At 41.2% G+C, this 57,671-nt stretch carries 58 protein-coding genes, 1 tRNA gene and 1 pseudogene (1 of these 60 running past the window's edge); 21 read left to right on the top strand and 39 right to left on the bottom strand.

Going from position 1 to position 57,671, the window contains the following annotated elements; genetic code table 11:
* The first annotated feature begins 113 nt into the window (after positions 1–113).
* The 3 genes from xylE to MR764_RS12500 all read left to right on the top strand — a co-directional run bounded on the left by xylE (position 114) and on the right by MR764_RS12500 (position 4,234).
* The gene (gene xylE, locus MR764_RS12490) at positions 114–1,493 is read left to right on the top strand and encodes a D-xylose transporter XylE (protein WP_247979758.1); all 1,380 of its coding nucleotides are present in this window, start codon (positions 114–116) and stop codon (positions 1,491–1,493) included.
* Between the two features lie 622 nt (positions 1,494–2,115).
* Positions 2,116–3,585 carry a glycoside hydrolase family 130 protein gene (locus tag MR764_RS12495; RefSeq protein ID WP_247979759.1) on the top strand — a complete coding sequence of 490 codons (1,470 nt, stop codon included), beginning with the start codon at positions 2,116–2,118 and terminating at the stop codon, positions 3,583–3,585.
* A gap of 4 nt (positions 3,586–3,589) precedes the next feature.
* Positions 3,590–4,234 (top strand): CPBP family intramembrane glutamic endopeptidase, encoded by a 645-nt coding sequence (locus MR764_RS12500; protein WP_247979760.1) that lies wholly within the window; start codon positions 3,590–3,592, stop codon positions 4,232–4,234.
* A gap of 4 nt (positions 4,235–4,238) precedes the next feature.
* Here MR764_RS12500 and MR764_RS12505 read toward each other — a convergent pair whose 3' ends face one another.
* Positions 4,239–4,964 carry a DUF6320 domain-containing protein gene (locus MR764_RS12505; protein WP_247979896.1) on the bottom strand — a complete coding sequence of 242 codons (726 nt, stop codon included), beginning with the start codon at positions 4,962–4,964 and terminating at the stop codon, positions 4,239–4,241.
* 9 nt (positions 4,965–4,973) lie between these two features.
* A complete protein-coding gene (locus MR764_RS12510) occupies positions 4,974–6,272 on the bottom strand; it encodes a hypothetical protein (RefSeq protein ID WP_247979761.1) in 1,299 nt (432 codons plus the stop codon).
* 357 nt (positions 6,273–6,629) lie between these two features.
* Here MR764_RS12510 and MR764_RS12515 point away from each other — a divergent pair, with 357 nt between their 5' ends.
* From MR764_RS12515 to MR764_RS12545, 7 genes are all read left to right on the top strand, one after another.
* Positions 6,630–6,803, top strand: coding sequence for a hypothetical protein (locus MR764_RS12515; RefSeq protein ID WP_247979762.1), 174 nt, complete (start codon positions 6,630–6,632; stop codon positions 6,801–6,803).
* 9 nt (positions 6,804–6,812) lie between these two features.
* A complete protein-coding gene (locus tag MR764_RS12520; protein WP_247979763.1) occupies positions 6,813–7,010 on the top strand; it encodes a hypothetical protein in 198 nt (65 codons plus the stop codon).
* A 36-nt stretch (positions 7,011–7,046) separates the two neighbouring features.
* Positions 7,047–7,913, top strand: a complete 867-nt coding sequence (locus tag MR764_RS12525) for an SPFH domain-containing protein (protein WP_247979764.1) — start codon at positions 7,047–7,049, stop codon at positions 7,911–7,913.
* Between the two features lie 76 nt (positions 7,914–7,989).
* Positions 7,990–8,466 (top strand): universal stress protein, encoded by a 477-nt coding sequence (locus MR764_RS12530; RefSeq protein ID WP_247979765.1) that lies wholly within the window; start codon positions 7,990–7,992, stop codon positions 8,464–8,466.
* Positions 8,467–8,811: 345 nt separating this feature from the next.
* Positions 8,812–10,212 carry a class II fumarate hydratase gene (gene fumC, locus MR764_RS12535; RefSeq protein ID WP_247979766.1) on the top strand — a complete coding sequence of 467 codons (1,401 nt, stop codon included), beginning with the start codon at positions 8,812–8,814 and terminating at the stop codon, positions 10,210–10,212.
* A 192-nt stretch (positions 10,213–10,404) separates the two neighbouring features.
* Positions 10,405–10,629 carry a hypothetical protein gene (locus MR764_RS12540; RefSeq protein WP_247979767.1) on the top strand — a complete coding sequence of 75 codons (225 nt, stop codon included), beginning with the start codon at positions 10,405–10,407 and terminating at the stop codon, positions 10,627–10,629.
* A gap of 137 nt (positions 10,630–10,766) precedes the next feature.
* Positions 10,767–10,958 (top strand): cold shock domain-containing protein, encoded by a 192-nt coding sequence (locus tag MR764_RS12545; RefSeq protein WP_247979768.1) that lies wholly within the window; start codon positions 10,767–10,769, stop codon positions 10,956–10,958.
* A gap of 53 nt (positions 10,959–11,011) precedes the next feature.
* On the opposite strand, the gene MR764_RS12550 is transcribed toward MR764_RS12545, so the two are convergent.
* The 9 genes from MR764_RS12550 to MR764_RS12585 form a co-directional block, all read right to left on the bottom strand.
* On the bottom strand, positions 11,012–13,258 hold the full coding sequence (locus MR764_RS12550; protein ID WP_247979769.1) for a glycosyltransferase family 4 protein: 2,247 nt from the start codon (positions 13,256–13,258) through the stop codon (positions 11,012–11,014).
* Entirely contained in the window at positions 13,255–13,470 is a 216-nt protein-coding gene (locus MR764_RS12555) for a hypothetical protein (protein ID WP_247979770.1), read from the bottom strand. Before MR764_RS12555 ends, MR764_RS12550 begins: the two co-directional genes overlap by 4 nt.
* Positions 13,471–13,505: 35 nt before the next feature.
* Positions 13,506–13,772, bottom strand: a complete 267-nt coding sequence (locus MR764_RS12560; protein ID WP_247979771.1) for a hypothetical protein — start codon at positions 13,770–13,772, stop codon at positions 13,506–13,508.
* Between the two features lie 108 nt (positions 13,773–13,880).
* A complete protein-coding gene (locus MR764_RS20275; RefSeq protein WP_282189219.1) occupies positions 13,881–14,006 on the bottom strand; it encodes a hypothetical protein in 126 nt (41 codons plus the stop codon).
* Between the two features lie 21 nt (positions 14,007–14,027).
* Complete coding sequence (locus MR764_RS12565; RefSeq protein ID WP_247979772.1) at positions 14,028–14,372, bottom strand: cupin domain-containing protein; 345 nt, start codon at positions 14,370–14,372, stop codon at positions 14,028–14,030.
* Between the two features lie 107 nt (positions 14,373–14,479).
* Positions 14,480–15,973 carry a B12-binding domain-containing radical SAM protein gene (locus MR764_RS12570; RefSeq protein ID WP_247979773.1) on the bottom strand — a complete coding sequence of 498 codons (1,494 nt, stop codon included), beginning with the start codon at positions 15,971–15,973 and terminating at the stop codon, positions 14,480–14,482.
* A 142-nt stretch (positions 15,974–16,115) separates the two neighbouring features.
* Positions 16,116–16,676, bottom strand: coding sequence for a helix-turn-helix domain-containing protein (locus MR764_RS12575; RefSeq protein ID WP_247979774.1), 561 nt, complete (start codon positions 16,674–16,676; stop codon positions 16,116–16,118).
* Positions 16,677–16,794: 118 nt separating this feature from the next.
* Entirely contained in the window at positions 16,795–17,109 is a 315-nt protein-coding gene (locus MR764_RS12580; protein ID WP_247979775.1) for a hypothetical protein, read from the bottom strand.
* Between the two features lie 180 nt (positions 17,110–17,289).
* Positions 17,290–17,363: transfer RNA gene (locus tag MR764_RS12585), tRNA-Pro, on the bottom strand.
* A gap of 173 nt (positions 17,364–17,536) precedes the next feature.
* On the opposite strand from MR764_RS12585, the gene trxB reads away from it, so the two are divergent.
* Positions 17,537–18,535, top strand: coding sequence for a thioredoxin-disulfide reductase (gene trxB, locus MR764_RS12590; RefSeq protein WP_247979776.1), 999 nt, complete (start codon positions 17,537–17,539; stop codon positions 18,533–18,535).
* 173 nt (positions 18,536–18,708) lie between these two features.
* Here trxB and MR764_RS12595 read toward each other — a convergent pair whose 3' ends face one another.
* Entirely contained in the window at positions 18,709–19,677 is a 969-nt protein-coding gene (locus MR764_RS12595; RefSeq protein WP_247979777.1) for a DUF4412 domain-containing protein, read from the bottom strand.
* 180 nt (positions 19,678–19,857) lie between these two features.
* Between MR764_RS12595 and rhaB the strand changes: the two genes are divergently transcribed.
* A complete protein-coding gene (gene rhaB, locus MR764_RS12600; protein WP_247979778.1) occupies positions 19,858–21,327 on the top strand; it encodes a rhamnulokinase in 1,470 nt (489 codons plus the stop codon).
* Between the two features lie 52 nt (positions 21,328–21,379).
* Here the strand turns inward: rhaB and MR764_RS12605 are convergent, their stop codons facing one another.
* Positions 21,380–22,039: a hemolysin III family protein gene (locus MR764_RS12605; RefSeq protein ID WP_247979779.1), complete on the bottom strand. Its 660-nt coding sequence runs from the start codon at positions 22,037–22,039 to the stop codon at positions 21,380–21,382.
* A 233-nt stretch (positions 22,040–22,272) separates the two neighbouring features.
* Here MR764_RS12605 and MR764_RS12610 point away from each other — a divergent pair, with 233 nt between their 5' ends.
* A complete protein-coding gene (locus MR764_RS12610) occupies positions 22,273–22,680 on the top strand; it encodes a hypothetical protein (protein ID WP_247979780.1) in 408 nt (135 codons plus the stop codon).
* Between the two features lie 232 nt (positions 22,681–22,912).
* Here MR764_RS12610 and MR764_RS12615 read toward each other — a convergent pair whose 3' ends face one another.
* The 11 genes from MR764_RS12615 to MR764_RS12665 form a co-directional block, all read right to left on the bottom strand.
* On the bottom strand, positions 22,913–23,362 hold the full coding sequence (locus MR764_RS12615; protein WP_247979781.1) for a hypothetical protein: 450 nt from the start codon (positions 23,360–23,362) through the stop codon (positions 22,913–22,915).
* Positions 23,363–23,479: 117 nt separating this feature from the next.
* The gene (locus MR764_RS12620) at positions 23,480–24,322 is read right to left on the bottom strand and encodes an N-acetylmuramoyl-L-alanine amidase-like domain-containing protein (protein ID WP_247979782.1); all 843 of its coding nucleotides are present in this window, start codon (positions 24,320–24,322) and stop codon (positions 23,480–23,482) included.
* Between the two features lie 98 nt (positions 24,323–24,420).
* On the bottom strand, positions 24,421–25,494 hold the full coding sequence (locus MR764_RS12625; RefSeq protein WP_247979783.1) for a VOC family protein: 1,074 nt from the start codon (positions 25,492–25,494) through the stop codon (positions 24,421–24,423).
* A 21-nt stretch (positions 25,495–25,515) separates the two neighbouring features.
* Positions 25,516–26,310 carry an SDR family NAD(P)-dependent oxidoreductase gene (locus MR764_RS12630; RefSeq protein ID WP_247979784.1) on the bottom strand — a complete coding sequence of 265 codons (795 nt, stop codon included), beginning with the start codon at positions 26,308–26,310 and terminating at the stop codon, positions 25,516–25,518.
* Positions 26,311–26,411: 101 nt separating this feature from the next.
* Positions 26,412–27,872, bottom strand: a complete 1,461-nt coding sequence (locus MR764_RS12635) for a sodium/proline symporter (protein WP_247979785.1) — start codon at positions 27,870–27,872, stop codon at positions 26,412–26,414.
* A 119-nt stretch (positions 27,873–27,991) separates the two neighbouring features.
* Positions 27,992–28,918 (bottom strand): YitT family protein, encoded by a 927-nt coding sequence (locus MR764_RS12640; RefSeq protein WP_247979786.1) that lies wholly within the window; start codon positions 28,916–28,918, stop codon positions 27,992–27,994.
* Positions 28,919–29,032: 114 nt separating this feature from the next.
* On the bottom strand, positions 29,033–30,091 hold the full coding sequence (locus MR764_RS12645; RefSeq protein ID WP_247979787.1) for a cell envelope integrity protein TolA: 1,059 nt from the start codon (positions 30,089–30,091) through the stop codon (positions 29,033–29,035).
* Between the two features lie 21 nt (positions 30,092–30,112).
* The gene (locus MR764_RS12650; RefSeq protein ID WP_247979788.1) at positions 30,113–30,520 is read right to left on the bottom strand and encodes a biopolymer transporter ExbD; all 408 of its coding nucleotides are present in this window, start codon (positions 30,518–30,520) and stop codon (positions 30,113–30,115) included.
* A gap of 10 nt (positions 30,521–30,530) precedes the next feature.
* Positions 30,531–31,223 (bottom strand): MotA/TolQ/ExbB proton channel family protein, encoded by a 693-nt coding sequence (locus tag MR764_RS12655; RefSeq protein ID WP_247979789.1) that lies wholly within the window; start codon positions 31,221–31,223, stop codon positions 30,531–30,533.
* A 150-nt stretch (positions 31,224–31,373) separates the two neighbouring features.
* Positions 31,374–32,753 (bottom strand): sodium:proton antiporter NhaD, encoded by a 1,380-nt coding sequence (gene nhaD, locus MR764_RS12660; protein ID WP_247979790.1) that lies wholly within the window; start codon positions 32,751–32,753, stop codon positions 31,374–31,376.
* A 146-nt stretch (positions 32,754–32,899) separates the two neighbouring features.
* Positions 32,900–37,249: a translocation/assembly module TamB domain-containing protein gene (locus MR764_RS12665; protein WP_247979791.1), complete on the bottom strand. Its 4,350-nt coding sequence runs from the start codon at positions 37,247–37,249 to the stop codon at positions 32,900–32,902.
* A gap of 261 nt (positions 37,250–37,510) precedes the next feature.
* Here MR764_RS12665 and tsaD point away from each other — a divergent pair, with 261 nt between their 5' ends.
* Positions 37,511–38,539, top strand: a complete 1,029-nt coding sequence (gene tsaD / locus MR764_RS12670; RefSeq protein WP_247979792.1) for a tRNA (adenosine(37)-N6)-threonylcarbamoyltransferase complex transferase subunit TsaD — start codon at positions 37,511–37,513, stop codon at positions 38,537–38,539.
* Between the two features lie 182 nt (positions 38,540–38,721).
* Positions 38,722–39,414: a DNA/RNA nuclease SfsA gene (gene sfsA, locus MR764_RS12675; protein ID WP_247979793.1), complete on the top strand. Its 693-nt coding sequence runs from the start codon at positions 38,722–38,724 to the stop codon at positions 39,412–39,414.
* Between the two features lie 27 nt (positions 39,415–39,441).
* Here the strand turns inward: sfsA and MR764_RS12680 are convergent, their stop codons facing one another.
* Positions 39,442–39,966, bottom strand: a complete 525-nt coding sequence (locus MR764_RS12680; RefSeq protein ID WP_247979794.1) for a DUF4251 domain-containing protein — start codon at positions 39,964–39,966, stop codon at positions 39,442–39,444.
* A gap of 203 nt (positions 39,967–40,169) precedes the next feature.
* Between MR764_RS12680 and MR764_RS12685 the strand changes: the two genes are divergently transcribed.
* From MR764_RS12685 to MR764_RS12700, 4 genes are all read left to right on the top strand, one after another.
* Entirely contained in the window at positions 40,170–40,838 is a 669-nt protein-coding gene (locus tag MR764_RS12685; RefSeq protein ID WP_247979795.1) for a phenylalanine--tRNA ligase beta subunit-related protein, read from the top strand.
* A complete protein-coding gene (locus MR764_RS12690) occupies positions 40,835–41,392 on the top strand; it encodes a 1-acyl-sn-glycerol-3-phosphate acyltransferase (RefSeq protein WP_247979796.1) in 558 nt (185 codons plus the stop codon). The genes MR764_RS12685 and MR764_RS12690 overlap by 4 nt, the downstream gene beginning before the upstream one ends.
* A gap of 132 nt (positions 41,393–41,524) precedes the next feature.
* A complete protein-coding gene (locus tag MR764_RS12695; RefSeq protein ID WP_348773080.1) occupies positions 41,525–42,109 on the top strand; it encodes a superoxide dismutase in 585 nt (194 codons plus the stop codon).
* 21 nt (positions 42,110–42,130) lie between these two features.
* Entirely contained in the window at positions 42,131–42,304 is a 174-nt protein-coding gene (locus tag MR764_RS12700; protein ID WP_247979798.1) for a transcriptional regulator, read from the top strand.
* A gap of 902 nt (positions 42,305–43,206) precedes the next feature.
* On the opposite strand, the gene MR764_RS12705 is transcribed toward MR764_RS12700, so the two are convergent.
* The 5 genes from MR764_RS12705 to MR764_RS12725 form a co-directional block, all read right to left on the bottom strand.
* A complete protein-coding gene (locus tag MR764_RS12705) occupies positions 43,207–43,404 on the bottom strand; it encodes a hypothetical protein (protein WP_247979799.1) in 198 nt (65 codons plus the stop codon).
* A gap of 136 nt (positions 43,405–43,540) precedes the next feature.
* Positions 43,541–44,068, bottom strand: coding sequence for a hypothetical protein (locus MR764_RS12710; protein WP_247979800.1), 528 nt, complete (start codon positions 44,066–44,068; stop codon positions 43,541–43,543).
* 201 nt (positions 44,069–44,269) lie between these two features.
* Positions 44,270–45,298 carry a leucine-rich repeat domain-containing protein gene (locus MR764_RS12715; protein ID WP_247979801.1) on the bottom strand — a complete coding sequence of 343 codons (1,029 nt, stop codon included), beginning with the start codon at positions 45,296–45,298 and terminating at the stop codon, positions 44,270–44,272.
* Positions 45,299–45,515: 217 nt separating this feature from the next.
* Positions 45,516–47,288, bottom strand: coding sequence for an AAA family ATPase (locus MR764_RS12720; RefSeq protein ID WP_247979802.1), 1,773 nt, complete (start codon positions 47,286–47,288; stop codon positions 45,516–45,518).
* A gap of 205 nt (positions 47,289–47,493) precedes the next feature.
* Positions 47,494–47,754, bottom strand: a complete 261-nt coding sequence (locus tag MR764_RS12725) for a hypothetical protein (protein WP_247979803.1) — start codon at positions 47,752–47,754, stop codon at positions 47,494–47,496.
* Positions 47,755–48,147: 393 nt separating this feature from the next.
* Here MR764_RS12725 and MR764_RS12730 point away from each other — a divergent pair, with 393 nt between their 5' ends.
* Positions 48,148–48,882, top strand: coding sequence for a DUF6261 family protein (locus tag MR764_RS12730; RefSeq protein ID WP_247979804.1), 735 nt, complete (start codon positions 48,148–48,150; stop codon positions 48,880–48,882).
* 521 nt (positions 48,883–49,403) lie between these two features.
* On the opposite strand, the gene MR764_RS12735 is transcribed toward MR764_RS12730, so the two are convergent.
* The 9 genes and pseudogenes from MR764_RS12735 to crcB form a co-directional block, all read right to left on the bottom strand.
* Entirely contained in the window at positions 49,404–50,240 is an 837-nt protein-coding gene (locus MR764_RS12735; RefSeq protein WP_247979805.1) for a C-GCAxxG-C-C family protein, read from the bottom strand.
* Between the two features lie 604 nt (positions 50,241–50,844).
* Positions 50,845–52,143 (bottom strand): phosphopyruvate hydratase, encoded by a 1,299-nt coding sequence (gene eno / locus MR764_RS12740; RefSeq protein ID WP_247979806.1) that lies wholly within the window; start codon positions 52,141–52,143, stop codon positions 50,845–50,847.
* Between the two features lie 270 nt (positions 52,144–52,413).
* The gene (locus MR764_RS12745) at positions 52,414–52,872 is read right to left on the bottom strand and encodes a C-GCAxxG-C-C family protein (protein ID WP_247979807.1); all 459 of its coding nucleotides are present in this window, start codon (positions 52,870–52,872) and stop codon (positions 52,414–52,416) included.
* A 106-nt stretch (positions 52,873–52,978) separates the two neighbouring features.
* Positions 52,979–53,191 carry a GGGtGRT protein gene (locus tag MR764_RS12750; RefSeq protein ID WP_247979808.1) on the bottom strand — a complete coding sequence of 71 codons (213 nt, stop codon included), beginning with the start codon at positions 53,189–53,191 and terminating at the stop codon, positions 52,979–52,981.
* Between the two features lie 355 nt (positions 53,192–53,546).
* A pseudogene (locus MR764_RS12755) lies at positions 53,547–53,722 on the bottom strand (GGGtGRT protein); the annotation flags it as partial.
* Positions 53,723–53,803: 81 nt separating this feature from the next.
* A complete protein-coding gene (locus MR764_RS12760; protein WP_247979810.1) occupies positions 53,804–54,796 on the bottom strand; it encodes a GGGtGRT protein in 993 nt (330 codons plus the stop codon).
* An 11-nt stretch (positions 54,797–54,807) separates the two neighbouring features.
* Positions 54,808–55,500, bottom strand: coding sequence for a hypothetical protein (locus MR764_RS12765; RefSeq protein WP_247979811.1), 693 nt, complete (start codon positions 55,498–55,500; stop codon positions 54,808–54,810).
* Between the two features lie 476 nt (positions 55,501–55,976).
* Positions 55,977–56,333 (bottom strand): DUF190 domain-containing protein, encoded by a 357-nt coding sequence (locus MR764_RS12770; protein ID WP_247979812.1) that lies wholly within the window; start codon positions 56,331–56,333, stop codon positions 55,977–55,979.
* 110 nt (positions 56,334–56,443) lie between these two features.
* Positions 56,444–56,824, bottom strand: a complete 381-nt coding sequence (crcB, locus tag MR764_RS12775) for a fluoride efflux transporter CrcB (RefSeq protein WP_247979813.1) — start codon at positions 56,822–56,824, stop codon at positions 56,444–56,446.
* Between the two features lie 38 nt (positions 56,825–56,862).
* On the opposite strand from crcB, the gene dacB reads away from it, so the two are divergent.
* Positions 56,863–57,671: the 5' portion of a D-alanyl-D-alanine carboxypeptidase/D-alanyl-D-alanine-endopeptidase gene (gene dacB / locus MR764_RS12780; protein ID WP_247979814.1), read on the top strand. The gene runs 619 nt beyond the window's last position; 809 of the gene's 1,428 nt are visible here — the first part of the coding sequence; its start codon is at positions 56,863–56,865; the stop codon falls past the right edge of the window.

Genomic DNA, 57,671 nt, shown 5'->3' on the forward strand with positions numbered 1-57,671 from the left:
TCGGGGAAACTTGACCTGGAAGCATTGTACAATGCAGCAGCAGAACTGGGAGAACCCGCACAGATCAGTGGCAAACAGGAATTGATTGAGCAATTGATCAACTGGTATATCTAATGAAAGAAAGAAATATTTTTTACATTACAGTAATAACCTTAGTGGCCACCTTGGGTGGCCTTTTATTTGGCTACGATACCGCTGTAATTTCCGGAGCCGATAAATCAATTCAGGCTTATCTGATCAATAGTCTTGGATTAAATTCACTGGCACACGGTGCAACCATTTCAAGCGCACTTATCGGATGTATTATTGGTGGAAGTATCTCCGGACTTCTTGCTTCGCGACTTGGAAGGAAAAGAACCTTGTTTTTGGCTGCTATTCTATTTTTTGTATCAGCACTGGGCTCGGGTAGTCCCGAGTTCCTGTTCTTTCAAAAGGGAGAACCAACACTTGGTCTTTTGTATATGTTCAACTTTTACCGTGTTATAGGTGGGATTGGAGTAGGGCTAGCCTCCGCTATAAGTCCGATGTATATTGGCGAGATTGCACCTGCCGATATTAGAGGGAGACTGGTATCGCTTAACCAATTTGCCATTATTTTCGGTATGCTCGTGGTTTATTTTGTGAACTGGGGGATCGCCAATGGTAAATCGCTGGAATGGATTAATTCTACAGGCTGGAGGTACATGTTCATTTCGGAAGCTATTCCCGCAGGTTTATTTGGAATACTTTTGTTTTTTGTTCCCGAAACTCCACGATATCTGGCCTTAAACAACAAGGACGATAAAGCGTTGGAAATCCTCACTAAGATTAACGGAGCAGCACGTGCAAAAGAAATATTTGCGGAGATTAAAAACAGTGTTGAACGTTCTTCTGCCAAACTTTTTTCGTATGGAAAAATTGTTATAATTGTTGGCATACTCTTATCTGTTTTTCAGCAATTTGTAGGAATCAACGTGGCGCTTTACTATGCTCCCCGCATTTTCGAAAGCATGGGAGCCGCAAAAGATGCTTCAATGATGCAAACTGTGGTAATGGGGATTGTAAATGTAATTTTTACGGTAGTCGCCATTGCAACCGTTGACAAGTGGGGACGCAAACCGCTCTTAATGGTTGGTTCTGTTGGTATGGCCATCGGAATGTTCGCAATCGGAGCTTTGGCTTTCCTTAAAATAATCGGGATCAGCACCCTGGTTTTTATAATTATTTACACGGCTTCATTTATGATGTCGTGGGGACCAATCTGCTGGGTTCTGATTTCAGAACTATTTCCCAACAAAATCAGGGGAAAAGCAGTGGCTGTTGCAGTAGCGGCACAATGGGCCGCGAATTACTTCATCTCATCTACCTACCCTGCGATGATGGAATTCAGCAGCGGCGGCACCTACTGGTTCTACGGAGCCATGAGTGTCCTGTCATTGATTTTTGTATGGAAAATGGTTCCGGAAACCAAAAATAAAACACTGGAAGAGATGGAGAATCTCTGGAAAAAATAAACAAAGCAAGATTTAGTTGTAGCTATCGTCACTCCGCAATGTAAATTGTTGGGGTGACGATTTTCTTTTGTCAAAGATTAGGTTTAGTGTAAAATAGTGGCGCTGACGATACGATTGTGGTTCATTTGAAATTGCAGTTTTGCAGAAACCTTACAACTATCAAGGAACTCGCAATCGCACCAAGTTGAATTAAAAGGAGTAAGTGATGGAGTATGTAGAAGGATTCCGATTCAGCTACTTGTTATCTCAAAAATAATTTCCAATATGTTGATTCAAATGAAGAACCGGTTGCAATGGGTAAATGATACGTTATTGGAAATTCAGCGGATGAATGTATTAAACTTGATTTGTATTTAACGGATCCTTTTATTCGCCCCGCCTTTGTTGATTGACAATATAAGGTTGGTCATGCTTAAACGACGACATTACAGCAATGAAGATCGATGTTGTGAGCAGTGGAACACGAAAAAAAGGACTTTGGGGATTTACACGATATTACTAAGGACTTGATTACCGTATCATACATTCATCTTAAAACTTATTTCGTATGCTGAGCTTGTAATTTACGATTGCAATAAATCCACTTTAAGCATTACCTTTAAGAACATCAATATGAAGACATATGCAGGTAGCTGTAAACAGAAAAGGTATCAAATTTTGCCCCGATGCTTCCAGGGTAATTGCACGGTTTCTTTACACTGGAGATGAAAGGGCGCTAAATACTATTCGCTCTGTAATTGGAATGTCTGAGAATTCGGTAATGCAGATATTAAATCCTGTGTTGAGAGATTACTCGCTACGGCATAGAAATATCTCTAAAATATTTGAAAAGCATTTTAATAAGATCGCTCACCTACTCGAAAAATTAAATGTTGGCCCTGATTCACTTAACACTTCCACAAAAATCCTTATCGGCTCCTATTTTACCATGGAGTATTCGATTGAATCGGCAGCATTTTTTAATCCCTCCATTGTAGAACATCCCGATCAGTCGGAGACCGGCCCGAATGAGAAAAGAGTGATTATAAGTTTCAGGGCTACCGGCGAAGGACATATTTCGTCCATCGTTTTCAGAACGGGAGTACTGGATAAAAACAATAATCTTTCCATTGAACCGGTTGGGAAAATGCTGGAAGAGGCGGAGCATATCAGGCGGTATGTGTATGAAAAGAAGTCTTTTAAAAGGAAACTAAACGAAATGAAAGATGTGCATGCAATTATCCCCTCCGGCTTGATTCTCGACAAATTAAACAATACGTTTACCTATGGCGAATTGCGCGATTGTATAAAAGACGCTCGAAAATCGTTGCATCTTACTGCTGAAAAAGAAGCCCTGTTTAATCAAATTATCTGGTTGGCCTCGTCGCATTACGAACTGGACTTTTCGCTGGACACCAACATTTCAGAGCGGGTAATTTTTCCGGTTTCGTTAAACGAAAAAAATGGAATTGAAGATGCACGTTTCGTAAAATTTGTTGACGATAACGGCGAGATAAGCTATTATGCGACTTATACAGCCTATGACGGCACCTCTGTAATGCCCAAAATGCTCGATACTACTAATTTTTACCACTTCAGAATCTTACCACTTCACGGCGAAATTGCCCAAAACAAAGGGATGGCGCTTTTTCCGCGAAAAGTGAATGGAAAATATGCCATGCTTTGCAGGTTGGATGGATTCAATAATTACATTGCTTTTTCAGATAATATTTCAGTTTGGCGCAACGCAAAATTGCTGCAACAACCTAAATTTCCTTGGGAGTTTATCCAGGTAGGAAATTGCGGCTCGCCCATTGAAACAGATGAAGGCTGGCTGGTGATCACCCATGGGGTGGGCCCGATGCGCGAATATGCGCTTGGGGCATCGTTGTTCGATCTTCAAAATCCGGAAAAAGAGATTGGCCGTTTGAAATCTCCTTTGCTGATGCCCAATGCCGAAGAACGTGAAGGATATGTACCCAATGTGGTTTATTCCTGTGGTTCGATTATTCATAATGGTGAACTGATTATACCTTATGCAATGTCTGATTATGCGAGCACGTATGCCACAGTTAATTTACACGAACTTTTAAATGAATTGAAAAGCTCATAAAAAAATGAGTAATTCTACAGAAACTGACAAACAAAGGGGCTTTGAGATTGCAGCAGTAGTCGCAACCGGTTTGCTAAAACATGTTTTTATGGACTGGTTAAACCTGCGGGCATTTTATATTGGTGTTGCATGCATTTTCTGGTCGGTATATATTTACAAAAGATACCGGAAGAACCGACAAATTCTTCAGCATTGGGGCTTTCGTAGAAATAATTTTAAACAATCATTTCTTTTTCTTACACCTTTTGCTTTACTGATGAGTGCAGCCATCGTTTGGTATGGCCTTACTCACAATGCAGTCTTTCTTAACTGGCATGTCATTCCCGTTTTTATTTTTTATCCGGTGTGGGGATTGATTCAGCAGTTTTTAATGCTGTCGCTGATTGCCGGAAATTTAGTGTCCATCAGCACAATAAAACGTAGTAAAACTCAGATTATCCTGCTGACCTCTGCGTTATTTGCCTTGGTTCATTACCCCAGTCTCCCGTTAATGGTTTTTGCTTTTTTAATGGAATTGGTGTTTGCATTTGCTTTTTTTAAGTGGAGAAATCTTTGGGCTTTGGCACTTTACCACGGATGGGTGGCCAGTTTGCTTTTGTTTTTCGTGTTGGGCAGGGATTTATGGAATGAACTGTGGACGGTTTTATGAAATTTCAGATATGAAAAAAGCGTTTCAGATCGGTTGCCTTTTTCAAGCGGTAGTGAATATAGAACAAAGGTAAGCTAACAAACAAAAAGGACACCATCACAATCAGGCTCCATCCAAAAAGCATTGAGCCCCGTGCATAAACGGATACGATTCCTTCGATGCAAATACATAGCAACCCTGCTGCAATCATTGAATAAGCGATAATATTCAGCCCTTTCTGCTTTGCTTTACGGATAAAAAATATCAAAAGAAAAACAGTTAAGTATGCTGCCAATATGATAGGAATTCCCAGCTTTATCTCCCAAGCGGTGCCGCCGGCATAAACATCGAACAGCATAAAAAGGCCAGCTGCCGACAAAAAACTGAGGCCGCCCGCGAGTACGATTTTTTTGTGTAAAAATGTGTTTAAAGTAAAATTGACAAATAAAACAAGACATACGGTGGCGGGGTATCTCGACCATGTGATGCTTTTATTTCCAATAAAATCAATAAGCAATGTGATGATTATAGCAGAAATGAGAATCAGTCCTAATATTTGCCAAAAAATTATCCTTTTTTGACGGCCGGTTAACTGGTGGTATTCTGTGAGCCGTTTTTCTTCTCTCCGTTGTTTCCCCGATCTTATGAAAGTCTTGTTATCAGTGATAATATCAAGTAGCGGTTCTCCACATAATGAGCAAAAAATAGCATTTTCTTCGGTTTCTACCCCGCAATTCGGACATTGTACCATAACCTTCAATTAATTAGTTTTTAATTCAACCGAAACTTCTTGTTGACGCAAAAATTGCAGAAACTTTTCTTCAAATTCCTCCGAAAGTGTAATGTTGCCAAAACTCAACGTTAGGATATCGCCAAACCCGACTACGCCACAATTAATTTTCAGCATTTTATTGGGCGGTGGTGGTGTTATTACAAAATAATCGATCAATTGGGCGGTTTCATCAGGTAAATCTATTTTCCCGAGGTTGGTAAGTACCCCGCTGTACTGGCTTGTGCCCAGCGAGTAGTATTTCATTCGCAGGATCAAACTTTTAATAAATAAGGGTATCCCCCTGATAAACAGTTTTCTTTCGCTTCCCACATTTCTCGCTATATTTTTATTGATCAACTTTTCATCCGTTTCAAGCTTCATCTGGTGATACACTGTTTTAACTATTTCATCAAAAGAATAATGGCCCAAACGCAAATCAATTTCAGGCAACACAAACAACGAAAAATTCCGCATGGTTTTCGACGGAAAAATGCTTCGCAAGTTTAAAGGAACCTGCACACGAATCCTTTTTTGTTTCTTATATTTACTGAAGCCATTCAGATCTTCATAGATTTCCTGTAAGATATACATATAGACCGAAGTTAGATAGACGGTTATACTTACACCTTTAATTTGGGCAATCTCCTTTATTTGCTTCAGCGGAACAATTGCGTAACGCCGGATGAAACGGGGTCGCGACTTTAACGAGTAAGGTAGGTGAAAGGCCTTCGATCGTTTCACCATTGGCGGAATTTCTGCCTTAAAATAGCGGTTGTAGGCATCTTCGTATTCCTCTTCCGAAGTCTTATGATCTTTATCCCTAATCCGATATTCAGCAGGGGTTTCAGCACCGCATTCAGCCGAATAAAGGATGAGGATAGTTTTGAAAAACTCAAGTGCCCCGGCGCCATCTGTTAAAATGTGCGAGCATTCAAGGCTGATATTGTTTTCCTTTACCAGTATTCGAATTAACAAACTTCCTTTTTGAAATTTTCTGCACAAGGGTTGCTTATCGAACTCAACGGGAATGTGTTGCGGAAGATGCTCGAGATAATACCAGAAAAAACCTTCCTGAAGTTGAACCCTGAAAAACGGGAACCGTTTTTCAGCCTGCAAAACTGCCTTTCGAAACGGTTTTATTTTAACAGGTTTTTTCAATATGGCCGTCATCCTGAAAACAGCAGTATTATTTTCGTTGATAATAGCCGGGTATATTTTCGCAGCATTATCGAGGGCAAACCAGAATCTGCCGGAATTTGGAACCGTATTTTTATTGTTAGTGTCCAAATAATAAATCTTAGATTTTTTAATTCCCCCGTTAGTTGTTCAAATTTATGAATTAATCGGCAACCAAGCTTGTATCTGTTATGCTAACAATTAAATGTGTGAATGATGTAACTCTCATGCAGAATCGTGTAACACTTTTTATTGTGGTTTCCTGTAATTTTATTTAGAGTATGAGAATCTGTAGCAGGATTTGAAAATATAAAAGTCATGAAACGGGTAAATGTCTGTCAGCAGACGGGAAACTCAGTATTATACAGGAACAAGCTACATCGAAATGAGCTTACGAATTCTACATAATACCATTAGAAAAACGATGGAATGAGGTACTTGCCTTTGAGAAATTTAAATTAAAATGAGATGAAATATTCAACATATATTATTGCAGGTTTACTTTTTGTTTTGTGGGGTGTTGTGGTTTACGGCTTTAATAACCCTCCACGAATTATTCATCTACTTATTCCGATAGCCGGAATTATTATACTGCTTCGTATTTTTTTCAATAAAAGAATATCAAAAACATTAAAAGACTAGAATAATATCATGGAAACAAAATTTGACATGAACCAGTGGAGATATATTAAAGATAAACTCAGAAATATGTATCCTGAACTAAGTGACTCCGATTTGAATTGGGGACGAGTATCAAGAGAGGATTTGTTACAAAATATTTCTACCAAATTGGGTAAAACCAAAAAGGACTTAATCGATGTGATCGATTCATTTGATTATTCTTCCTAATTGGAACTAGTTGAATAATAAAATAAAACTATTAAAATGAACTACTTGTATTTAATTGTTCCTGTGGTAATTTTTTTGCTGTTGGGCATTCGAATTGTTAGACCGACACATCGGGGTTTAATTGAGCGACTTGGAAAATATCGCAGTCTTGCTACTCCCGGATTTCACTGGATCATTCCCGTTATCGATCGTTTGTTTCTGGTAAATGTGACCGAGCAAATGGTAGATGCCGAACCACAGGAAATTATAACCAACGACAACCTGAACGCCAGTGTTGATGCACAGGTTTATTTTAGGGTAAAGTCGGATGAAGAAAGTGTAAAAGGTTCTATCTACAATGTAAATAATTACCAATGGCAGATAGTAAACCTGGCTAGGACAACGCTTCGTAATATTATTGGTACGCTCACGCTAAAATCAGCAAACAGCGAACGAGGTAAAATTAACTCCGGTTTATACAAAACCCTTCATGAAGAAACACAAAATTGGGGAATTGAAATTGTACGTACCGAATTGAAAGAGATCGATCCGCCAAGAGATGTGCAAGAAACCATGAATAAAGTGGTAAAAGCAGAGAATGAAAAAATAGCAGCCATTGATTCTGCCACTGCAGCTGAAACAGTGGCCGATGGCGTAAAACGTGCAAAAATTAAAGAAGCAGAAGGTTACAAACAGTCGAAAATTTTACATGCCGAAGGGGAAGCCGAAGCTATAAAACTGGTAAACGAAGCCGCCGATAAATATTTTATTGGAAATGCACAGCTTCTACGAAAGCTGGAAGCGCTTGAAGCGTCACTTGGAAGCAACGCCAAAATTGTCATTCCAACCGGATCCGAGTTGGTAAACATTATTGGAGAGATGGCCGGAATTGTGCCACTGGAGCGAAAGCAAATGGAAAAATAATTTCCAGGAAAAGTTTTTTGAAATAATTACTTACGGGTAATGACGGGAGAAAAAGAAAAAATATCAACATGAAAAAATGAAGAAAGTATTGATTGCATTGGACTATGATCCGAGTGCCCAAAAGATTGCAAAAACAGGTTTTTCTTTTGCCAAAACGATGAAAGCTGAAATTACATTATTGCATGTATTGGTAAATACGCAGGACTATAAGTTAGCTGAACATGTTAAGGTTATGGGGTTTGCCGGTCGTTTGGATATTAGCGAAGAGTTATCGGGAAAAACTTCGGGATTAAAAGAATTATCTCAGCAATTTCTAGATAAGTCAAAACTTTATCTTGGAGATAATCGTATCCAAACGCTGTTGGTAGAGGGCGATTGTGCCGAGGCTATTTTAAATGCAGCAAATCAAATTAGTGCGGATGTAATTGTAATGGGCTCGCATAGCCGCAAATGGTTTGAAAACACAACCATGGGGAGCGTTACAGAGAAAGTGTTACAAAATACGACGATTCCGGTATTGATTATCCCAACAAAAAAGCAAAGTAAATCCTGATATAAACATCATTATTTGAGTGTTAGTACGAGCTTTACGTTCTTATTTATTTTAGAGTTATATGGTTAAAATTCTGTAATCCATCGTATCAAATTTAATCTCAACAAGTATAAAATACATAAAGCTTGGAGACGGGATTCCGAAGTCCGAAGTTTTGTGAATAAATGTCTTAATGAACACTTGACTCTTTACTTCGGTTTTCTGAATTCCGAACGTAAGCATAGATGTCGAACAAGTATGTGTTGTAAGTTGTTTTTAGTAAGTGATTTAAGTGTTGGTTGTCAAGGTCTGAGTTTCAAGTAAACTGGAAAAGAAAATTCAAATTACCGACTAAAAAATGATATCATGCAATTTAGAACTGAAACAGATACTTTAGGTAAAGTGCAGGTTCCTGCCAACAAATATTGGGGGGCACAAACTCAACGGTCATTAATGAATTTTCGCATTGGTCCATCCGCATCAATGCCCATCGAAATTATTCATGCTTTTGGATATTTGAAGAAGGCGGCAGCAATCACCAACAACAAATTTGGATTATTGTCAACCGACAAAATGAATCTGATTATTCAGGTTTGCGATGAAATTACAAGGGGCAAACTCGATGATCAATTTCCGTTGGTTATCTGGCAAACGGGCTCTGGAACGCACACCAATATGAATTGTAATGAGGTTATTGCAAACCGGGCGCATGTGTTGCTTGGCAACAAATTAGGCGAAGGGAAAACACTGATTCATCCAAATGATGATGTGAACATGTCGCAATCTTCCAATGATACATTTCCTACTGCGATGCATATTGCAGCCTGCCAAAAAATTGTTGGATATACCATTCCCCAAGTTGAATTGCTCATAAATACCCTGAATAAAAAATCACTTGAATTCGCCAAAATTGTTAAAATCGGACGCACTCATTTTATGGACGCAACCCCGATTTCTCTTGGCCAGGTATTTTCGGGTTATGTGTCTCAGTTGAAACACGGAGTTAAAGCCTTGAAAAATACTTTGCCTCATCTTTCGGAATTAGCTATGGGTGGAAGCGCTGTTGGAACGGGTTTGAATACGCCTCAAGGTTTTGATGTAGAAGTTGCAGCCACCATTGCCCAATTAACAAACCTGCCTTTTGTAACTGCTGAAAATAAGTTTGAATCGTTGGCAGCAAATGATGCAATAGTGGAAACTCATGGTGCCATTAAACAACTGGCGGTTAGTTTAATGAAAATTACCAACGATATACGGATGCTGGCTTCAGGACCACGTTCCGGGATAGCAGAGATTACTATTCCGGCAAACGAGCCCGGTTCATCGATTATGCCCGGTAAGGTTAATCCAACTCAAATTGAAGCATTGACAATGGTTTGTGCCCGGATTCTGGGAAATGACACCACCATTTCTTTTGCAGGTTCAAACGGGCATTTTGAACTTAATGTTTTTAAACCGGTCATGATAAGTTCTCTTTTGCAATCGGCTACACTTCTTGCTGATGCCTGCAAATCATTTAACGATCATTGTGTTTCCGGAATAGAACCTAATTTGGAACGGATTAAAGAAAATCTTACCAATTCGTTGATGTTGGTAACCGCATTAAACCCGCATATCGGCTATGATAATGCAGCTAAAATTGCTAAAAAAGCTTATGCCGATAATACAAACCTGAAGAAAGCGGCTTTGGAATTGGGCCTTTTAACCGAACAACAATTCGATGAATGGGTTGTACCGGAAAAAATGATCGGCCCTACCGAATTATGACCATTGATTTAGGAATTACGTTTTGACAGAATTAATGCAAATGTGAGAATCTTGTAAATTTTCGTAAAAGTCATATAACAACTACAGGAAGTATGGTTCATAACTTAGTTGATCCAAAATGTAGTAATGGGTCACAAAAATTTAAAAGTTCGTTTATTAAAGAAGCATTCTAATCATCAAATGAAAACAGCTATGAAATCGGAAAAAGAACTTAACTCAGAAATCCTGCGAATTTCGATGACAATTTTGGAAAAGTATCCCGAGCTGTCGGAATACTTAAAAGAAATGCCCGTGACTATTCCATCAGAAAATGAACCGGAAATAACGCTTAATCATTTAAAATCATATTACGAGTCACTGAATTCGCTCCTTAATGAGTACCAACTGGAACATCCCAAAAAAGAAGATTTGGATTAACCTTAACCAATACGATCGAAGCTATTCTTTTAAACAATGCCACAAAACCCAATGGTTAATTTATCAATCTTTCATGTAATAAAGGGTGCAAATTCGTTAATCTTACGTAACTTGCATACAATTAATAATTTAATACAATGAACAAAGGAACAGTAAAGTTTTTCAATGAATCCAAAGGTTTTGGATTCATTAAAGACGCCAATTCATCGAAGGAATATTTTGTGCATTCATCAGGATTGAAAGATAATGTTGGAGAAAATGACGAAGTAACTTTTGATTTGGAAGAAGGAAAAAAAGGATTAAATGCAGTGAATGTTAAACTGGCTTAGTTTAAAATATTACAATCACTTATAATTCTGTCCCGCTTTTTTGCGGGATTTTTTTATACCAGTTTTAAATCCGACCGGTGAAACTCTTCGTAGGCCTGCAATACGGTTAAATGCGAAATTAAGTAAGCGAGCGAACTTTCTGCGCCCTGGTTCCGGTTTACGCCATAACTTTCAAAACCATCGCAACATCCTTTGGTTTCGAAATCATATAAACTCATCCTCAGATCATTTTCACCCAGAAACCATAAAAAGGAGGTGTACAGTTTATTGAGATAATCCTTGTTTTTTGTTACAAAATATGCTTCTTGGTACATTAAAACCATCGCCATTGCATCAATGGGTTGCTGAGCAAACAGCGAGCGCTCACCTTCCTTTTTGTACCATTTTTCGTTGCCGATAATCGAAAGGTAATTGTCATTTAAAGTATGCTCTGTAAGAAAGTTCATCGAATCGATAGCAGTTTGCGTAATTTTGTCATCATTCAATATTTTGGCTGAATGTAACAAGGCCAAAGGAAGAATTCCATTGTCGTAGGCGAGTAAAGATTCAAACCAATGCCAACCCGGAGACAGGTTTTCTTCGTAATGTTTGATTAAAACATTCGCGAGGTTTCTCAATCTTTCGGTCATCGAATCGTCAGACGGGTTACTTCTCAGGTAATAGCAAATTCCGATCATTGTATTGGCAATTCCCCTGATCGATTTTAAACTTTCAAAGTTGGGAGCTGCATTGAAAAAAATAAGCCTTCCCGTTTGATAATACGCATCGTTGGGTGCATTTCCGAGCAAATAACCCAGGGCCCAGATTGTCCTCCCAAATGAATCTTCGGAGCCAACTTCATCCAGAAAATTGCGATTAAAACTCAGGAAGTTCCGGAATGTTCCGTCAGAGTTTTGCATATAATGAATGTAACTTAGGTAAATCGGCGACAACTCAAGCGCACGTGCATCCTTCATTCGCTTGTACGCCATTAAAACCATCAGCAAGGCACGCGAATTATCATCCAGACAATACCCTTCTTTTAGGTTTGGGATACCAAACTTGGCATGTTGAATGATGCCAGTATCATCAGTCAGGCGATTAATGTGAGCCAGCGAAAAGGGGGGAAGAATGAGCAAATCGGGTTCGGTTTCTTTGTGCGCAGGAACGGGAAGCCCTTTCTTCACAACTTTTTCGGAAAGGGCCAGGTATTTTTCACCGCTCTTTGGCCAGGTAATCTCTTTGCCATATTCACCGGCATTTTGCTTCAGTTTCTTAAGTTCTTCAGGGTCGTCAAAGAGTTCAACAAGTGTCTCAGCCAGTTCTTCCGAATCATTAAAATTGAACAACCTGCCTCTTTCGTGTGCCAGTAATTCTGCAGCATGCCAGTATGGTGTCGACAATACAGCAGCACCAACACCAACCGCATACGAAAGCGTTCCGCTGGTAATCTGGGCTTCGTTTAAATATGGCGTAATGTAAATATCGCAGGCATATAAATATTTGAACAAATCCTGTTCGTCAATAAATTCATTCAAAAAAACAACGTGATTTTCAAGGTGCAGGTTTTTCACCAAACGCAAAAGAAAAATCCGGTATTCTTCTCCGGAATGACGCAATACATTCGGATGTGTTTTCCCCAAAACGATATAAATCAGCTCGGGATATTTTTTAACCACTTCGGGCAAAGCTTTAATTACCGTTTCAATTCCCTTACTTCGGCCGATAAAACCAAAGGTTAAGAGTACCTTTTTGTTTTCAAGTTTAAATTCTTTCCTCGATTTTTCAGGACTGAAATGAATATCCGGTACACCGTGCTCGATTAATGCAATTTTTTCCTTCGGAACGTCGTAAATATTTACCAGAAAATCAATTGCTTTATGGCTCATCACGACGATTTTATGAGCCATTTTGCATATTTCTTTCAATATCGCTTTTTCGTTGTACGATGGCGCTTTGAGTATGGTGTGGAGTGTAACAACAAGCGGAATCTCAAGGCGGTGAAGCAAGGGGAGAATGTAAACTCCGCTTTGCCCGCCATAAATGCCAAATTCGTGCTGCAGGATACAAATATCGGCACCACTAAGGTTAATGTGTTTCACCGCTTTTAAATAATCTTCCTGGTGATCCTGCCTGATAATAAGCTTAACTTCTTTCGGGTATTTATAGGTAAGATCATTATCATTTATCGCTACTACAAAGCCTTCATGCTCGTTCTCATTTTGTCCGTCGTGCATTAACATCGATTTGAACAAGTTGTTTGTGAAGGTTCCGATACCACATTCGCGTGGCGGATAAGTTGCAATATAGGTGATCTTCATTTATTGATGATTACATTTAAGGATGCTAAAAAGCCTATGTTTTTGGGGTCGAGTGGGAAGAGTTCCCGTTCGAAATAGACCAAATCTTTATGTCCGGGCTTTTCCTGTATCATACAGTAGTATATTCGGTCGACATAGCGCCTGACAATCAGATTTTGATTTGGATTAACTTTTGCCCGCACTACTTCGCCTTCTTTAAATTTGTTTTCCATGTTTAACCTCTTCTGCTTTCTGTTTTTTATACGAACTAAATATCGACAGGCAATGAAATCATAATTGGCCTTAACACTGTATGCTTTTTTTGCAGTTCGGCATTTGCAGGATCGTCAATAATCGACTGTAATTTTTCCATGTCGGTTACTTCAATTACCAATGCAATAGAATTGGGATCATTAGCATCTCTAAATGTTTTGAAACCGGAGATTGCAGGTGCAAAAACCTCTTCCCGGTCTTTGTGTCCTTTAAGCCAAGTGTTAAAGTCACCTACCTTGTGTCGAGCTACAATTGTTGTCATTGTTCTATTTTTTAGTTTGTTCATGCCTACTCTGTTCGGTTTTCGGCGAATCCGTTTAACGGCTGTTCCCCGTCTAAATTATTTTATGAAATTTAAGAAGACGAAACTCTAAGTAATACTTGAATCGCTCCTGCCGGCTTTTTTTGCCGCTTTTGCTGCTCTTTTTTCTTTGAGGTTCATAACAGCTTCCTTTTTCTCGCTTTTTCTCTCTTTGCCTTCTTTTGCTTTTACCATGATTTATGTATTTACGATGTTTTAAATTGTAGTTCCTTCATACCCGCTTTTAATCACGGTTGAAATCATTTTGAACCGACCGTTCGCCCGCACCGTATTCGAACTGTGAGCAGGAATAATAATTCCTTGCCCCACATGAAGTATGTTTGGCTGATCATCAATCACTACTTCAGCTGTTCCTTCAATTATCTGAATAAATGTGTCGAACGGAGAAATTTTTTCAGCCAGCGCCTCGCCGGTGTCGATGGCAACAACGCTTATATTTCCGGTGGTTTTGCGTATAATGGTTTTGCTCACCACCGAGTTGGGCACATATTCAATAATTTCGATGAGGATATGGATTTTTGATTTTTCTATTTCTTTCATTTTCAATAGTCTCCTATATGAAAGTTAAATCAAAGATACTCCTGCCCAATTTTGAAAGTGTTACACAATTGATGTTAAAATTTACATCATTCACACATTTTGCTGCTTTATTCCGTTATAGGGCGCAGTCCGTAAACCGTTCTGAAATGATACCCGTAAACCGTATATGTTAAAGCATCAACCAAAAGCTTTGGTTTGTGGATAAGGGTCCAAATGAGAAATTTCCAATATTCGGTTCTGCCTTTATTAAGGAACCCGATGACATAAATCGATTTTATTAATGCCACAACCAGGGAGAATCTTATTTGGGTTTGTGTTCTTGCTGAACGATTATAATTCAGCAAAAACTGTCGAACCCTCTTGTAATAGGGCTTTACCGAGTAAATATTGTTAATTATGTTTCTATAACCGTTCTGAAGCTCATTGTAATTCATTTTAGGAATAAAATTCATCGATGAATCGGTATTATTCCCGGTAGCTTCAATGGTTAACCTGTTTTCTGCTTCCATCTGACGATATAGTTTTGTGTTTTTGGGAGCATTCAATAATCCTACCATAGCTGAAACAATTCCACTTTGCTGAATAAAATCGATTTGACGCTGGAAAACCGACGGAGTATCGCTGTCGAACCCGACAATAAAACCTCCCGACACCTGTATTCCGGCTTGCTGAATTTTTTTGACACTTTGAATCAGGTCCCTGTTTTTATTCTGAACTTTATTACATGCCTGAAGAGATAATTCATCGGGTGTTTCAATACCAATAAATGCAGCATTAAAACCGGCATCAATCAGTTGCGAAATAAGCTCCTTATCATCGGCAAGATTTATCGAACTCTGGATACTAAAATTAAAAGGATATTTATGGCTTTGCATCCATTTTTTTATTTCCGGAAGCAGGTTGTTTTTTATTTCTTTTATATTGCCAATAAAATTATCATCGACAATTGAGACTGCGCCGCGCCATTTAATCGTATTGTATAAAACATTCAGCTCGTTAATTATCTGAGATGTACTTTTCATCCTCATTTTATGCCCCAAAAGTGAAGTTATTTCACAAAAACTGCAGGCAAACGGGCATCCACGTGTAACCTGGATATTCATAAAAGCATAGTCTTTAACCGATAACAAATGGAAATCAGGAACCGGCGTTTGAGAAAGATCAGCATATTCTGCTGTAGCATAAACCCGTTGCGGTTGTTCTGCCTCAAAATCGGCCAGGAAAAGGGGCATGGTTATCTCTGCCTCATTTAAAATAAAATGATCAACATCCGGATAATTTGCATATTCCTGGGTGAAAAGCGGACCACCTGCGACTATTTTCTTTCCCCATTTTTTGCTTTCGGCAATTACCTTGTTTACTGATTCTTTTTGGATATACATGGCGCTGATAAAAACATAATCGGCCCACAGAATATCGCTTGTACGAAGCGGAGAAATATTCAAATCCACCAGTTTTTTCTCCCACATATCGGGCAACATTGCCGACACTGTAATTAAACCAAGCGGTGGAACTGCAGCTTTTTTCGAAATAAATTTCAGCGCATGATTAAAACTCCAGAAAGAATCGGGGCATTTTGGATAAATTAATAAGACTTTCATTTTTTTATTTCTCTGAATAGTTTGGAACCCATAGCTATGCAGTCCTTTTTCTCAGAAAGCAATTAAACCGATGAATTACAAGGTAAATTTCGAAGTTTGGGCAAAAAAAATGTTATACAATTCTGAAGAATATTTACATTATTCACACATCTTCAAGTGTGTCGCGACGTTTGTTTTTCAGTTTTTTGAAATGAGTAGGGGTAAGTCCTGTGTATTTTTTAAACTGATTGGAAAGATGGGCCACACTGCTGTAGTGCATTTTGAAAGCGATTTCTGAAAGATTCAGCTCATCATAAACAATTAGTTCTTTTACCCTTTCAATTTTGTGAGTCAGGTAAAACTTTTCAATGGTAATGCCTTTCACTTCCGAAAAAAGATTGGCAAGATATGTATAATCGTAATTGAGTTTTTCGCTCAGATAGTCAGAGAGATTAACCTTTATCTGATCATCAGTATAATGCACTAATTCAATTATTGCACTTTTGATTTTTTCAACAAGTACACTTTTTTTATTGTCCATTAATACCAACCCTGCCTTTTTTAAATCGACTTTCAGGTTCTCCAACTGTTCCTGACTTACATATCCAATAATATCAGCTTCCCCAATTTTAACATAAACGTATTGCAGGTCGAGTTTCTCTAGTTCGGCCTTCACCACCATCTGGCAGCGAATACAAACCATATTTTTGATGTATAACTTCAATAAAAGGTTGTCTTAACTTGTTAAAAGTAAGCTATTAAAATTACGTAATCTTTGATTTTTTGTTTTTCCCCTTATAAATGTTCCTTTGCAAAACTACAATCTTCACATAAACAGATGCTTACATCCAAATGATCTGAATAACCAACCAGATAATAATCACTCCGACCAAAACCAGAAACCTCCTCGGAATAACCACACTTTTTTTCAGCTCCCGCTTGTGATCCTCCAGAAGCTGTTCCAGCTTTTCGGTGTTTATATCATATTTCAATTGGGTGGTTTTAAGATTATGCAGTTGCCGGGCAATTTCAGGAGCAACCTCCTTAATGTTTTTAGTTGTTTGCTGCAGCATCTCAATTTCGGAGGTTAAAATCTCCAGTAGTTTTTGTTGAGACAAATTTTCTCTCATAACACTAAACTCCAACAACTTTCCCATCCGAAGGATATTGGGTAACAGAACAGCTTATTCAAAATCACACCGCATTTAATTGTTGTCTGAAGGATGATCTGAATGATGAGTTTATTGAAAAGGTGTTTTCAGAAAGATTGTTTCAACTATGCTTCAACCACAAAATAAAAAGGAGTTAGTATGTGCACTAACTCCTCTAATTTTATGTCGGGATGACAAGATTTGAACTTGCGACCCCTCGCCCCCCAGACGAGTGCGCTACCAGGCTGCGCTACATCCCGAAACTTGTGGGTGCAAATGTAACGCTACAATTCATTTTTACAAAGCCTTTTTTTATTTTCTCGGAAAAAAAAGATCGAATAGAATTCATTGATCGCATATGTTTAGAATCGATAAATTTTATTGGGTCAGAATGGCTTTGTTTTGTATTTTTAAGCGCTAAAAATATAGGACAATGTTTAAACCACTTGATATCAACGAAAATACCGGTAAAAAAGGGAATGAACCTGTTGACGCAGAACGCGTGAAATGCCTGATCATAGGTTCGGGACCTGCCGGTTATACCGCTGCCATCTATGCAGCAAGAGCTAATCTTTCTCCGGTGATGTACGAAGGACTTCAACCCGGAGGACAGTTGACAACAACCACAGAGGTCGAAAATTACCCCGGTTATCCCGAGGGAGTTACAGGGCCGGTGATGATGGAAGACCTGAAAAAACAGGCGCAGCGTTTTGGTACCGATGTACGTTGGGGAATGGCTACCGAAGTTGATTTCTCCGGCGATGTTCACAAAGTATGGATCGACGAAACGAAGTTGATCGAAGCTGAAACGGTGATTATTGCAACCGGAGCAACTGCTAAATACCTTGGTTTGGAAGATGAGAAAAAATATGCCGGTGGCGGTGTTTCTGCCTGTGCTACCTGCGACGGATTTTTCTACAGAGGTAAAGATGTGGCCGTTGTTGGGGGAGGAGATACTGCCGCTGAAGAAGCAATGTACCTGGCCGGGCTTTGTAATAAAGTTTACCTGATTGTTCGTCGTGATGAACTTCGCGCATCGAAGGTGATGGCTGAACGTGCAATGAAAACTCCGAATATTGAAATTCTTTGGAAACATCAAACCAAAGGATTATTCGGAAATGGAGTGGTTGAAGGAGCAACACTGGTGAAGAACCTAGGTGAGCAGGATGAGGAAGAAGTAACCATAAAAATAGATGGTTTTTTCCTGGCGATCGGGCATAAACCCAATTCAGATATATTCAAGCCTTATCTCGACACAGATGAAGTAGGTTATATAAAAACGGTTCCTGGAACTTCAAAAACAAAGGTGCCCGGAGTATTTGCCTGTGGCGACGTGCAGGATCCGGTATACAGACAAGCTGTTACAGCAGCCGGTTCGGGGTGCATGGCTGCCATCGATGCCGAACGATATTTATCAGAAAAACACGGATAATTAAGAGGGTGTCCCAAAATATAGTTCACGCAAAGTCCGCAAAACTTTACTCAAAGAGCGCAAAAACAGAAACTGATAATGTGCACCCTGCGAGCTTTGCGCTTCTTTTGCCTCTTTGCGAGAACCTGATTTACCAACTTTTGGGACACCCTCTTTGTCTTTTGTAATCCGTTTTAGTTTTTGTCTTCTTCCTGCGGAAGGGTAAACGATCCAAGATTGGTAATCTGGTAATCAGAGAAGCTTATTTTTTTTCCGGAATTGGTGTCAACTTGTGTTACGGTCATAAAACTGGTATCTCCTGTTTCTTTATCCGTCGATTTTGATTCCATAATGTAGCGACCCGCCATTAATCCATTCGAGTACAAGCTGGTCTTGAACAAAGTACTAAAGAAATCCTGTGTGCTCACTTTCAGGTCATTGGTGATCCAGATTTCTGCATCGGTTTCTTCATCGTTGAATGTATACTGTTCGCATTCATACCCGGCAATTGTCTTTGTTTTGCCCGTTTTTTTCACATTGGGATTTACAAGATAATTATCTGTTGTCTCGGTTTCTTCCTCATTTTCAGGATAGTTTTCGCCAATCGATTCAAAGAAAGAGCTGATCCCGTAAACAATTCCCGTTTTTTCTTCGCTGTTTAATACAATCATGGCACCATTTTCCGAGTCGATGATAAACTGTCCTGAAGTCTTTTCACTTATATCGCCCGAAATGGCTTCATAGGATACATTTTTGGTTGTGGGATCCAGAAGTGTCAGGAACTCGCTGGAAGAGGATTTGTCTTTTCCCTTTTCATACGATTCAATGTGCATTTGAATCAGGTATGGAAAAGCATAGCTGGTGTTGTAAGGTACCGGCGTTCCCGATAAACCCGCACCTTTTAACAGGTTTTGCATATAGGCTTGCTGTCGTTTTTCGGTGGATGAGTCGCCACGGTTATCTTCTTCGTCATCCGAACTAATGGATTCTTCAACTTTGTCAAGGCTTTCATCCATTTTTTGATCCATTTTTTCTTCCAGGCGGTTTTCAATCTTTTTCTGAGCCTTATCTTTTAGCTTATCAAGAAATTTTTGCGCGTTGGCAACTTGGCTCATTCCAAACGATAACAGGATAATTAGCGTAATGCGTGTAAGTGATTTCATTATGAATATTTAAGGTGAGTTATTGCGAACAAAAATCGGGATAAATCATATATCAGTCAATCCCCTGAGAAATATTTATCAATGAATAACTGCTTTTGGGGCCTCAATCAAGATACCACAGGATACCCCGAATGCCGAGAAATGCTTATTTTGTTGCAGATAATTTGAACCTGATCTGTTATGAGCAAAAAACATTTTTTAGCCTTTGACCTCGGAGCATCGAGTGGGAGAGCAATACTGGGAACATTGGAAGAAGGAAACCTCGAACTTCTGGAAATTCATCGTTTTAAAAATCAAATGATTCGTATTCACGGTAGCTACTACTGGAATATTTACAGTTTGTTTGATGAGTTGAAAACGGGGCTTAAAAAGTGTATCAACGAATATAAAATTCAGCCCGATTCCATTGGTATCGATACCTGGGGAGTTGATTATTCTCTGATTTCAGCATCGGGGCAACTGATCGGCTTGCCTTTTGCTTATCGCGATCACCGCACCGACAATATTATGGAAGAGTTTTTTAAGGTGATGCCGAAACAGGAAACCTATGCTTTATCGGGTATCCAGTTTATGCAGTTTAATACGCTCTTTCAGCTTTTTGCTTCTCAAAAAGAGCAGCATTCGCGACTAAAGGTGGCAACCGGTTTGCTGTTTACACCCGATACTTTGAATTATTTGTTTACCGGGAAAAAGAAAATTGAGTATACCATTGCCAGTACATCACAAATGCTAAAACCCGGAAAAGCCGAATGGGAAGAAAAACTGGTGCAGGCCTGTGGAATTTCGTCGGATATACTCGGAGAGATAGTTCAGCCCGGAGAAGTGGTTGGTAAGATCCTGAACGAAATTCAGGAAGATACCGGAAGTGCTGAAATTCCCTGTATCGCAGTAGCTGCGCACGATACTGCTTCAGCTATTGTATCGGTTCCGGCCGAAGAAGGAAACTGGGCGTATTTAAGCTCGGGTACATGGTCGTTACTTGGAGTTGAAAGTCCAACACCATTGGTTTCGGAGGAGACCCTGAAAATGAATTTTACCAACGAAGGAGGTGTCGACGGAACTACACGTTTCCTGAAAAATATTATGGGAATGTGGCTGATACAGGAATGCAAACGTATCTGGGACGAAGAAAAGGAAATGGAATGGCAGGAGATTGTAGATATGTGCCAGGAAACCGAACATTTCAAGTGTTTGATTAATCCCGACGATCCGATGTTTTTGAATCCCGGAAATATGCCCAAGGCAATTCAGGAGTTTTGTAAGAAAACCGGACAGCCTGTTCCCGAATCGAAAGGTGAAGTGGCACGTTGTATCTACGACAGCCTGGTGTTGAAATACAAATACACCCTTCGTCAGATAGAGTCGGTAACCGGAAATAAAATCGAGAAGTTACATATTATCGGGGGAGGAGCACGTAATGAGATGTTGAGCCAGCTTACAGCCGATGCTATACGAATTCCGGTTCTGGCGGGACCAACAGAGGCAACAGCCATCGGTAACCTGATGATTCAGGCAAAAGCGCTGGGAGAAGTTTCTTCGCTAAAAGAAATAAGAAAGATTGTCAAAAACTCGTTTGAACCACAGGAGTATTTGCCAACCGAGCGTTTGGACTGGGATCTGGCTTATGAGAAATTCTTGAAAGTAATGTAGTTAAATATAGAAGGTTAACCCCCAAACTACACTTGAATTCCCGGATTGACTTTTAATTCAGACTATACAAAACCGAGAAGAAATGCATAATGCTTCCGGCCAGTACAAAGAGGTGCCATATTCCGTGACCGTATTTCAGGTTGCGCCAGGCATAAAAAATAACGCCTACCGAGTAACATCCGCCGCCTACAAACAGAAAAACAATGCTTGAAGTCGAAAGATTTCTGACCATCGGAACGATTGCCATCAGAAATAACCAGCCCATAGCCACGTAAATACCAACCATCAGGTTTTTAAAACGGGTGAGGTAAATCGAGCGGATAACAACACCGGCAATGGCCAGCGCCCAAATAATGCCAAACAAAGTCCAGCCAAGCGCTCCGCGAATGGTTGTCAAAACAAACGGAGTGTAGGTTCCGGCAATTAACAGAAAAATAGCCGCATGATCGAAGCGTACAAAAATGTTTTTAACTTTTTCTTTGGTAAAGCTGTGGTAAAGTGTCGACGCCAGGTAAAGCAGCACCAGTGTCGATCCGAAAATACTAAAGCTAACAACATGCCAGGCTGTTCCTTTTGTAGCAGCGTAAACCACTAAAAGGACCAGGGCGGCTATGCTCAGCAAGGTGCCGATTCCGTGCGTAATACCGTTGAAGATTTCTTCTCCCAGGGTCAGTGTTCTGTATCCTTCGTTTGATTTTTTATGCTTCGACATGAATTCCTTTTTTTATAGAACGAAAAAGACAATCGAATGTATATAAAAATCGCTGTCGCTGTACTTTTAAATAGCTGATCCAAATAAAAATTGACGATAATTTATTTAATCTCATTGGTTTGTAGCACCTGTATTGAGTTTATTTAGAATGTTTCGTTCATACAAAGAGGAGAATAGATCGGGTAGGGAATCGGGGTAATGCATAAATAGTATCTTTGAGAAAAAATCGACACATGGATTTTCCTCAGGTAACCAATAAAAATGTGGATGTTCTTTTGAACAGGGCCGAAATTGTACAACAAACAGCCGAGCAAATCATGAAAGACTTTGGAATGTTTGGCGTGGAGATTACCTTTTCAGGCAACACTGATAATGCATATGAAGAGTTGCATCATCAGCTGATTAATCAGATTGCCACGCTGGTGGAACGGAATTATGATTTGTTGTTGTCGGTTTTGTACCAGGTCGATATTACCGATCGCGAGATTAGAAAGGCCGAACAGGAATTGCCGCATTACAATCATCTTGAAATTATTGCACACCAGGTAATTGTGCGCGACCTGAAAAAGGTGTTGCTTCGGCGGTATTTTAAAATGAAAGATGCTGAAAAGGGAGAAAACTACGACGAGTTACAGGCATAAAACAATCATGATTCTCAGGAATCACCAGCAGATATGAAAGTAAAGATTTTTACTTCTATCGGGGATTTGTTTTCAATTTATAATGCAGAACACCCAATGTAGAATTCCCAATATCCAATTTTCAGGATTTTGTTGAATATTTTACATTCAAAATTGAGAATTGGATATTTTTAATATTTGACTTTCAGAAAAAAAGCGCCGGCCAGGCGCTTTTCGTTATCTGTTAGTCTACTTAGCGACCAATAACATATCTTAGGTTGATTCCAAAACCTCCGGGATGAAAATCTGTTTTTTCCACGATACTTAACTCAGGCCTCCAGTCGATACTTAAAGAAACCGGGATCGAATTAAAGCGGTATTCCAGACCAATTTCTCCGGCTGCTCCCAACCAGAAAGGATCATCAAAAACGGCATACGGGCCCACTCCCAAATACCAGTTAAATGCTTCGTCCGCAAGGGGACGATATATAAAATCCCAGATCAGATCAACTCCCATACCATCGCCAAAAGAAATGTCGCCATGGATGCGGCTAAATTTTCCGGTACTAAAAATTCCGTCGATAGCTACATTTCCTCCGGAAACATCTCCGAAACGAACTCCTATCTCCTGAGCATTTCCAGTAATAACACTTCCTAAAATGATGGTCAGGGCAAGTAAGGTTCTTTTGATTGTTTTCTTCATAGCTTCAAAATTTTACGATTTTAACAAGTTACTTAATTTCTAAAAATATGTTTAATAATAACGTGTGTTCAAAATAATTGTTTTGCGGATGTTGATTTTTGATTAACAAAATATCAATTACAACGGCCTTGCCACCATAATGCCGGTGTTACTTTTTCCGGCCGATAAATAATCGGAAAGCGGTTCCTCAGAGATCACCACTTTCATGGCTTTTGATGAAGCATGCATCAGGTGGATTCTACCATTTATTTTGACCAAAATCCCAACATGTGTAATGTCGAGCCCTTTTACAGAGGTGGTAATACCGACTATATCACCGCTTTTTAGTTGGTTCTCCATTTCGGCCACTTTGTCTTGGGGCAGGTAATACATTTGTCTTTGGCAAATGTTGGTTTCAATGTTCTTCATATCGTCCACCCACAACGGATTTGATTTTAATTGCAGGTAACTGTCGGGGTGCGTACTCATGAAATTGACTTGAAGCGGGTAGGGAGTATTACAAATTTGTTGCGATACATCCTGAATGTATCCGCTTTTTGCATTTTCAAAGATCCAGTCGCTAAAGTAGTGCAAACGCGAGGGATATTCCTTGATTTTGCCGTTACGGTACCTGAGCTGCTGCAATTCGTTGGTAAAACTTTTAAACGATGGATTCCCGCCTTTTATACTCCGCGCAATGGCAAGGCAGTTTTCTGCAAAAGTGGTGCAGTCGAGCTCGCGGAGGTTAATCACCAGCTCTTCCTTTTCCGATTCGAGGGTGTGAGCCACATAAGGCGTATTTAAAAAACTCATACCGACAGATACGACCAACTCTGATGTGGATGCCTTATTTTTTGAATCAAGGGCATCAAAAATGCTTTCCAGCAACAGCTTGTCGGCTTTGTTGTACTTTACCGGTTCTTCTGCCGGAAGTTTCCCTGTACAGAGAATAAACAGAATCAGAATGGAAGTAAATTTCATTAATCTCGAATTGTGAGTTCGAAGTTAAAGATACAATTTAAAACCGTAAGACCGCTTCTTGCGATTTTTTCCAGGGTTCAACTTATGAACAGGTGCTTTTACTTGCGATCGCGCACCCGCATAAACCGGAACATCTTCAGGATATAATCGGGCAAAGGATGATTTCCTCTTTTTCGGAAGTCGATGTACCAGCCTATTTTTTTGAGAATTGGAATTTTATGTGTTTCAACAAACTCGATCAAGGTACCTTCGGGCGCCTGGATGTAGGCAAAGTTGCCGGCGGCTTCTCCCATGTCGAACGATTCCATTGCTTTGGCGCTGTCAACCGTAAACGGATGGCCCAGGTTTTTCGTTTTTTCGCGGAAGGCATCCATGCCGTTAATATCAAAGCAAAGGTGAATAAACCCGGGATCGCCCCAGATTCTTCCTTCAAAAATATCACGCGGTTCGTAATCAACAGCCTCTACCAACTCAATCACCGATTGCCCAAAGAAAGGACTAAAAGCTCCCTGTTTTACATCGGAATGTTTTAACAGCACACGGCGGAAGGTTTTGTCTCCGCCCGGCAGGCCTTTGAAATCTTCAAACTGTCCCGTTTTATCGTAAACAATCTGGTCGTAGCTTAAAATGTCGCGGTAAACAGGGAGGCTTTCCTCCATGTTTTTTACCCCGATAATTGCCCCGATTACACCACCACTCACCGATTTTTCTTTCTTTCTGAAAACTTCCTTTTTGGTTTTAAATTCCCAGATATTCTGGTAGATGTCTTTCAGGAAAAAATGATCGTTGCCCGACGGGTCTTTGGTGATCGGTGTTAAAATATTAAGCTTTGATGCCTTGAATTTATTGTAGGCCGCCTGGATATCAGCGGTTTTTATTTTGCCTATGTTGATGCCTAAATCGCCAAGATTGACTTCGAAGGGGCAGGGTGAGGGTGTTTTACCGGTGTGTTGCCAGATCTCGAATCCGCCTCCGCCTTGCATGTTCAATGCCAGTACAGCGTGTCGTTTCCGGGGTTTTCCATCGGTGTGAGCCAGCATTAACTCTGCAGTGGCTTCTTCTTCAAACATTCTGATGTCCATCGCGAAGTGTTCGCGGTACCATTTCCATGCTTCGTTAAAATTTTCAACACCAACGCCTAATTGTTGTATGCCATTAATCTGCTCCTTCATACTCTGATCTCAATTTTAGTTTTACATGGGTTTTACACGCGACGCAAGATAATAATACAATCGAGGAATAAACCTGCGAATGTAGACCATTATTAGCTCTTTGTTGCCCACCAGTATTTCTTTCTTTTCTTTTCGTAATCCTTTGCAAATAACTTTTGCACATTGATCGGCCGGCATTCCTCCGGCCTGATTTTCATCCAGTTTACCATGTGCTTCGCCTTTGCTGTTGACTGCATTTACCGAGATGTTGGTATTGATAAATCCGGGGATGATCATCGAAACACGAATATTATTCGGTTTGTTCTCAGCCAAAAGACTTTCAAAAAAACCATGTAAAGCTTGTTTCGAGGCTGAATACGACGAACGGTAGGGGAAGCCGAACTTACCAACGATACTCGAGGTTGCGGCAAGGTGTCCTCCACCTTTGGCAATCATATCGGGTAAAATAAGTTTGGTCAGTGCAATGGTGCCAAAATAATTGATTTCAAAAATTTTTCGGTCAACATGCAAGGGTGTTTCACTTACCAGCGCACGTTGGCTGATTCCTCCAAACTGATAAAGCGCATCCGGAACAAGTCCCTGTTCTTTTACTTTATGATGTGCATTTTCGATGGAGTCGGTATTTCCAAGATCAAAGGGAACGGGATAGGCAGTGCTGCCGTTATCGTGACACATCGCGGCAACATTGTCGAGTTCCGCCTCGTTTCTGCCCGAAAGAATAAGCATACACTTTTCTTTCGATAACGCCAGTGCAACTTCTTTTCCAATCCCTGAAGTAGCTCCGGTTACCCAAATTGTTTTACCTGAAAATTCCATAGTATTTTACACGAGGCACGAAGATAACAGATTATTTACGGGCTTAAAACAATTTTCAGGAATTAACTTTACTTAATACTTTTTAATCTTGTATTTCGCTGTCATTTTGTAGTTGAATTTAGCTTTGGTTTTTCAGGAAATGCAAGGCTCAGAATCACAGCCATGGAAAATGCCAGCACATAACTTGCCAGTCTTTCTGAAATTCCTGTACCATCCACCAGCCAGGTTTTCCATACTACTGCTGAAATTGTTCCGGTTACCAGGCTGGCCAAAACTCCGACTCTCGACAGTCTTTTCCAGAAAATCAATAAAACAATGGCCGGGCCAAACGATGCGCCAATTCCGCTCCACGCGTAGGAAACCAATCCGTACACCGTATCTTCCATGGTAATGGCCAGCAGAAAACCAACCAATCCTACTCCCAGCGTCAGCCATTTGTTAAGGTTGAGCATTTTCTTTTCCTGAATTTTCTTTTTGGTCATATGCAGGTAGAAATCTTCCGTCATCGATGACGAAACCACCATTAATTGAGAAGATGCCGTTGACATCATCGCCGATACGGCCCCGGATAAAAGAATACCGGCCAATATCGGGTTTAGCAAAGTCATCACCATGACAGGCATAATTTTTTCCGCGTCGTTTGAAACGGAAGCTGCAGCTTCGCCCAGCAAACCGGCCTGAACCAGTTTATACCCGATAATCCCAATCAGAAATGCCCCAATATAGGCTAACAAAGTCCAGGAAATAGCCAGCCACCGGCTTTGCTGTGTCTCTTTTTGGCTGCGCATGGCCATCATGCGGGTAAGCAGTTGCGGCTGGCCCGTATATCCGAATGCCCAACTCAAACCGTTTAAAATGAGTAAGCCTCCACCGACCTGTTTTACCGCAGCTGCATTCAACGGAACCGTATAACTGGCTTTGGTAATTGCGGTGGCAATATCGATGTTATTGGCCGCTGCAATGCCCAGGGCGATAATGGGCAGCACCACACAGCTAATTACCATTAAAATGGCCTGAAAAGCATCGGTAGCCACTACGGTAATAAATCCTCCCAGCATGGTGTAAATGGTCACCAGCGACGAGCCGATCACCATTCCCCAGAAAGGATCAATATTGAAAGTGTCGTTAAAAATCTTTCCGGCACCGCTGAATTGCGCGGCGATGTACAACACAAAAAAGAAAATAATGATCAGCGACGAAAGAATTCCAAAACTGCGTTGTGTGCCTTTGAATTTGGCAGAGAAAAGCCCCGGTACGGTTAAAGCTCCTGTTTGTTCGGTAAGTTTTTGTAAGGGTTCAGCCAGAAAAGTCCACAAAAATAAGATGCCCGAAACACAACCTAATGCCACCCAAATAGCGGCCATCCCTTCAGTGTAGGCGAGCCCGGTTAAACCCAGCAGCAGCCAGGCTGATTCTCCCGTTGCCCTCTCTGAGAGCGCCAGTGAGAAACCGGAAATCTTCTTTCCTCCAATAACAAAATCGTTGTTGGTTTTAGAACGTCGTGCAGAATAGGCTACAATGGCTATCAGTACAAGCAGGTAGGCCACAAAGACAATAATCATACATTTTCTTTTTGTGAGTGCTTTTAAAGTTAAAAAGAAAATGCACCAGTGCAATTTTGTAGTGTTTAAACCACTAATTGCTTAGTTGGTACGAGACCTTCGAAAAACCGGCTCGTTTGCTAATCACTTACTTTTTGATTCAGGCTCTGAAAACCTTCTCCCAGAATTTCCTTGGTATCCATGATGGTGATAAAGGCATCGGGATCTATTTTGCTGATGTATTCTTCCAGAATAGCCACTTCGCGACGGCTTACCACGGTGTAAATAATTTCCTTTTCTTCATTGGTATACATGCCTTGCCCCTTGAAATACGTGCCACCTCGTTCCAGGTCGTTCAACAACTTATCCTTGATAAGCGCATGCTGCTTTGAGATAATAAAAAGGGCTTTGTTGTAGTCGGCCCCTTCGAGTGTAATATCGATTACTTTACCGGTAATGTAAATGACTACCCATGAATAGAGCGGGATCGCCCAATCGCCAAAAGCCACTAAACCAAGCAAAACGATCACCGAATCGACATAAATCATCAGACGGCCCAACTGCAGTTTGGTGTATTTTGCAATGATCATGGCAATAATATCTGAACCGCCCGAAGTAGCTCTTGATTTAAAGATCAAACCCAAACCAAAACCAGCCAGAACACCCCCAAAAACACATGACAGGAGAACGTCGTTTACCAGCGGAACATCAGCGGCAACCGGACGCATCCAGGTGATCAGGTCGTTAAACGTGGCGGTGAGTATCGAGCCCATGATGGTTTTCACTCCGAAACGCGGGCCGAGAATTTTTATTCCCGCTATAATCAAAGGAATATCAAGCAGCAGTGCAAACAATCCGATCGGAATTCCTTCGGGCCAAAAGGAAAAAACGCCTTTGGTGAGGTAGTGCACCACGATGGAAATACCATATACACCGCCCGGAATAATTTTATGAGGTGTAATAAAAAATACAAAGGAAGAAGCCAGAATAAATGATCCGACTATAATAAACAAATAGTGTTTAAACCAGAGTTTACTAAAAACTTTGTCTTTTGTCAGGAATGCCATGATCCAAAATTTTTTGCAAATGACTAATAAAGCGCGGGCAAGAACATTACTGTTATCAGAAATTATACTGCTTGTAATTTCTGCGCCGGCGGTGCAAAGGAAATAATTTTTATGCTAATCGAGAACGAATCGATAGGAGATTGTTCCCTGTTGAAAAGCAGCAGCATTTTCGTTAACGTTAAATCGGGCTTTTAGTGCTGCCTGTTTGGCTTCGTTCCAGAATTTCTGGTCCATAATCGTCGTTCCCTGAACACCCGGTTCCGCACTGGTCACTTTCCCTGTTTTATCAACGGTAACTTTAACCACAACCATTCCGGCATCGTTGCCCGGATATTGTGGTTTAGGTAATGAAATAGCCGACCGGCCGGACAGACTGAACGAAATACCTGATCCTTGGTTACCGGAACCACTGCCTCCCTGTCCGTAATTTCCGGCATTCGGATCGCCGGTGGGTACTCCCTGGTTGCCGCCCGGGAAAGTAACTCCCTGGCTTTTTCCGTCGCCACTTCCGGTTCCTCCGGTTCCGTTTCCGCTTTTGGTAAAGGCGCCCGCTGTACGCGAGTTTATTTCGTTGATTTTGCGTTGTTCTTCTTCCAAACGTTTTCTTTCGGCTTCCTCTTTTGCTTTACGTTCGGCCTCGGCCTTGGCTATTGCAGCAGCTTCGGCTTTTGCTTTGGCTTCTGCATCCGCTTTTCGCTTTGCTTCAGCATCTGCCAGTGCCTTTTTTTGCGCGTCTTCAGCTTGCTTCTTGCGGCGGTCTTCAGCCAGCTGTTCCTGTTTTTTGCGTTCTTCTTCCTTTTTCTTTTTTTCAGCAGCTTCAATGGCAACCGTTTTTTCGTAATCCTGCGTCATTACTGCTTCATTGGCCGGTTTCGGATTCGATTTTGGAGTAGTTGCAGGTGGCGGTGTTGCCGGCTGTGGTGTTGCTTTGGGCTCTTCCCGTTTGGGTGGAGCAGGAGTGGGAGTGGGCTCTTTTTGACGGGCCGGAGCCGGTTCGCGGTCACCCAATCCATTTTCTGAATTACCAAAGTTTACCAGAATACCTTCTTCCCCCGGCAATGGTAGCGGAGTAAAGAATCCAAGGAATATCATCAATAACAGCACAATCACGTGAAAAACGATGGTGCCGATAATTCCTTTTTTGCGTTCGCTGTAGTATTCTGTTTCCTTCATGTTCTGGATGCAGTGCAAATTTTATTCCGGAGCTGTTGCCAGTATCATTTTATACTTGTTCCGGCGGGCAATGTTCATAATGTTTACCACTTCTTTTACCGGCACACTCTGGTCGGCATGAAGCGAAATAAAAATGTCGTCGTTGCCTGTTCCGAATTTATTGCGAAGAAAAGGTTCAATCTCGTTAAACGATACCTTTTTCAGGCTGTTGTTGTCGTTGATGTAGTATTTCAGATCTTTTGTTATCGAGATGGTAGTGATTGGCTTTGCAGCTGTTTGATTGTTGCTTTGCGGCAACAACAATTTCAGCGCATTCGGAGCAATCAATGTCGATGTAACCATAAAGAATATCAGTAAAAGAAAGACAATGTCAGTCATCGACGACATACTAAATGATGCATCTACTTTATTTCTTTTTTTTAACGCCATTGAAATTGAATTATACCGGTTCGTTCAACAGATCCATAAATTCAGAAGTAGTAGCTTCCATTTTGAAAACCACTTTTTCTACATTCGAAACCAAAATGTTATAGGCAAAATAAGCGATGATACCCACTACCAGTCCGGCAACCGTGGTTACCATGGCCTGATAAATACCGGTGGAAAGTAAGGTTACATCGATGTTGTTTCCTGCATTCGACATATCGTAAAACGCCTGGATCATCCCCATTACTGTACCGAGGAACCCGATCATGGGTGCGCCCCCTGCAACCGATGCAAGAACCGGAAGACCTTTTTCGAGTTTTGAGATTTCGAGGTTACCTACATTTTCGATGGCTGTATTTACATCGGTTAACGGACGGCCAATTCGGCTGATTCCTTTTTCAAGCATCCGCGAACCCGGATTGGGATTGCTGCGGCAAAGTGCAATGGCTGCATCAATTTTACCGGTTGAAATGTAAACTTTTATTTTGTCGAGTAAACCCGAATCAAATTTGCCTGCTTTTTTGATGGCAAAATAGCGGTCGAAAAAGATATAAACCGCCACCACCGACAAAGCCAGAATCGGGATCATGATCCAGCCACCTTTTAAGGCCAGGTCAATAAATTTGGTCGAAATTCCTTCGGGTTCAGTAACCGCAGCTTCCACGCCTTGCGGAAGATCAGTTTGGATCATCAGTAGATTCAACATATTTTTTTAATAATATTTTACAATTCTTATCAATAGAAACGGGGTATAATATCAATTATTATACCCCGCAAAAGTAACTAATATTTTAAATGCTTTCTGAGTCTCAATTGCGCATAAGAACGGAGTTATGAACAATCGGGTATTAATTCATTATAAGCCGAATTCGATGTAATAGAAGGCAGCTCCTGCCAGATAACCCACTAAAGCCAGCCATGAGATTTTTTTCAGGTACCAGATAAAATCGATTTTTTCGAGTCCCATTGCTGCAACACCGGCTGCCGATCCGATAATCAACATACTGCCTCCGGTACCGGCGGTATAGGCCAGGAATTCCCAGAATGCGCCATCCTGAACAAAGAAAGCATCGTAACCGGTAACTCCAATTTCGTGTACAGGATACATACCCATAGCTCCGGCTACCAATGGAACGTTGTCGACTACCGACGAAAGTACACCAATGGCAAGGTCGATCAGGAAAATGTTCCCCAGTTTGTCGTCGAGGAATTTTGACAAAATACTCAGGTGGCCTGCCGACTGCAAAGCAGCAACTGCAGAAAGAATACCCAGGAAGAAAAGTACGGTTGGAACATCTACACGACGAAGAATGGCCGTTACTTTCAACTTGTTTTTTACCTCTTTTGGCTTGTCTTTGTGAACGATTTCACTTACGACCCATAACACGCCCAGCGCAAGTAGCATTCCCATATACGGAGGAAGATGAGTTAGCGTTTTGAAAACCGGAACAAACAACAGGCCTCCAACACCCAGAATAAGGAACAAAATGCCTTCTTGTTTTGAAACGTAGTTTTCTTCTTCTTCGTCGATGATTGGACGGGTAACGTTTCCTTTCATTGTAAACGAAAGAATACCCAACGGCACTACCATGCAAAGAAGACTGGGAATAAATACTCCCATGATAATTTTAGCGGCAGTAATCTGTCCGCCAATCCAGAGCATAATCGTGGTTACGTCTCCAATGGGCGACCACGCTCCACCGGCATTGGCTGCCAGTACAACCATACTGGCAAAAAACCAGCGGGTTTGTTTGTCGTCGATCAGTTTACGCAATAAAGCCACCAGCACAATGGTAGTAGTCAGGTTATCCAGCAATGCTGACATAAAGAAAGTCAGGAAGCTGAGTATCCAGAGTAATTTTACCTTGTTGGTTGTCTTGATTTTATCTGTAATGATCTTAAATCCTTCGTGCTGGTCAACCATCTCAACAATGGTCATTGCTCCCATTAAAAAGAATAAGATCTCGGAAATTTCTCCCAAATGGCGAATAATTTCGTATTCTACAATAAATTCATGAATGGCATGCAAGCCATGTGCATCGGGGTTTTCGGCCAGAAATGTGCTCCAGGCCGGACTAAAACCGAGATGTATTATCGATTCTCCTCCGAGGATGTAGGCAACCCAGCACAGGGAACCAATAATTAAGGCTGACGCTGCTTTGTCAACCTTTAGTGGATGTTCAAGTGCTATAGCCGTATAGCCCAGAACAAAGATCACAACCATTAATACAAACATAGTATTGATTTTAAAAGATTAAGTTTTGTCATTAATCGAGACCACAAAATTATTTTTTGAGATGGATATAAAAAGAAATTTTATCAGGAATTTATAAACGTTTAAACTAATAATCAGAAATTTAATCTTTCCGGTATTAATTCCGTTCATTTCTTTTTCCTGAAAAGACTGGTAAATTTTTGATATAAATCGTTAAGCGTGTTGTATTCTTCGGTGAAAGACAGGCCAATTCCTTGGGTATAGGGCGCTGTTTCGTAGAACAGGTTGTTGTTGGAACGGCTGTACGCTTTCAACTGAACTTTACCATTCGGAACAAGTTTTACATTGATTTCGAAATCACCTACAATCTGGCTGTTGTTGGTGCTGTATTGATTGGCATTGTTGCCGATATTTCCGTTTAAGGTAACACGGTCGTTGAAAATTTGTGTACTCAGTGCCAGTTCAATTTCATCGTCGCTCACCTGGGTGCCTGGACGATAATTTACACCTACATCCCAGTGATCGTTAATTTGCGACAGCCAGTTACTAAGTTGATTGGAAAATAGTTCACTCGCTGTAGTGCCCAGCATGTTATTGTTCTGGGCTTCGTAGGTTCCCCTGAGGTATTCCGGGGTGTAGAATTTTCCCATTACAATCAGCGAAAGAATCTGTTTGTTCAGCTCTTCTTCAGTATTAAAGAATTGTTGCAAATCGTCTTTATCTCTTTCGTTAGCGTTCGGAAATTTAATGTCGAAACCAATGGTAGGATTGGATAATTCATCTTCGAGGTGAATAATACATTCCACTTGAATTCTCTGATTCTGCGCCGTATTGTTTGCGTTGTTCATAAACAAATCATACAGCGAAGCTTTCAGTTTGTAGATGGCTTTCAGATCGATGTTGGCATTGTAAGGGTCACCCGACCATACTATGGAACCGCCCGGTTCGATGGTGAACCGCTTGTTGATCACATTTTGAAGGGTGAAAAGATAATCTCCGCGTGTGGGTTTGTAATTGCCCGACAAGTAAATGTCTCCGTCTTCTGTCATTTCGAAAACCAGTAATCCTTCGCCCTGGGCTTTTATCACATCTCCGATTTGCGAGTTGTAGATCAGCTGAACTTTGGCATCAGATGTCGCCTCAACCGATAAACTCAGGTTTAATTTGTCTTCTTCCTCGGGTTTTACCTGGTAAAATGCAGGTACTTCGGTTTCGTTAGGGACAACAAATTCGATGAAATCATATTTCTCCACCTCGCTCTCGCTTTCCATCGATATGTTGACTTCCGTGCCTGATAAAGAGGTCATCGAACCACTTAACCGGACCGATCTTCCTTTTCCCGTAATATCGAGTCTTCCGCGGGCAACGGCCGTTCCGTAAAATTTTTCGTTGTCGCGTGGGCCGGTGTTCAAAGCTTTGATTCGGTTGGTGGTGGCATGCAAATCATAGATCATGTTCCCGAAATTGTGATGAACGATGGTGCCAAAGAATTTTCCCTGGTTTTTCTGAGCGTCAAATACCGTTAAATTGTCAAAAAGAATAGTATCGTTTTTGAAATAAACACTATCGTTAAAGGTATACAGAACCTGTGTTGCCACAATGGTTACCCCCGCATTTATGCCCATTAATGCCCCGTTCAGCAGAACTTTGTCGATTGAGCCGCCAATGTTTACTTTTCCCGAACCGTAGCCCTTAAAGTTGGAAAAACTTTCGCCCATAAAAGTTTCGAGCACAATCAGTGAAACACTGTCGAAACTTGCATCGAAGTTCAGTTGTTTTGATGATGGAAGGTAATTCCCGAAGGCATCAAGACTCAATTTGTTGTTGCGTACGACCTTTAACCGCGAATCAATTTTAGATTGACTGCTGTTCCAGTGGCTAACCAGCGAAACATCGCCCATCAACTGGTCGCGGTAATAAAAATCATCGATCGAAAGGTCGGAGAGTATTGCCGGTTTATCAAATAAATTGGCAAATCCGAATGTGCCGTTAACGAGGCCTTTTATTTCAAGATCTTGTTTCGTGTAGACACTCAGGTCTGCAAGATTGATGTTTTTCAGCCGCAGGTTCAGTAAATCGGCACGTCCTTCGTTAGTTCGGCCATCCACCGCAATTTGCTGACCCCGGTTATAAATCAGAAAATTGTTTACCGACATGGATGACGAATCGATGGTAACCGAAAAGGGTGAAATGTTCCAGACCGAATCAGCAATAAATATTTTCGACTCCTGTCCTTCAATTACCACCTTCAGGTTATCAGTGCTGTCTGATTTCGAAAAGAGGGTACGCGATTTTATCGAACCGCTGTACGTTAGTTCGTCATAATTACTCCACGAAATGGTGTTTCTGAGCTCATCGTTCGCCAGTTCAGAGTCTATTCTGAAATTGTAAAGCTGAATGTCGTTGTCAACCCGAATTTCGCCAAACCTGAATTTAGAGGAGTACTTATTTCCAATGGCTTTGTTCCCAATAAAAATATCGCGGGCGAGAATGCGGTTGTAACGTACGCCGGGGATACTTCCTTCGAGATCAATTTCCTTTTTTGAGGAATCGAACTTCCCGTATAAAAGGAAAGGAGTGTCAAGTTCCAGCCCGGGAACAAAGATATTGGCCAGGGGATTGATGTCTTTTATGTCGACCTTGAAATCGAATTGATTGGCAAAGCCGTTCCCCGTGTCTTTAATCTCGTATGATGGAATAAAACGATGTACGGTTTGTTGAATCGCATCGGCAATACTTCTGAAATGGTAGCTTCCGGCAATGGCGATATCCATTAATCCGGAGCTGAACGAAAGCGAATCGATGCCATTCTTTTTGTTGGTTCTAAGGCTCATTCCGCCCAAATCGAACGATCCGTTTCTGTTTTTGTAGTAGCCTTCGTCTATGTTGATTATGCCATCAAGATTATCCAGTGTTGTGCCTTTGAAATTGGCATTCATGTTAAATGCCAGTTCTGCATTCGGGAATTGTTTAAACAGGTTGAGTTGCGCCGGACGGGCTTTATTCAGCTGAAGTGTAAAATCGAATTCAGGAATGGAGCTGTTCAGGTCAACCTGACCAAGAAAAGAGAACTGCAGGTTTGAATCGTTCATCACAAACAGCCCGTCAAACATCTTATCCAGCAGAATGCCGTCGAATTGAATGTCGTTAAACGGATAGTTATTGACCTCAATGGTTTTGATATTGCCTTTAAATATCCCCGACATCGATTCGTCATATTGGTTATATTTTCCATCCACGGAGCCGTTAAAGGTGAGTTTGCCCAGAGTTTCTTCGCGGAAAAGTTTTCCGAGCTGAAAATTACTGGTGGCAATGTTTCCCCGGTATATAATGGAGCCTTCTTTCTCCGGCGCTACCAAAATGTCGGTGGTTAGCTTTCCTACTTCACTTTGAAGCGTACCGAATGTAACGAAATCGTCAAGGAATCCGCTAAAGTTTCCTTTGAATTGCAGGAGCCCCGCCTGGTAAAACCCACTGGGGAACTGCAGGTAGTTGATTTTGGCTGAACGGGGTAAGCGTATATTCGAAAGGTCGTTAAAAGTAGTGGTAGATTCCTTTACATCAACAAACAGGTACATGTGTTCGGGATGAAGCAGGTCGTTAATGTAGAAATCAATATCGCCACGGGTATTTTTACCGGTACTAAATTGAATGTTTTTCCCTTTCAGGTCATTAAAATCGCCAAAGATCTGCCCCGACAGCTCAACCACCTGATCCATTCCGCTTAACGCAGGGATGATTTCTCCAAGTTCCCTGAAATTGATGATGGAGGAAGGAATTTGAAAATCAATTTTTAACGGCGAGCGCACCGAGTCGATCACCGACGGCAAGTCAAGCGTTAAAGCCGAGTTGGAGATTTGGGAACTTCGGCTCTCAAAACTCCAGTTGCTGACTTCTATTTTTTGAGGCGAGATTGCAACTTGAGCGCTCATGTTTTCGAACCGGATATTTTGATTCGATGCCAGTTTTAGCTGATCTATCCGAAATGTTGTAAAATCATCCTGGCTTTTAAAGTCGGAGACGTCCAGGTTCAGGTCGTCGATAAGAAGATCGTTAAACGAGTTGTCCGCCTTATCGGAATAGCGAATTTGAAGCGTATTGAAATGGAACGTTTTACAAGCGAAAAGCCAACTTGCACCAGTGGTTTTCGCCGTATCGGCAAACGCATTCAAAATAAAACTGAAGTTATAACAATCGGCAGAATCGCGCGAAAGGTTGAGCTGATTTCCCTTAAAACTGAGTTCGCCGATATTAAGGAAATGTTTGCGAAATCGCAGGGTGTCGATTTTTGCCGAGATTTCCTGTGCAAAAAGGAGCGTGTCGCTGTTCTGATCTTCAATCAGAATGTCTTCGAGTTGGAGCGAACGAAAAAAGCGGATGTCGACACGTCCAACACTGATTTTAGCATTCAGTCGTTCCGATAAAGCAGTGGCAATTCGCTGGGTAATAATCGTCTGTACCTTGCTGTTTTGAATGACAAGATAGCCCGCAATTGGCAGTACAATCAGTACCGACATTACAATGATGAATATTTTCCAGCGTTTTTTAATAGTTTTGCAATTTTTAAACGAACATACCCTTTTTCGGAAAAAATAAGCCTTGCGAAATCGTTCTTTTATGAACGACGACATTTTAATAACGCAAAGATATAAACCAGGGGCAATTGTTGTTGTTTAAATAGAACGTAAAATCAGAAAAAACAGATACCCGGAACGGGATAAATATCCGGGAGAAAAATTAAAAATTGCAGTACTCAGGCAATGAACAATTTAAGTGAAATGGAAAATAAAGGAATTACGATATTAGGCATTGAGTCTTCGTGCGATGATACATCGGCAGCTGTTATTCGCGATGGTATGATTTTGTCGAATGTAGTGGCTAACCAAAGAGTGCACGAGGAATACGGTGGCGTGGTTCCTGAATTGGCATCGCGCGCACATCAGCAAAATATTATACCGGTTGTTGAAACTGCTATCAAACGTGCGGGTATCGACCGAAATGAAATTTCTGCAGTGGCTTTCACACGTGGTCCCGGTTTGCTGGGATCGTTGTTGGTAGGTACGTCGTTTGCCAAAGGTTTTTCGCTGGCGCTAAATGTCCCGCTGATCGAAGTGAATCATTTGCAGGGACATGTACTGGCACTTTTTATCCGGGAGAACGGGGTGGATTATAATCCTCCGAAATTTCCGTTTTTATGCCTGCTGGTGTCGGGAGGAAACTCTCAGATTATTCTTGTACGCGATCATCTTCACATGGAAGTGATCGGGCAAACCATTGACGATGCAGCCGGCGAGGCCTTTGATAAATGTGCCAAGGTAATGGGACTGCCATATCCCGGCGGGCCACATGTCGATAAACTGGCCAAAGAAGGTAATCCGCTTCGTTTTGAATTCAGCCGTCCGCGCATTCCCGGGCTCGACTACAGCTTCAGCGGTTTAAAAACCAATTTCCTGTATTTCCTTCGCGATGAAATCAGGAAGAACGAAAACTTTGTGGAAGAAAATAAAGCCGATCTTTGCGCTTCACTGCAATATACCATTATCGAAATCCTTCTGAATAAGCTAAAGAAGGCAGCCAAAGAAACCGGTATTAAGGAAATTACTGTTGCCGGGGGTGTTTCTGCGAACTCAGGTTTGAGAAATGCATTGATGGAGAATGCGAAAAAACACCATTGGAACCTGATTATTCCGAAATTTGAATATACCATGGACAATGCCGCAATGATTGCGATAACCGGGTATTATAAGTTTTTAAAGCAGGAATTTGTGGAGCAAAGTACCGTTCCGTTTGCCCGCACACAGCTTTAGTCGCTGGTCAATAATATTTGGGTATTATTAATAATTTTTGATTGAAATGATGACAGATTGATGGAACGAAACGAATCTAAATCAATCTGTCTCAATCTATTTTCAATCTATTTTCAATCTCTCTTCAATCTTTCCTCGTTAGATCGTTTATAACAGTCAGTTGGGCTTTAATACTTTTTTCAATGGTTTTTCAGCAAGAATTGGTACATGGCACATTAATTAAAAGGTACAAGCGGTTTCTGGCCGATGTTACTTTAGATGATGGCTCGGTGGTAACGGCGCACTGCACCAATTCAGGCACCATGAAAAGCTGTTTGGAAGAAGGTGCCGAAGTTTATCTTTCGCCGGCAGGCGACCCCAAACGCAAAACCCGTTTTACCTGGGAGATGATCAAAATAAACGATGGCTGGGTGGGGATAAATACTTCCAATCCGAACTTGTTGGCTTTTGAGGCCATTTTAGAAGGCAAGATTCCCAGACTGGAAGGTTATACCCAGGTTCGCAGGGAGGTAACGTTTGGAGACTCGCGCTTTGATGTCTACGCCGAAAATGATACCGAAAAATGCTTTGTTGAAGTAAAAAATGTTTCGCTGAAAGAAGGGAACTATGCTTTGTTTCCCGATGCTGTAACCACCCGCGGGCAAAAACATCTGATAACGTTGATGGAAGTAAAAAAGCAGGGAATGCGGGCAGTTATGCTGTACATTATTCAGCGTTGCGATGTGGCGGTCTTTGCCCCGGCAGTGGAGATTGACCCGGCCTATGCTGCGGTATTAAAAGAGGCTGTAAGCGCCGGGGTGGAAGTTATTCCGATGCAGGCTTTGGTTACACCCGCTGAAATACGGTTGATTCGGAAACTTCCGTTTGAAATATAAAAAAAGGAATCCTAACGGATTCCCTTTCTATTTTTCTTTCTTGTCTTTCTCAACATCGGTAATTTCGCCCTGAAACGAAATGTGTTGCCTGTCGGTGCTGTTTATGCTCAGCGTGGCAGATCCTGTCGATGCAATGGTGAGGGTAAACTGCATAAAGTCGCTATTGTTTTTGACATTAAAATTGACAATCCACCCACCTTTTTTCCATTCCTGGATATTGTAACTGTCAATCTCCGAATTAAAATCGAGGGGCGACTTGTTGCTTCCGTATTCAGCTTTATAAGCTCTTCCATAGAAGGGAAGATAGCATTCGATTTTGTCGGATAGAAAATCCATCCCATAGTCGGTTATCAGGGTTTTGCTCTGTCCGGTCGCCGGCAGCATTCTTTCGGCATCGAAGCGCCAGGTCTTGTCTGACATTAACTGTTGGATATGTTCTTTTTTTACGGCTTCAGTTTTTACCTTTTTTTCTTTTTTTGTCATTTTGGTTTCCTGAGCACTTAAGGCAATTGCTGCTCCAAAAATCAAGGCTATCAGAATCATGTTTTTCATCATCTTGAATTTTAATTGTTAAACAGGAACTTAAACGATAAAATCCTTCCTTTTCATACAAATTTTATACCATTGGTGTTACGTGTTTTCCGTTGGTTTGTTGTAATCGGGTTGGTTTTTTCAATGCACATTTTTACAAAAGTCGTTTCAGAATATTAGTTTTGAAGTCTGTTATAAGAACGAGAGAATTCACAGATAGATTTATGCCTGCAATTAGTATTTCAACAGAACTGGCTTCAAAAGTTCCTGCTTTGCAATTATCGTGTATCGAGTGCGAGGTGAGGATGACGGATACAGATGAAAAGCTGTGGACACGGATGAAGGGCAAGATTGATGAGTTGCATTCACGCCTGGAAATCGGTGATGTCAGTCAGATTCCGGCTATCGCATCCTCGCGGAAAGCCTACAAAGCCTGCGGAAAAGATCCGGCACGTTATCGGTTGTCGGCAGAAGCGCTGCTCCGGAGGGTGGTAAACCGGGGAGAGCTTTACCAGGTTAACAATGTGGTGGATTGCCTGAATCTGGTGTCCATTTCAACCGGATTTTCGATTGGCGGCTACGATGCAGATAAAATCAACGGAGATGTGGTTTTTGGAATCGGAAAAAACGATGAACCCTACAAAGGAATTGGCAGGGGAGAACTGAACATTGAATTTATGCCGGTTTTCAGGGATGAAGCCGGAGCCTTTGGCACTCCCACCAGCGATTCGGTGAGAACATCGGTAAGCGCCGAAACCAAACGTTTCCTGATGATTATAATTGATTACGCCGCTTCCAATGGATTGGATGAAGCTACAATTTTGGCGCAGGAACTATTGAAAGAATATGCAGGAGCAACAAATTTTAAATTAAAAAAGGTAGACACAAAATGAAAGGACTTTGCAAATTTATAATGAAGCTGATGGGATGGAAAGGAGTTTATGAAGGAATGCCTGATGTCCCGAAATGTATTATTATCGGGGTGCCACATACCAGTGCCTGGGATTTTGTGATTTCCTGGTTGTATTATACTTCAGCCGGAAGAACAGCGAATATTCTGATCAAAAAAGAATTTTTCTTTTGGCCCCTGGGGTATTTTGTAAAGAAAATGGGTGGCCTTCCGATTGACCGTTCCCGCGGTGCAAACGTAATCCGGCAAACCATTCACACCATCAATGAGCTCGATTATATTCATTTGGCCATGACACCTGAAGGGACAAGAGCCTTCACTAAGAAATGGAAAGCAGGCTTTCATATTATCGCCCGCGAAACCGGAATTCCGGTGTATCTCGGTAGCTTCGACTGGGGAAGAAAGATCATTTCAACCGGCGAGCTGTTTGAGCTGACAGATGATGCAACGGCCGATATTAACCGAATGAAGGCCTATTACCGGGAAAAGGGAATTAAAGGGAAATTCCCGGAAAACTTCTGCACCGATCCGCAATAAGCGATAAAGCAAGCCCCAATAGGGTACGTTGAACCTTATTTATACCTGTTCAAAATTAGCTTGAAGCCCAATCTTTTTTCTTACTAATACGTTATACCTTTACATAAAAATCAACAACTTTTAAATTTTATAATTATGGCTTTTAGTTTACCAGAACTTCCATATGCTGCTAATGCATTGGAACCGGTGATCAGTGAAAATACCATCAACTTTCACTACGGGAAACACCATCAGGCATACGTAACCAATGTAAATAACCTGATTGTGGGAACAGCGTTTGAAAATGCCAGTCTTGAAGAAATTATTCGGAAAGCCGACGGCGGAATTTTTAACAACGGAGCACAGGTGTGGAACCACACGTTCTATTTCATGCAGTTTAGTCCCGACGGGTGCAAAGAACCCAAAGACGAACTTAAAGCAGCGATCGATGCCAAATTTGGTTCGTTCGATGCGTTTAAAGAAGCGTTTTCGAAGGCAGCTGCCACTTTGTTTGGATCGGGTTGGGCCTGGTTGGTGGTGAGCGAATCGGGCGAACTCGAAATTGTGCAAACCAGCAATGCCGGAAATCCGCTGCGCGACGGTAAAAAGCCTTTACTGACCTGCGATGTATGGGAACATGCCTACTACCTCGACAAGCAGAATGCACGTCCGAAATACATCGAAGATTTCTGGAAAATTGTGGATTGGAAAGTGATCTCGGAACGTTTTGGAAAATAACCGTCAATAAAAGATAAAATCATGAGTGAAGAAAAAGTAATGGCGGCAATGAAAGCTGCCGGAAAACCCATGAGCGCGGGGCAGATAGCCGAAGCAGCCGGCCTTGATAAAAAAGTAGTGGAAAAAGCAATGAAAGTACTGAAAGCAGAGGAAAAAATCGTTTCTCCCAAACGTTGTTACTGGGAACCGAAATAAACAGAGAAGGAAATTCATGAAGAGGCTGTCTTTTTTAGGCAGCCTTTTTTATGAAAGTCAATCAACGAAAGACAGCTATTTTTCGTCCGGAAGTCTTATAAATCTACGATCAACTAACTGTTCCGGACGATTTCCCTTCGGCCATTTCATCCCGGTGTTTCACACCGGGTTAATCACATTCGACGCTTTCAGCGCCATAAAAAGTTAAGTGTTCAAACATTACTGTCCGGTTAACTCTACTTAAGTTTGTAATTCTGCTCAATATCCCGAAGGGATAAAATAAGATTAACCTCGGGTGAAACCCGGGGGTGATATGTATAAGCGATTCAAGGCACAATCGCTTTATGCGCCTTGTAATCTAACTGCTTTTATGAAATGCTGTCGACAAGCCACACTTAAACATTGCAAACATCGATTTTTCCCTTTTCGCTGGCCTTGAAAATCAATACAGGCCTTGGAAAGGCAACTATTTCGACAATTAAATTTATTACGCTGCGCTGCAGCTTAACGGTCTTTCTTGTCTTGTTTGTCTATAAATATTTTGCTGCTCTGCAGCTGTTTTTGAGCAACAGCGTTGCGATACTATTTATAGAAAATTCCAGATGAGAAAAAATTAGCCCCATCGGGGCGAAACATTCAGGAAGAGCAAAACTGAAAAGATATATATCTTTCATATCTGTTGGCGATTCCTGAGAATCATGATTGTTTTTTGACAGTTTCTCAAAGAACAATAACAAAATACGGTTATAATATTCAGACTCACCCTGATCCGCGAGTACTCGGGATCGTCCCTCTCTACGTGTAGAGAGGGAGAAGAGGGAGAGTAAAAGCAGAAATTAATAATGCCTCCGTTTCTGTTGGTAACTCAATGAATCATGAATGTATTGCAGCTACCAGCAGCCCTATTTCTTTCGGTTTTTGCGCTTGAACCCAATGTACAGCAATATAATTAATGCCGGAACAATAATAAATACGATAATATTTACCAGATCGAATTCGAGCGGTTCGGGCTGCCCGTAAGGAACACCACTGGGGGCCTGGGCCATCGATTGAATAGCGACAAGCAGGAATGCAGTCAGTAAGAAATAGTTTCGTAGCATATCGGTAGTTGTTACATTGTTTTCACTACCAATAAAGCAAATGGAGGGTACGGTTTGTTCATTCGGTGGTTTGCTGCCCAATGGGCTTAACGCCTAAGTACATGTAGCGTTGATGCAACAGGGCGCTTGGTTGTGTTTAGTATTTTTCAAACTTTAAATGCTCATTTAGATAGTATTTTCTTTTCACTACTGCGCAATCCAAGGCTTTGTATAAATCAGCTATGGCAGAATTGGCTTCTTCGGTGTAGACCCCTTTATTTTTAAAACAGGGTGACGTAATTATAAAATAATCTGCTGTCTCGCCGAAATAAACAGGGATGCAATGGGAGAGGTATTGCTGCGACTTAATGAATTTCGACAATTCATTCTTACGACTGATCGGGTATAAATTCAAGATCAATGCAGGATTCACCCTTTCCTGTCCAATGCTGTTCATGTTCTCAAATTCTCTGTTCGGGTGGTAATATTTAACAATGGCCTCCGGGGTAGGCGTATGTTTGGGAATGTCATCTTCCGGGAAGTTTTCTTTGATAATTTGGCATTCCCATCCGTCGGGTACAAGCTCGCAAAAAACGTTTGTTTTACATTCTGCTGTATCCTGACCATGGCTTAGCATTGTCAGCAACACCAATGTTAGCATCAAAATAAAGGGTATTGGTTTCATATGTTTAGTATTTGAATGAATCGCAGTAAATTTTTCTACTTAGCCGGCGCAGATTCCTGCCTGTCGCAGACGGGTGTAATCTGTGCCTCAGCCAAAGGCTGAAAGCAGCATTTTTCAATCCTTACGGATTGCACACGGTTGCAAATTGGCGCGAGCGGGTGGACTGTTAGCTCACCGGTCCTCTTTTCGGTTAACCAATTTTTAAAATTTAATCATTTCTATATTATTTTCCAGATAATACTTTATTCGTTTGTTTTTCTCTGTTGAAAAATCAATTGGGTTACATTTTAAATCGATACTAATCCCTGGTATACCATATCTTGCTTTATCCTGAAAAGCTCCATTTTTTACCAAGTGTAGTATTACTTTAATATCGGATATCCTATTGTTCGAAGCAAACAAGGATTTTAAACCAGTCATCTTGTGTAGAACAGATATATCTGTTATTTGATTATTGAAGATAAATAAATCTCTCATTTTCGTGCAATCTTTGAGGTAGTCAATGTTTTTGATATTGCACCCGGCAATTGATAGTACCCTCAATGTTTCACTAAAATCTGATAGTATTTCGGGATTAGAGATTGGATTAAAAGGAATCCAAATAACATCCAGTTTTTTGCAATTTTTTAGTGGGGAAATATCCCTTATTTGGTTTCGACCTAAATTTACTTCTTTAAGGTTTATAAGATTATTAAAAACACTGATGTCACTAACATTGTTATCCCATAAACAGATATCAACAAGGTTTGTTAAATTTGATAATGGAGATACATCCGATACGTTATTCATGTATAATGTGAGATATCTTAGTTTTGTCAGATTTCTCAATGGTTCAATGTTTTCAATTTGATTATTTTGAGCCATTAGCCTTTCAAGGTTGTGTAAGTCTTGGAGTGGAGTTAAATCTGATATAGAATTAAAACTTACATACAATTTTTTTAAATTCTTAAAATATTGTAATCCATCAAGTGACTTTATTTTTTCTGAATATTTTGCCGACTTTTCAGCATTAAGAACGAGTTTTTTTACAGTATCAGCTATTGCTATGTTTATTTGTTGAGTCGAATCAAGAAATAATGCAGCTTTTATTTTTTTCTCCAGTATAGAGTCGCTAAAATGTATATTTTCAGTTGAATCAATAATAAGTCTTTGTGGGGCTGAACCTGTAAAGGTAGGGTCGGATTTATATTTATTTTCTTTTTGTATAGATTGCTCTTCAAAATTAGCCATCTTTTTTTGTGAAGTACACGATGTTGCAATTACCAGAATAACCAGAATGCAATATTGAAATTTTCCCATATGGTTTATAGTTTTTAATCGCTTGTACGTTGATTTTAATCCGTTCCTTCGCCAACAACTAAAAGCTGCATTTATACATCTTTGCGGAGGGTGCAATGGTTGCACCCGCCTGCAGGCAGGCAGGAATCGGCGCGAACGGAGGTGTTTTTTAATTAGCATTGTTTACAAGTTTCTCAATTAACTCTAAAGTGCCTTTAAAACCAGAAAAATCAATAACCTCTCCGTTTGCGGCTTTTTCATCTATTTTCTGAGCAAAGGATACTTTTTTCCCATGAAAGGAAAATACACTTTTATCAAAAAGTGTTGGATAAACTTTATTTGCTACCGGAATATAATTGTCATCAAGAAGTAACTCGGTAGTCAAGTAGCAATAGTTTGAATTGTCTGGATGAACATAAATTTCTCTGAAAGGAGGTGGAACTAAAGTAATTGCGAAAACGTTTTTTTTGTCTTTATGTTGAAGTACATTTCTAAATGTAATTCCATCCACCGAAAAATTAGTGTAGATGTTTGATTTTTTTAATGCTTTGAATTCGTTAAATCCCTCATTGTCATAGTCAAATATTGCAATTATTATATTGTCGATTGGAGTTTTTGTAATATGGCTATGCAAATATTTGTTTATATCTGGCGCATTTGAACCAATAGTGGAACCATTAGAATTAGTTTGATGTTCACATAGAATATAATCAGAAATAATTTCTTTATTTTTTAGGAATTTATAAGCAGTCGAGAATAATTGATTGTCAGAAGGACCTTCAAATATGAGAAAGGGTTTTGTGGATTCTTCTAATTTTGATTTAATAATTTTTATTTCTTCTCTTTCTTTTACAAATGAGCTATATAGCTCAGCAAGTTTCTCATTTATTTGGATTATCCCAAGTTCACTTTCTAATTCTTCAAGATTTTTTTTATCCAAGAACACTACTTTCGAGCTAATTCCATTCTCGTCTTTATAAACACGAAATCTTGATATTTTTTCATTCGCAAGTGAAATAAAATGGAATGAATGAGTAACAACAAAAATCTGGCTGTTCTTTATATATTCAGACGCGAATGTTTGAGCCAACTCCTTAGCTAAAGAATATTCACAAGAGTTTTCTGGCTCGTCAAAACCCCAAATATGGAAGCTTTTAGAATTCCTAGAGATATAATTCAGAATTGTAGGAATATAACGCATCCGAATTCCTTCACCTCTATTTTGTAAAGGTATTTTATGATTACCAGACTTAGTATCGATAATTAGTCGTTGAAATAACTCGGCTATTTCTGTAGGAAAATTCAATGTAGAATCTATTCCAGTAATTTGCTGAAATTCATTACTTAAATCATTAGTAATGCTGTTAAGTTCAGCATTGAATTCTCCTGTTATACTATCTATTCTTGAAATTGTATTTTTTCTACTCTTTTCAAATAATATTTTTTGAAGAAGTTCAAGTAAATAGTAAAAAAAGCGTTCATCTTTAACTGCTGGAACATAAGTATATTCAATTCTATTTAAGAATTTAGTAAGACCTCCCAAACATCTGTTATAACTTTTTGCTTTAATTTTTCCTGCGTCAAACTGTTGTTTTAGATTATGCTTTTCTGTTACTATTTTTCCAGTTCTATCCCAAACTCTAACGATGTAGAATTTTTCCGGCAATGAGCTAAAACCACCAGGATTCAAAAAATGAATTTTGATAGAAATATATTGTTTCCCTTTTACTGACTCACTGCGTACTTCTTGCAATCTTTCTTTATTATAATCTAGCAAGAAGTTTGTGTCCTTTATATTGAAAAATAAATCGAATGCTTTCAAAACATTTGATTTTCCAGAATCATTTTTTCCAGAAAAAATATTTAGCTCCTTTAGGTCTTTGATTTTCGAATCTTTTAATGACCTAAAATATTGTATTTCGACTTTTTCAATATATTTCATAATTACTTATTTTATCGTTTCACAGAGGCTAATGTGAGTCTATAGACTCTACACCTATTTCGCTCTTATCGATCCATTGTCTAAGGGTGGCAAATCTCTCGCTGCTGTTCGTTCCGGGTGTCACCTGAAGTGGAGCTACTAATTTAACAAAAGAATTGTTTCGGTGGCGCCCGAAGTAAAATTTTACGAAAACAGGAATCGAGGACTAAAGCCCCTTGGGGGGCTGGCCAAAAAGTTGGCAAAAACAGGTTCTCGCAAACACACAAAAGAAGCGCAAAGGTCGCAGATTGCTCATCATTAGCTTCTTTTTTTGCGTGCTTTGCGTATCATTTACTTTTTCGGTAAGCCCATTAATGCCGGGGGCAAAACGGAGAACTTTGTTGCCGGGCTTTAATCCAAACCCGCCGTTTTCGCCTGACAAAAGGCCGCCAATCAATTTTTCATCACGTGGTGAGTTACCATGCATCGAAAAATCAATTTTTCATCACGTGGTGATTCACCATGCATCGAAAAATCATTTTTTCATGACGTGGTGAGTTACCATGCGCCGGAAAATCAATTTTTGATGGCGTGGTGATTTACCATACACCGAAAAATCAATTTTTTGCCCCGTGGTAAGTCACCAAGCCTTGACGAACCATTTTTTCAGCACGTGGCGATTCACCACCGACTTCCGGAAACCGCAGTGTAGCGGTGGATGTACATGCCACCCGGAAAACAAGATGCTCAGTAACACATTGTATTCTATTGTGTTATTCGGTTGTTTCATGTAATTTAAGTGGCGATAAAAGTTATCAGGCACCCAAAATCATGTCGTACGAATGTGTTACGGTGCTAATGTTAAACCAAAATTCAGAGTATGTCTATTCAACCGTTAATTGCGAACAGCCGCACCACCGAGGTCGACGGTGTTGCCACACAGGTTATCAGGGGCTACGATACCAACCCCTTGAATTTCGACCCCAATATGGAATACATAATTGGTGAACTGAAACCGGCTTCGGTCCTGTTAAGTGGGGCAATACGCCGGATGAAAGAAAAGAGCGAAGCCAAAGCTTACGACGAAAACCGCGACGATAAAATCGACGCTTTGTACTACCTGCTGCTGGGTTTTTCGCATCACCCCGACCAGGCGATCCGAACAGCGGCGCTCTACCTGCTCGATATTTTTAACAATTACGGCCTCGAAATGAAAGTAGAAAGCCTGACACGCGAAAGTTCGCTGATTAATTCGCTGCTGGCCGATTTGGGTAAACCCAAGGCTGTAAGCAACATCGCGCTTCTTCCGCAATGCGACACCTATGTGGCAGCGCTGCAAACGGCACAGACCGATTTCGAAGCCAACCGCCTGAGTTACGAGGAAGCACAGGGAGAAGAAGGCACGCTCGAAAATGCGTCCTTACTGAAAACGCAAGTGGTGGAGCTGGTTAATAAAAAGCTGGTACCTTACCTCAATGTAATGGAACAGATTAACAACGCTGCCTACGGCACTTATGCCCGAACGGTGGCCGAAATTATTGCCGCCAACAACGAGGTGGTGAAAAAACGAAAAAACAAGACCGATGTAGAAGAAGAAATTGCACCTGGGGTGTGAATTGGGGATTATTTTTTAAGAGGCACTCCTTCGGGAGTGCTTTTTTTTTTCTGAAAGTTGATCAACGAAAGACAGCTATTTTTCGTCCGGAAGTGCTGTTAATCTATGATCAACCAAGTGTTCCGGACGATTTTCCTTCGGTCATTTCATCCCGGAGTTACACACCGGGTTAATCAGGTTCAACGCTTTCAGCGCCATAAAAAGGCAGGGGGCAAACATCAATGTCAGCTTAACGCGTCTTAACTTTGTAATTCAGCTCAATGTCCCGAAGGGATAAAATATGACTAACCTCGGGTGAAACCCGGGGTAGGGTGCAGGTAAATAAAAGGCGCAATCAATAGGCTATTCAAGGCACAATCGCTCTATGCGCCTTGGCATCTAACTCTTTTTATGAAATGCTGTCGACAAGCCGCCCTTTTATTCCTGTTGGTAATTCCCGGGAATCATGATTGTTTTCTAGGGCTGTGCCCAAAAGTCATTTAGCCTGTGTGACTAATCCCAGGCTTTAGCCCGGGGATGTACTACCGGGCTTTCATGTATTTGTAATGTACATCGCCAAAAACTTTATGCGCCACCGATTGGGTGTGGCAGGAGTTACAGTCCATTTGTCCGCTGATATTGTTCAGTTTCCCCTCCTGACCGTGGCAGGTAAGGCATGCCCCGGCGTTTTCGTTGTTGGGGTATTCGGTTACATAATTGTTGCTAAAAAAGGTGTTTAATGTGCTGGTAACTTTGGCTGCTACTTCGCCCGATAAGCGGCGGCACCTTTCTTTCCGCTCGTCGCTGTCGATTGTAAATCCCGACGCTTTTCCCCAGTTGGCGGTAGAAGCGTGGCAAAGCGTAGAATGAGAAACCGACGATGCCGGTGTGTAGTTCATTGCTGCTTTTTGTGGTTTAAACCCCGGAAGCTGGCTGTTTTCGTACCATTGAAACAGATCGTTTATCAGGCTGTCGCGTGTTTTTTTATCGCTAACAAACAACCCCAACAGCGCAGCGCCGCCGTTAAGCGCACCACACAAGGTTCCGAAACCACCCACACCTCCGTGGCCGTATTTCATCATGTCGAACGGAAAAGAAGCATAAGGCTCTCCCAGTTTGGCTGCAATTTGCGAAGCCACACCGTAAAAAGTGGCATACATGCAGCTTCCGACACTGTATTGGCTGTAGGCTATTTCCCCCGATTCTGCCGGATCTAAACGGGCATATTGCCAGCCAGTTGTATTTTCACCGGGTTCGAGTTTTTGTGCCGGTTTTTCGGGAAGCGGTTCGGGCTTAAAAGCCTGGGTAAGCGTAATGATTCCGGCTCCACCTCCAATAATAGCGCCGGTCGCTATTCTAATTGCGTTACGTCGTTTCATCTTAGTCGATTTTGGTGAGCCTAAAATGCAATATTTTTATCAGATGCGAACGAATGTCAAAATAAAACGCGCCAAGGACCATTATAACTTTACAATGAAATAATAGAATAGGGGCAGGGTTGTGATCAGTTTAAATTTCATTTAGGGCAAATATTTTTTCTGACCAATAGATTGCCCGGATTATAAAAACCATAAGGCAGTACTATATTTCTCGCTTCGCTGCGACCTACTTTTTTTTTACAGCAAAAAAAGGTAGGCAAAAAATGCCGCCGCTGACGTTAAAAAGCTAAAAATAAATTCCGTTCACTAAAATCAAGGAAACTCACCGTCAGCCGACGGATCAAACAACCTTGATTTTTAACGCTCACTGCATTTATTTTCTTAACGCTTTTTCCCGAAGGCGGCTTGGGGCATGCCAAAGAGTATGGCCTCCAGGCAAATAGTTGCAAAAATTTCCTTTAAGAGGAACTGAAATCGATGCTTGAAAAATGAAATCCACCGGATTTTACGCGTTATCCCAAGGTTGGAGTGTAGCGGGGAGTTTAAAAGAAAAACCGCCCCGTCGGTTGACGAAGCGGTTTCGAAATATCGTTAAGAAATAAGCTTACTTCTTGTAGATTTTTTTGTATCCGTAGATAGCGCTTTCGCCCAGTTCTTCTTCGATACGAAGCAGCTGGTTGTATTTTGCCATACGGTCTGAACGGCTCAAAGAACCTGTTTTGATCTGTCCGGCGTTGGTTGCAACAGCGATGTCGGCAATGGTGGCATCTTCGGTTTCACCCGAGCGGTGAGAAGTTACCGAAGTGTAACCTGCACGGTGAGCCATTTCAATGGCATCGAGTGTTTCGGTAAGTGTACCAATCTGGTTTACTTTGATCAGGATCGAGTTGGCCGCTCCCAGTTCAATACCTTTTTGCAGGTACTCCACGTTGGTTACGAACAGGTCGTCGCCCACCAGCTGGCATTTGTCACCGATTTTTTCAGTCAGTTTTACCCAGCCGTCCCAGTCGCCTTCGTCCATACCGTCTTCGATAGAATCGATCGGATATTTTGCGATCAGTTCAGCAAGGTAATCCGCTTGTTCTTCAGAAGTACGTTTTACACCGTTTGGCTCGAATTTTCCGTAATCGTATACACCGTTTACATAGAATTCTGATGAAGCGCAGTCCATGGCAATAGAAACATCGCCACCGTCTTCGGCACGGCCCGGTTTGTACCCGGCGTTTTTAATCGCAGTAAGAATCGATTCGATGGCTTCTTCAGTTCCGCCTAACATCGGGGCAAAACCACCTTCGTCGCCAACAGCTGTTGAAAGACCTTTAGCGCTCAATACTTTTTTCAGTGCGTGGAAAACTTCAGCACCCATGCGCAAACCTTCGCGGAAAGAAGCAGCGCCAATCGGGCGAATCATAAATTCCTGGAAAGCGATAGTTGCATCAGAGTGCGAACCACCGTTGATGATGTTCATCATCGGAACAGGTAACGTTTTTGCGTTGGTTCCGCCAATGTAACGGTACAATGGAAGTTCAGAATATTCAGCAGCAGCTTTTGCTACCGCCAAAGAAACACCCAACATGGCGTTGGCTCCCAGGTTTGATTTTGTTTTTGTACCATCCAGTTCGAGCAATTTACGGTCGATAGCAACCTGATCTGTTGCGTCCATACCCACCAACTCTTTGCAAATAATAGTATTTACGTTTTCAACTGCTTTTAATACACCTTTTCCGAGGTAACGGCTTTTGTCGCCATCACGTAATTCCAGCGCTTCGTTTTCACCGGTTGAGGCACCTGAAGGAACGGCTGCGCGTCCGAATGCGCCACTTTCGAGTAACACTTCAACTTCTACGGTTGGATTACCGCGTGAGTCTAAAATTTCTCTTGCTTTTACGTCGCTAATTAACATCTTGAGTTGTTTTTATTAATTGTTTAACTTAATCAACTAAAAATTAAAATTCAGAAAAGTAAACGCGTCAAGCCTTAAATTGTTTCAATAATTGAGCGAGATTAACGGATAATTAATGCTGAATTCGGCCGCCGGTTTATTTTCCGCGAAAGGTAGTGTTTTTCATACAGGTTTGCAACGATAGTTGCGCCTGTTGTTCAGCGTATTAATGAGGAGGAAGGGGAGGAGTTTGGTTTTGTTCGTAGTAAATTACGGCGGAAAAGATTACTCCTAAATTTTGTGATCGTCTTTTAAAATATCGAAAACAAGCCCGGTGGTATCGCCCACAAGCTGCCGGCAAATAAGCTTGTGGTGCAGGCGGTCTTGTACCTGTTGTTCGGAGGCGTGTTTAATAAGAAGTTGGCGGCAGTTTGATGTGCCGTGAATTTCGGTTACCCGTTTGTTTAATTCGCGTACTTTTTTGTAGCTGTTGAGCTTTGTTTCCATATCGTTTGGAATTTCATTTCCAAAGGCCAGACCCAGCACCATAAAACCGCCCGTAACGGCACCACATGTTTCGCGCAAACGTCCCATTCCGCCTCCAAAAGTGGAAGAAATGAGCTTAGCAGTTCGTTCGTCCAAATCGAAATTCGGAGCAAATGCCAGTAAAACCGACTGGGAACAGGCATATCCTTCGTCGAACAATTCAACTGCTTTTGCTATAACTTTTTCTTTGTTTTTATCGATCATTGGTTCGAAAATAAGGATGCAAAGATGATGAAACCGTTTTGAATAAAAAAGCCCTGCCAGGAAACCTGACAGAGCTTGAATTATTTCGAATTGTTTTTTAGCGAAATTAAGCCTGGCTGATTGCAACAGCAACAGAAGCACCAACCATCGGGTTGTTACCCATTCCGATCAATCCCATCATCTCAACGTGAGCCGGAACAGATGAAGAACCTGCGAACTGTGCATCAGAGTGCATACGGCCCAAAATTGTATAATCTTGTCGGTCATACCGTTTCCTGCCGGAAGCCTTACTATTTGGCTTAATCCAAATAGTAAGCACAAAGATCAAGGCTGCTTTTGCTCTTCGCTCTTCATCTTCACAAAGCCTAACTTCGGACGGGTGATCTCCTCATATCTTCGGAGCTTCCCGTTCTCCGTAAGACTTTGTTTCGATTCAGCACTTGATCAAAAGAGGCCGGCTGACGAACGGACGTCATTAAAAAGTTGCATGGTTTGCGGCCTACAAGTTCACCTTCAGAAAAATATTTCAATTAACCATATTGGTATTAACGCCACTGAAATTTTAATATGATTCGAAGTCGGTGAGATATTCTTCCCATTTTCATCGAAAAACAAAAAGCCCTGCCAGGAAACCTGACAGAGCTTGAATTATTTCGAATGGTTTTTTAGCGAAATTAAGCCTGGCTGATTGCAACGACAACAGCAACAGAAGCACCAACCATTGGGTTGTTACCCATTCCGATCAATCCCATCATCTCAACGTGAGCCGGAACTGATGAAGAACCTGCGAACTGTGCATCAGAGTGCATACGGCCCCAAATTGTATAATTTTGTCGGTCATACCGTTGCTTTCTACAAATTGCATGAATAAAAAAGCCCTGCCAGGAAACCTGACAGAGCTTGAATTATTTCGAATGGTTTTTTAGCGAAATTAAGCCTGGCTGATTGCAACAGCAACAGCAACAGAAGCACCAACCATTGGGTTGTTACCCATTCCGATCAATCCCATCATCTCAACGTGAGCCGGAACTGATGAAGAACCTGCGAACTGTGCATCAGAGTGCATACGGCCCATCGTATCTGTCATACCGTAAGAAGCAGGACCGGCAGCCATGTTATCCGGGTGAAGTGTACGACCAGTACCACCACCTGATGCTACTGAGAAGTATTTTTTACCTTGCTCGATACATTCTTTTTTGTACGTACCTGCAACAGGGTGCTGGAAACGGGTTGGGTTAGTTGAGTTACCTGTAATCGATACATCAACACCTTCGCTGTGAAGAATGGCAACACCTTCGCGTACATCGTTGGCACCGTAGCAGTTTACTTTTGCGCGATCGCCTTCAGAGTAGGCTTTGCGTTGTACTTCTTTCAATTCGCCTGTAGCATAATCGAAATCAGTTTGAACGTAGGTAAAACCATTGATACGGGCAATAACTTTTGCGGCGTCTTTTCCTAAACCGTTCAGAATAACACGCAAAGGTTCTTTACGAACACGGTTAGCCGATTTTGCAATACCAATTGCACCTTCAGCAGCAGCGAATGATTCGTGTCCTGCCAGGAAAGCAAAACATTTAGTTTCGTCGCGAAGCAACATAGCAGCCAGGTTACCATGGCCGATACCTACTTTTCTGTCGTCGGCAACCGATCCCGGAATACAGAACGACTGTAAACCTTCACCTAAAGTTGCGGCAATGTCAGCAGCAGCTGTTTGTCCACGTTTAATGGCAACGGCAGCGCCTACAATGTACGACCACATGGCGTTTTCGAATGCGATAGGCTGAATGCCTTTAACGATTTCGTATACGTCAACACCTTTTTCATCACATATTTTTTTGGCCTCTTCGATAGAAGAAATGCCGTTTGCGTTTAAGAATGCATCAATTTGTTTGATTCTTCTGTCGTAACTTTCAAATAATGGCATAATTTTTTCTCCTATTCTTTACGTGGGTCAATAACTTTAACTGCATCAGCGATACGGCCATATTTTCCTGAAGCTTTTTGAACTGCTTCGTTAGCGTCCATACCTGTTTTGATCATATCCATCATACGACCAAGGTTTACAAATTCGTAACCGATAATTTCGCTGTCAGCGTCCAAACCGATTTTTGTAATGTAACCTTCAGCCATTTCAAGGTAACGGGGACCTTTTGCTGTTGTTCCGTACAAAGTACCGGTTACTCCACGAAGACCTTTTCCTAAATCTTCAAGACCGGCGCCGATTGGAAGACCACCTTCAGAGAAAGCACTTTGAGTACGACCGTATACAATTTGTAAGAAAAGTTCGCGCATGGCAGTGTTGATTGCATCGCAAACAAGGTCGGTATTCAATGCTTCAAGAATTGTTTTTCCGGGAAGAATTTCAGAAGCCATGGCAGCTGAGTGAGTCATACCGGTGCAACCGATCGTTTCAACCAATGCTTCTTCAATAATACCATCTTTCACATTCAGGGTTAGTTTACATGCACCTTGTTGCGGAGCACACCAACCTACACCGTGGGTTAAACCCGAAATGTCTGAAACTTGTTTGGCTTTTACCCAACGTCCTTCTTCCGGAATTGGAGCCGGGCCATGATTTGTACCTTGTGCTACACAAATCATACCTTCTACTTCGTGTGTAAAACTCATTATAGTTAATTTTTGATTTTTTCGTAGTTGAAACAGCAAGCAGTAGCAGCGTTGTTCTGGCAACTAAAATCGGCTGTTTTAACGAGGCGTGAAAATATAAAATATTAGTCCATTACTGCCTGAAGGATTGCTAATTGAAGTCAGTAAAAACTTTATTAACATTTAGTTAAAATATTGAAATAAAGGATATTAAGGTGTTTTATTTTGGCGGTGTACCTGTAATTCGCTGAACTTCATTGAGCAGACGCTACTTAAGCCAAATTATTATCGGTCTTGTTTTGAATGATTATAAATCGATAATACAATGATTTTGCCATTTAAAATTATTTAGCCGGGCTTTACCGGAACAAGTTCAAACTTGCGGAGGCTACATTTATTTACTAATGGGGCTGGTTTATGTTCAGCGATATTGTGAACCCGCTTCGGTTGGCAACGGAGGTTTTTATTTTTGGGGGACAAAATATGGATCGAAGGGCTTATCTGTATTTCTCTCCTTTTTCGTAGCGAATTACACTTAGTTCCTGGAAAGTCACCAGTCCGCCACGTTTACTGGCTTCCATAATTTTGTTCACCTTTTCAGAAAACTGATCGAGCTTTTCAATATTGTCGATGATTTCGATGATCACCGGTAAATCGTTTGATAACGCAAAAATCTTCATGGTGTGAATAGAGTGGCTGGCTCCGTACGACATAACACCTTTGTAAACGGTAGCTCCTGCCAGACCCGCATTTCGCGCTTCAAAAACAATTTCCTCGAACAGCACCCGCCCGTTGATTTTGTCGGATTCTCCAACATAAATTTTAAGAATCCCGGTTTTTTCAGATGTATTCATAGTTGTATGATTTAGATGGATGTCTTTTCTATTCGGTTTACCGATTTTGTATAAAACAGGTTTCAGCTTAGGGGGAAATTTTGGAATAGAAAAACAGAGGACGTTTATTTCTAAAAAATCACTTTCACCAGAATCATTCCGAGATAAACAGCCAGCAAGCCAAAAAACAAACTGCCCCCAACGTTCCAGGTAAATTGCCCGTAAACACCGTCTTTCAGCATCATTAAATTATTATAGGCAAACGACGAGAAGGTGGTAAAACCACCGCAAATTCCTACTGCCAAAAACATTCTCCATTCGGCACTTAGCAGGTTTCCTTTTTGTGCCAGGGCAAAAACGATCCCGATAATAAAACTGCCGGCGATGTTGGCAATAAAGGTTCCCCACGGGAAAGTGCTCGATAACCCTTTTTCAACCAGCAGCTGAACCAAATAGCGCATTACGCTTCCGATAAATCCTCCGGTTCCGACAATTAAAATGGTTCGCAGCATATTATTAGCTATTTTTGAGCTTTTCAAAAGTAATAAAAATGATGGTACGCATTTTCCTCCTCTCAATAATTAGCCTTTTATCGTTAAGTAGTTTTGCTCAGAATCACTTCCCTGATGCCGTTTCTGCGTTGTTGGAGAAGGCAGAATACCGGAGCGCTTCGGTAGGTATCGACGTAGTCTCTTTTGAGTCAGAAGAAAATATATATAGCCTGAATGCCAATAAATTATTCATTCCGGCTTCTACCATGAAATTGATCACCGCGGCAACGGCATTGAATATTTTAGGTGACGATTATCAATTTAAAACGATGATTGGCTACGACGGAAAAATCAACGAAAAGGGGGAATTAAAAGGCAACCTGGTTGTAAAAGGAGGAGCCGATCCTGCTTTGGGGTCGGAATATTTTCAGGATCATTATTTTCATTTTCTCACGGAATGGGTGCACAAAATTTCGGAGGCCGGCATTAAAAAAATCACAGGCGATTTGGTGATGGATGGATCGATTTACGATTCGGAAAAAGTTCCGGCGACCTGGATTTGGGAAGACCTGGGGAATTACTTTGGAGCAGGTCCCGATGCATTTACGGTTTACGACAACATGTTTCGGATTACGTTCCGTTCACCCCAAAAGGTGGGTGAATTGACCGAGGTGCTTACTACTTATCCCAAAATACCGGGGATTGAGTTTCGCAACGAAGTGCTGTCTTCGGAGGTGAACCGCGATAATGCCTATGTTTTTGGCAGTCCGCTCGACAAAAAAAGAGTACTGAGGGGAACCATTCCGGCCAACCGTAAGGCTTTTACCATTAAGGCATCTATGCCCGATCCTGCGAGTGTTTTAGCCAG

Origin of the sequence: Maribellus sp. YY47 (assembly GCF_023111095.1) — a bacterium.
In the GTDB taxonomy this organism is placed as follows: Bacteria; Bacteroidota; Bacteroidia; order Bacteroidales; family Prolixibacteraceae; genus Draconibacterium.

Coding starts and splice junctions, on each gene's coding strand:
- xylE (WP_247979758.1), top strand. CDS start 114: ATGAAAGAAAGAAATATTTTTTACATTACAGTAATAACCTTAGTGGCC.
- MR764_RS12495 (WP_247979759.1), top strand. CDS start 2,116: ATGCAGGTAGCTGTAAACAGAAAAGGTATCAAATTTTGCCCCGATGCT.
- MR764_RS12500 (WP_247979760.1), top strand. CDS start 3,590: ATGAGTAATTCTACAGAAACTGACAAACAAAGGGGCTTTGAGATTGCA.
- MR764_RS12505 (WP_247979896.1), bottom strand. CDS start 4,964: ATGGTACAATGTCCGAATTGCGGGGTAGAAACCGAAGAAAATGCTATT.
- MR764_RS12515 (WP_247979762.1), top strand. CDS start 6,630: ATGAAATATTCAACATATATTATTGCAGGTTTACTTTTTGTTTTGTGG.
- MR764_RS12520 (WP_247979763.1), top strand. CDS start 6,813: ATGGAAACAAAATTTGACATGAACCAGTGGAGATATATTAAAGATAAA.
- MR764_RS12525 (WP_247979764.1), top strand. CDS start 7,047: ATGAACTACTTGTATTTAATTGTTCCTGTGGTAATTTTTTTGCTGTTG.
- MR764_RS12530 (WP_247979765.1), top strand. CDS start 7,990: ATGAAGAAAGTATTGATTGCATTGGACTATGATCCGAGTGCCCAAAAG.
- fumC (WP_247979766.1), top strand. CDS start 8,812: ATGCAATTTAGAACTGAAACAGATACTTTAGGTAAAGTGCAGGTTCCT.
- MR764_RS12540 (WP_247979767.1), top strand. CDS start 10,405: ATGAAATCGGAAAAAGAACTTAACTCAGAAATCCTGCGAATTTCGATG.
- MR764_RS12545 (WP_247979768.1), top strand. CDS start 10,767: ATGAACAAAGGAACAGTAAAGTTTTTCAATGAATCCAAAGGTTTTGGA.
- MR764_RS12550 (WP_247979769.1), bottom strand. CDS start 13,258: ATGAAGATCACCTATATTGCAACTTATCCGCCACGCGAATGTGGTATC.
- MR764_RS12555 (WP_247979770.1), bottom strand. CDS start 13,470: ATGGAAAACAAATTTAAAGAAGGCGAAGTAGTGCGGGCAAAAGTTAAT.
- MR764_RS12560 (WP_247979771.1), bottom strand. CDS start 13,772: ATGACAACAATTGTAGCTCGACACAAGGTAGGTGACTTTAACACTTGG.
- MR764_RS20275 (WP_282189219.1), bottom strand. CDS start 14,006: ATGGTAAAAGCAAAAGAAGGCAAAGAGAGAAAAAGCGAGAAAAAGGAA.
- MR764_RS12565 (WP_247979772.1), bottom strand. CDS start 14,372: ATGAAAGAAATAGAAAAATCAAAAATCCATATCCTCATCGAAATTATT.
- MR764_RS12570 (WP_247979773.1), bottom strand. CDS start 15,973: ATGAAAGTCTTATTAATTTATCCAAAATGCCCCGATTCTTTCTGGAGT.
- MR764_RS12580 (WP_247979775.1), bottom strand. CDS start 17,109: ATGGGAAAGTTGTTGGAGTTTAGTGTTATGAGAGAAAATTTGTCTCAA.
- trxB (WP_247979776.1), top strand. CDS start 17,537: ATGTTTAAACCACTTGATATCAACGAAAATACCGGTAAAAAAGGGAAT.
- MR764_RS12595 (WP_247979777.1), bottom strand. CDS start 19,677: ATGAAATCACTTACACGCATTACGCTAATTATCCTGTTATCGTTTGGA.
- rhaB (WP_247979778.1), top strand. CDS start 19,858: ATGAGCAAAAAACATTTTTTAGCCTTTGACCTCGGAGCATCGAGTGGG.
- MR764_RS12605 (WP_247979779.1), bottom strand. CDS start 22,039: ATGTCGAAGCATAAAAAATCAAACGAAGGATACAGAACACTGACCCTG.
- MR764_RS12610 (WP_247979780.1), top strand. CDS start 22,273: ATGGATTTTCCTCAGGTAACCAATAAAAATGTGGATGTTCTTTTGAAC.
- MR764_RS12615 (WP_247979781.1), bottom strand. CDS start 23,362: ATGAAGAAAACAATCAAAAGAACCTTACTTGCCCTGACCATCATTTTA.
- MR764_RS12620 (WP_247979782.1), bottom strand. CDS start 24,322: ATGAAATTTACTTCCATTCTGATTCTGTTTATTCTCTGTACAGGGAAA.
- MR764_RS12625 (WP_247979783.1), bottom strand. CDS start 25,494: ATGAAGGAGCAGATTAATGGCATACAACAATTAGGCGTTGGTGTTGAA.
- MR764_RS12630 (WP_247979784.1), bottom strand. CDS start 26,310: ATGGAATTTTCAGGTAAAACAATTTGGGTAACCGGAGCTACTTCAGGG.
- MR764_RS12635 (WP_247979785.1), bottom strand. CDS start 27,872: ATGATTATTGTCTTTGTGGCCTACCTGCTTGTACTGATAGCCATTGTA.
- MR764_RS12640 (WP_247979786.1), bottom strand. CDS start 28,918: ATGGCATTCCTGACAAAAGACAAAGTTTTTAGTAAACTCTGGTTTAAA.
- MR764_RS12645 (WP_247979787.1), bottom strand. CDS start 30,091: ATGAAGGAAACAGAATACTACAGCGAACGCAAAAAAGGAATTATCGGC.
- MR764_RS12650 (WP_247979788.1), bottom strand. CDS start 30,520: ATGGCGTTAAAAAAAAGAAATAAAGTAGATGCATCATTTAGTATGTCG.
- MR764_RS12655 (WP_247979789.1), bottom strand. CDS start 31,223: ATGTTGAATCTACTGATGATCCAAACTGATCTTCCGCAAGGCGTGGAA.
- nhaD (WP_247979790.1), bottom strand. CDS start 32,753: ATGTTTGTATTAATGGTTGTGATCTTTGTTCTGGGCTATACGGCTATA.
- MR764_RS12665 (WP_247979791.1), bottom strand. CDS start 37,249: ATGTCGGTACTGATTGTACTGCCAATTGCGGGCTATCTTGTCATTCAA.
- tsaD (WP_247979792.1), top strand. CDS start 37,511: ATGGAAAATAAAGGAATTACGATATTAGGCATTGAGTCTTCGTGCGAT.
- sfsA (WP_247979793.1), top strand. CDS start 38,722: ATGGTTTTTCAGCAAGAATTGGTACATGGCACATTAATTAAAAGGTAC.
- MR764_RS12680 (WP_247979794.1), bottom strand. CDS start 39,966: ATGAAAAACATGATTCTGATAGCCTTGATTTTTGGAGCAGCAATTGCC.
- MR764_RS12685 (WP_247979795.1), top strand. CDS start 40,170: ATGCCTGCAATTAGTATTTCAACAGAACTGGCTTCAAAAGTTCCTGCT.
- MR764_RS12690 (WP_247979796.1), top strand. CDS start 40,835: ATGAAAGGACTTTGCAAATTTATAATGAAGCTGATGGGATGGAAAGGA.
- MR764_RS12700 (WP_247979798.1), top strand. CDS start 42,131: ATGAGTGAAGAAAAAGTAATGGCGGCAATGAAAGCTGCCGGAAAACCC.
- MR764_RS12705 (WP_247979799.1), bottom strand. CDS start 43,404: ATGCTACGAAACTATTTCTTACTGACTGCATTCCTGCTTGTCGCTATT.
- MR764_RS12710 (WP_247979800.1), bottom strand. CDS start 44,068: ATGAAACCAATACCCTTTATTTTGATGCTAACATTGGTGTTGCTGACA.
- MR764_RS12715 (WP_247979801.1), bottom strand. CDS start 45,298: ATGGCTAATTTTGAAGAGCAATCTATACAAAAAGAAAATAAATATAAA.
- MR764_RS12720 (WP_247979802.1), bottom strand. CDS start 47,288: ATGAAATATATTGAAAAAGTCGAAATACAATATTTTAGGTCATTAAAA.
- MR764_RS12725 (WP_247979803.1), bottom strand. CDS start 47,754: ATGCATGGTAACTCACCACGTGATGAAAAATTGATTGGCGGCCTTTTG.
- MR764_RS12730 (WP_247979804.1), top strand. CDS start 48,148: ATGTCTATTCAACCGTTAATTGCGAACAGCCGCACCACCGAGGTCGAC.
- MR764_RS12735 (WP_247979805.1), bottom strand. CDS start 50,240: ATGAAACGACGTAACGCAATTAGAATAGCGACCGGCGCTATTATTGGA.
- eno (WP_247979806.1), bottom strand. CDS start 52,143: ATGTTAATTAGCGACGTAAAAGCAAGAGAAATTTTAGACTCACGCGGT.
- MR764_RS12745 (WP_247979807.1), bottom strand. CDS start 52,872: ATGATCGATAAAAACAAAGAAAAAGTTATAGCAAAAGCAGTTGAATTG.
- MR764_RS12760 (WP_247979810.1), bottom strand. CDS start 54,796: ATGCCATTATTTGAAAGTTACGACAGAAGAATCAAACAAATTGATGCA.
- MR764_RS12765 (WP_247979811.1), bottom strand. CDS start 55,500: ATGAGTTTTACACACGAAGTAGAAGGTATGATTTGTGTAGCACAAGGT.
- MR764_RS12770 (WP_247979812.1), bottom strand. CDS start 56,333: ATGAATACATCTGAAAAAACCGGGATTCTTAAAATTTATGTTGGAGAA.
- crcB (WP_247979813.1), bottom strand. CDS start 56,824: ATGCTGCGAACCATTTTAATTGTCGGAACCGGAGGATTTATCGGAAGC.